Source organism: Paracerasibacillus soli, from assembly GCF_042432965.1.
Classification (GTDB): Bacteria; Bacillota; Bacilli; order Bacillales; family Amphibacillaceae; genus Paracerasibacillus; species Paracerasibacillus soli.
The window spans coordinates 75539-133209 of sequence record NZ_JBHLWL010000022.1 but is presented as its reverse complement, the minus strand read 5'-3'; the positions used below and the strand labels follow the sequence as shown (position 1 = coordinate 133209).

The 57671-nt window shown below is 35.9% G+C and carries 54 protein-coding genes, 1 other RNA gene, 1 pseudogene and 1 riboswitch (1 of these 57 cut by a window edge); of the genes and pseudogenes, 17 read left to right on the top strand and 39 right to left on the bottom strand.

The features are described 5' to 3' along the window. Positions 1-231 carry the 5' portion of a cytochrome c oxidase assembly protein gene (locus tag ACFFIS_RS07320; protein ID WP_390186801.1) on the bottom strand. The gene continues 651 nt to the left of window position 1, outside the view, so 231 of the gene's 882 nt are visible here — the first part of the coding sequence; its start codon is at positions 229-231; its stop codon lies off the left edge, out of view. A gap of 178 nt (positions 232-409) precedes the next feature. Between ACFFIS_RS07320 and ACFFIS_RS07315 the strand changes: the two genes are divergently transcribed. Further along, positions 410-1510 (top strand): SDR family oxidoreductase, encoded by a 1101-nt coding sequence (locus ACFFIS_RS07315; RefSeq protein WP_320378543.1) that lies wholly within the window; start codon positions 410-412, stop codon positions 1508-1510. 513 nt (positions 1511-2023) lie between these two features. Here the strand turns inward: ACFFIS_RS07315 and ACFFIS_RS07310 are convergent. The 5 genes from ACFFIS_RS07310 to ACFFIS_RS07290 form a co-directional block, all read right to left on the bottom strand. Further along, the gene (locus ACFFIS_RS07310; protein ID WP_320378542.1) at positions 2024-2533 is read right to left on the bottom strand and encodes a DNA-deoxyinosine glycosylase; all 510 of its coding nucleotides are present in this window, start codon (positions 2531-2533) and stop codon (positions 2024-2026) included. Beyond that, the gene (locus ACFFIS_RS07305) at positions 2518-3054 is read right to left on the bottom strand and encodes a DinB family protein (RefSeq protein ID WP_320378541.1); all 537 of its coding nucleotides are present in this window, start codon (positions 3052-3054) and stop codon (positions 2518-2520) included. The genes ACFFIS_RS07310 and ACFFIS_RS07305 overlap by 16 nt, the downstream gene beginning before the upstream one ends. An 85-nt stretch (positions 3055-3139) precedes the next feature. Continuing rightward, entirely contained in the window at positions 3140-3709 is a 570-nt protein-coding gene (locus ACFFIS_RS07300; RefSeq protein ID WP_390186798.1) for a DJ-1/PfpI family protein, read from the bottom strand. A 280-nt stretch (positions 3710-3989) separates the two neighbouring features. Further along, positions 3990-4592: a lysophospholipid acyltransferase family protein gene (locus ACFFIS_RS07295; RefSeq protein WP_390186797.1), complete on the bottom strand. Its 603-nt coding sequence runs from the start codon at positions 4590-4592 to the stop codon at positions 3990-3992. A gap of 192 nt (positions 4593-4784) precedes the next feature. Further along, complete coding sequence (locus ACFFIS_RS07290; protein ID WP_390186796.1) at positions 4785-5735, bottom strand: ketopantoate reductase family protein; 951 nt, start codon at positions 5733-5735, stop codon at positions 4785-4787. 191 nt (positions 5736-5926) lie between these two features. Between ACFFIS_RS07290 and ACFFIS_RS07285 the strand changes: the two genes are divergently transcribed. From ACFFIS_RS07285 to ACFFIS_RS07275, 3 genes are read left to right on the top strand one after another with little or no spacing between them, the layout of a single operon-like run. Continuing rightward, complete coding sequence (locus ACFFIS_RS07285; RefSeq protein WP_320378537.1) at positions 5927-6211, top strand: CC/Se motif containing family; 285 nt, start codon at positions 5927-5929, stop codon at positions 6209-6211. 60 nt (positions 6212-6271) lie between these two features. After that, positions 6272-6811 (top strand): DUF8052 family protein, encoded by a 540-nt coding sequence (locus tag ACFFIS_RS07280; RefSeq protein WP_320378536.1) that lies wholly within the window; start codon positions 6272-6274, stop codon positions 6809-6811. Continuing rightward, positions 6808-8436: a carbon starvation CstA family protein gene (locus ACFFIS_RS07275; RefSeq protein ID WP_390186795.1), complete on the top strand. Its 1629-nt coding sequence runs from the start codon at positions 6808-6810 to the stop codon at positions 8434-8436. Before ACFFIS_RS07280 ends, ACFFIS_RS07275 begins: the two co-directional genes overlap by 4 nt. A gap of 65 nt (positions 8437-8501) precedes the next feature. Here ACFFIS_RS07275 and ACFFIS_RS07270 read toward each other — a convergent pair whose 3' ends face one another. From ACFFIS_RS07270 to ACFFIS_RS07255, 4 genes and pseudogenes are all read right to left on the bottom strand, one after another. After that, on the bottom strand, positions 8502-9053 hold the full coding sequence (locus tag ACFFIS_RS07270) for an HD domain-containing protein (protein ID WP_320378535.1): 552 nt from the start codon (positions 9051-9053) through the stop codon (positions 8502-8504). Positions 9054-9267: 214 nt separating this feature from the next. Beyond that, positions 9268-9450 (bottom strand): hypothetical protein, encoded by a 183-nt coding sequence (locus ACFFIS_RS07265; RefSeq protein WP_390186793.1) that lies wholly within the window; start codon positions 9448-9450, stop codon positions 9268-9270. Between the two features lie 47 nt (positions 9451-9497). Further along, positions 9498-9740, bottom strand: coding sequence for a hypothetical protein (locus ACFFIS_RS07260; protein WP_320378533.1), 243 nt, complete (start codon positions 9738-9740; stop codon positions 9498-9500). Positions 9741-9776: 36 nt separating this feature from the next. After that, positions 9777-10631, bottom strand: a pseudogene (locus ACFFIS_RS07255) (protein rep). 410 nt (positions 10632-11041) lie between these two features. Here ACFFIS_RS07255 and ACFFIS_RS07250 point away from each other — a divergent pair. Continuing rightward, entirely contained in the window at positions 11042-11800 is a 759-nt protein-coding gene (locus tag ACFFIS_RS07250; RefSeq protein WP_390186791.1) for an SDR family oxidoreductase, read from the top strand. Positions 11801-11968: 168 nt separating this feature from the next. Here the strand turns inward: ACFFIS_RS07250 and ACFFIS_RS07245 are convergent, their stop codons facing one another. After that, positions 11969-12193, bottom strand: a complete 225-nt coding sequence (locus ACFFIS_RS07245; protein ID WP_390186790.1) for a sulfurtransferase TusA family protein — start codon at positions 12191-12193, stop codon at positions 11969-11971. 14 nt (positions 12194-12207) lie between these two features. After that, the gene (locus ACFFIS_RS07240; RefSeq protein WP_320379754.1) at positions 12208-13266 is read right to left on the bottom strand and encodes a YeeE/YedE thiosulfate transporter family protein; all 1059 of its coding nucleotides are present in this window, start codon (positions 13264-13266) and stop codon (positions 12208-12210) included. Positions 13267-13498: 232 nt separating this feature from the next. Beyond that, a riboswitch (PreQ1 riboswitch) is annotated at positions 13499-13543 on the top strand. A gap of 8 nt (positions 13544-13551) precedes the next feature. Here ACFFIS_RS07240 and ACFFIS_RS07235 point away from each other — a divergent pair. Further along, the gene (locus ACFFIS_RS07235) at positions 13552-14037 is read left to right on the top strand and encodes a QueT transporter family protein (protein WP_320378531.1); all 486 of its coding nucleotides are present in this window, start codon (positions 13552-13554) and stop codon (positions 14035-14037) included. A gap of 141 nt (positions 14038-14178) precedes the next feature. Here ACFFIS_RS07235 and ACFFIS_RS07230 read toward each other — a convergent pair whose 3' ends face one another. Next, entirely contained in the window at positions 14179-15600 is a 1422-nt protein-coding gene (locus ACFFIS_RS07230) for an MDR family MFS transporter (RefSeq protein WP_390186788.1), read from the bottom strand. Between the two features lie 266 nt (positions 15601-15866). On the opposite strand from ACFFIS_RS07230, the gene ACFFIS_RS07225 reads away from it, so the two are divergent. Next, complete coding sequence (locus tag ACFFIS_RS07225) at positions 15867-16172, top strand: hypothetical protein (protein WP_320378530.1); 306 nt, start codon at positions 15867-15869, stop codon at positions 16170-16172. Between the two features lie 83 nt (positions 16173-16255). On the opposite strand, the gene ssrS is transcribed toward ACFFIS_RS07225, so the two are convergent. The 3 genes from ssrS to sspL form a co-directional block, all read right to left on the bottom strand. Beyond that, positions 16256-16441, bottom strand: a non-coding RNA gene (gene ssrS, locus ACFFIS_RS07220) — 6S RNA. A gap of 218 nt (positions 16442-16659) precedes the next feature. Further along, on the bottom strand, positions 16660-16896 hold the full coding sequence (locus ACFFIS_RS07215) for a sporulation protein (RefSeq protein WP_320378529.1): 237 nt from the start codon (positions 16894-16896) through the stop codon (positions 16660-16662). Between the two features lie 32 nt (positions 16897-16928). Beyond that, positions 16929-17069 carry a small, acid-soluble spore protein L gene (gene sspL / locus ACFFIS_RS07210; protein ID WP_320378528.1) on the bottom strand — a complete coding sequence of 47 codons (141 nt, stop codon included), beginning with the start codon at positions 17067-17069 and terminating at the stop codon, positions 16929-16931. Between the two features lie 137 nt (positions 17070-17206). Here sspL and ACFFIS_RS07205 point away from each other — a divergent pair, with 137 nt between their 5' ends. Together ACFFIS_RS07205 and ACFFIS_RS07200 are read left to right on the top strand one after the other, a co-directional pair. Continuing rightward, positions 17207-18448, top strand: a complete 1242-nt coding sequence (locus ACFFIS_RS07205; protein ID WP_390186787.1) for a TraB/GumN family protein — start codon at positions 17207-17209, stop codon at positions 18446-18448. Positions 18449-18511: 63 nt separating this feature from the next. Next, positions 18512-19183, top strand: a complete 672-nt coding sequence (locus ACFFIS_RS07200; protein WP_320378526.1) for a Type 1 glutamine amidotransferase-like domain-containing protein — start codon at positions 18512-18514, stop codon at positions 19181-19183. 116 nt (positions 19184-19299) lie between these two features. Here the strand turns inward: ACFFIS_RS07200 and ACFFIS_RS07195 are convergent, their stop codons facing one another. Next, positions 19300-20889 carry a fatty acyl-CoA synthetase gene (locus ACFFIS_RS07195; protein ID WP_390186785.1) on the bottom strand — a complete coding sequence of 530 codons (1590 nt, stop codon included), beginning with the start codon at positions 20887-20889 and terminating at the stop codon, positions 19300-19302. 181 nt (positions 20890-21070) lie between these two features. On the opposite strand from ACFFIS_RS07195, the gene ACFFIS_RS07190 reads away from it, so the two are divergent. Both ACFFIS_RS07190 and ACFFIS_RS07185 read left to right on the top strand, forming a co-directional pair. Further along, the gene (locus ACFFIS_RS07190; RefSeq protein WP_390186783.1) at positions 21071-21892 is read left to right on the top strand and encodes an aldo/keto reductase; all 822 of its coding nucleotides are present in this window, start codon (positions 21071-21073) and stop codon (positions 21890-21892) included. A gap of 121 nt (positions 21893-22013) precedes the next feature. Continuing rightward, a complete protein-coding gene (locus ACFFIS_RS07185) occupies positions 22014-22571 on the top strand; it encodes a spore coat protein (RefSeq protein WP_320378525.1) in 558 nt (185 codons plus the stop codon). A 119-nt stretch (positions 22572-22690) separates the two neighbouring features. Here the strand turns inward: ACFFIS_RS07185 and ACFFIS_RS07180 are convergent, their stop codons facing one another. From ACFFIS_RS07180 to ACFFIS_RS07165, 4 genes are all read right to left on the bottom strand, one after another. Then, the gene (locus ACFFIS_RS07180; RefSeq protein WP_390186781.1) at positions 22691-23227 is read right to left on the bottom strand and encodes an RDD family protein; all 537 of its coding nucleotides are present in this window, start codon (positions 23225-23227) and stop codon (positions 22691-22693) included. A 12-nt stretch (positions 23228-23239) separates the two neighbouring features. Further along, entirely contained in the window at positions 23240-24241 is a 1002-nt protein-coding gene (gene sppA / locus ACFFIS_RS07175; protein ID WP_390186780.1) for a signal peptide peptidase SppA, read from the bottom strand. 634 nt (positions 24242-24875) lie between these two features. Next, the gene (locus ACFFIS_RS07170; protein WP_320378521.1) at positions 24876-26321 is read right to left on the bottom strand and encodes a sodium/proline symporter; all 1446 of its coding nucleotides are present in this window, start codon (positions 26319-26321) and stop codon (positions 24876-24878) included. A 215-nt stretch (positions 26322-26536) separates the two neighbouring features. Continuing rightward, a complete protein-coding gene (locus tag ACFFIS_RS07165; protein WP_390186779.1) occupies positions 26537-27481 on the bottom strand; it encodes a nucleoside hydrolase in 945 nt (314 codons plus the stop codon). 198 nt (positions 27482-27679) lie between these two features. On the opposite strand from ACFFIS_RS07165, the gene ACFFIS_RS07160 reads away from it, so the two are divergent. Beyond that, on the top strand, positions 27680-28843 hold the full coding sequence (locus ACFFIS_RS07160; RefSeq protein ID WP_390186777.1) for a pyridoxal-phosphate-dependent aminotransferase family protein: 1164 nt from the start codon (positions 27680-27682) through the stop codon (positions 28841-28843). A gap of 24 nt (positions 28844-28867) precedes the next feature. Continuing rightward, positions 28868-30457 carry a phosphoglycerate dehydrogenase gene (gene serA / locus ACFFIS_RS07155; protein ID WP_320378517.1) on the top strand — a complete coding sequence of 530 codons (1590 nt, stop codon included), beginning with the start codon at positions 28868-28870 and terminating at the stop codon, positions 30455-30457. A gap of 72 nt (positions 30458-30529) precedes the next feature. Here serA and ACFFIS_RS07150 read toward each other — a convergent pair whose 3' ends face one another. The 6 genes from ACFFIS_RS07150 to ACFFIS_RS07125 all read right to left on the bottom strand — a co-directional run bounded on the left by ACFFIS_RS07150 (position 30530) and on the right by ACFFIS_RS07125 (position 40147). Then, entirely contained in the window at positions 30530-31957 is a 1428-nt protein-coding gene (locus ACFFIS_RS07150; protein WP_390186776.1) for a DHA2 family efflux MFS transporter permease subunit, read from the bottom strand. Between the two features lie 253 nt (positions 31958-32210). Beyond that, positions 32211-33011, bottom strand: coding sequence for an HAD family hydrolase (locus ACFFIS_RS07145; protein ID WP_320378516.1), 801 nt, complete (start codon positions 33009-33011; stop codon positions 32211-32213). A 247-nt stretch (positions 33012-33258) separates the two neighbouring features. After that, the gene (locus ACFFIS_RS07140) at positions 33259-33972 is read right to left on the bottom strand and encodes a CBS domain-containing protein (protein WP_390186774.1); all 714 of its coding nucleotides are present in this window, start codon (positions 33970-33972) and stop codon (positions 33259-33261) included. Between the two features lie 207 nt (positions 33973-34179). Then, the gene (locus ACFFIS_RS07135) at positions 34180-35376 is read right to left on the bottom strand and encodes an RtcB family protein (RefSeq protein ID WP_320378514.1); all 1197 of its coding nucleotides are present in this window, start codon (positions 35374-35376) and stop codon (positions 34180-34182) included. Between the two features lie 340 nt (positions 35377-35716). After that, on the bottom strand, positions 35717-38809 hold the full coding sequence (locus ACFFIS_RS07130; RefSeq protein ID WP_390186772.1) for an AAA family ATPase: 3093 nt from the start codon (positions 38807-38809) through the stop codon (positions 35717-35719). A gap of 144 nt (positions 38810-38953) precedes the next feature. Next, positions 38954-40147 (bottom strand): exonuclease SbcCD subunit D, encoded by a 1194-nt coding sequence (locus ACFFIS_RS07125; RefSeq protein WP_390186771.1) that lies wholly within the window; start codon positions 40145-40147, stop codon positions 38954-38956. A 397-nt stretch (positions 40148-40544) separates the two neighbouring features. Between ACFFIS_RS07125 and ACFFIS_RS07120 the strand changes: the two genes are divergently transcribed. Both ACFFIS_RS07120 and ACFFIS_RS07115 read left to right on the top strand, forming a co-directional pair. Beyond that, positions 40545-40805, top strand: coding sequence for a hypothetical protein (locus tag ACFFIS_RS07120; RefSeq protein ID WP_390186770.1), 261 nt, complete (start codon positions 40545-40547; stop codon positions 40803-40805). 112 nt (positions 40806-40917) lie between these two features. Further along, a complete protein-coding gene (locus tag ACFFIS_RS07115; RefSeq protein ID WP_390186769.1) occupies positions 40918-41700 on the top strand; it encodes an ABC transporter substrate-binding protein in 783 nt (260 codons plus the stop codon). A gap of 77 nt (positions 41701-41777) precedes the next feature. Here ACFFIS_RS07115 and sspO read toward each other — a convergent pair whose 3' ends face one another. The 4 genes from sspO to ACFFIS_RS07095 all read right to left on the bottom strand — a co-directional run bounded on the left by sspO (position 41778) and on the right by ACFFIS_RS07095 (position 46006). Further along, complete coding sequence (sspO, locus tag ACFFIS_RS07110) at positions 41778-41933, bottom strand: small acid-soluble spore protein SspO (RefSeq protein WP_320378508.1); 156 nt, start codon at positions 41931-41933, stop codon at positions 41778-41780. An 81-nt stretch (positions 41934-42014) separates the two neighbouring features. Then, the gene (locus ACFFIS_RS07105; protein ID WP_390186767.1) at positions 42015-42860 is read right to left on the bottom strand and encodes a VOC family protein; all 846 of its coding nucleotides are present in this window, start codon (positions 42858-42860) and stop codon (positions 42015-42017) included. A gap of 449 nt (positions 42861-43309) precedes the next feature. After that, the gene (locus ACFFIS_RS07100) at positions 43310-44281 is read right to left on the bottom strand and encodes an NAD-dependent epimerase/dehydratase family protein (protein WP_320378505.1); all 972 of its coding nucleotides are present in this window, start codon (positions 44279-44281) and stop codon (positions 43310-43312) included. A 261-nt stretch (positions 44282-44542) separates the two neighbouring features. Further along, positions 44543-46006, bottom strand: a complete 1464-nt coding sequence (locus ACFFIS_RS07095) for a nicotinate phosphoribosyltransferase (RefSeq protein WP_390186765.1) — start codon at positions 46004-46006, stop codon at positions 44543-44545. Positions 46007-46302: 296 nt separating this feature from the next. Between ACFFIS_RS07095 and ACFFIS_RS07090 the strand changes: the two genes are divergently transcribed. After that, the gene (locus tag ACFFIS_RS07090) at positions 46303-46668 is read left to right on the top strand and encodes a hypothetical protein (RefSeq protein WP_320378504.1); all 366 of its coding nucleotides are present in this window, start codon (positions 46303-46305) and stop codon (positions 46666-46668) included. Between the two features lie 72 nt (positions 46669-46740). Here the strand turns inward: ACFFIS_RS07090 and ACFFIS_RS07085 are convergent, their stop codons facing one another. The 7 genes from ACFFIS_RS07085 to ACFFIS_RS07055 all read right to left on the bottom strand — a co-directional run bounded on the left by ACFFIS_RS07085 (position 46741) and on the right by ACFFIS_RS07055 (position 54733). Then, on the bottom strand, positions 46741-47361 hold the full coding sequence (locus ACFFIS_RS07085; protein ID WP_320378503.1) for an NTP transferase domain-containing protein: 621 nt from the start codon (positions 47359-47361) through the stop codon (positions 46741-46743). Beyond that, complete coding sequence (locus ACFFIS_RS07080; protein ID WP_390186763.1) at positions 47318-48373, bottom strand: XdhC family protein; 1056 nt, start codon at positions 48371-48373, stop codon at positions 47318-47320. The genes ACFFIS_RS07085 and ACFFIS_RS07080 overlap by 44 nt, the downstream gene beginning before the upstream one ends. Beyond that, a complete protein-coding gene (locus ACFFIS_RS07075) occupies positions 48370-48846 on the bottom strand; it encodes a (2Fe-2S)-binding protein (protein WP_320378500.1) in 477 nt (158 codons plus the stop codon). The genes ACFFIS_RS07080 and ACFFIS_RS07075 overlap by 4 nt, the downstream gene beginning before the upstream one ends. Beyond that, on the bottom strand, positions 48846-49688 hold the full coding sequence (locus tag ACFFIS_RS07070) for an FAD binding domain-containing protein (protein WP_320378499.1): 843 nt from the start codon (positions 49686-49688) through the stop codon (positions 48846-48848). The genes ACFFIS_RS07075 and ACFFIS_RS07070 overlap by 1 nt, the downstream gene beginning before the upstream one ends. Continuing rightward, positions 49685-52030: a xanthine dehydrogenase family protein molybdopterin-binding subunit gene (locus ACFFIS_RS07065; protein ID WP_390186762.1), complete on the bottom strand. Its 2346-nt coding sequence runs from the start codon at positions 52028-52030 to the stop codon at positions 49685-49687. The genes ACFFIS_RS07070 and ACFFIS_RS07065 overlap by 4 nt, the downstream gene beginning before the upstream one ends. Before the next feature lie 185 nt (positions 52031-52215). Continuing rightward, a complete protein-coding gene (locus ACFFIS_RS07060; RefSeq protein ID WP_320378498.1) occupies positions 52216-52914 on the bottom strand; it encodes an OmpA family protein in 699 nt (232 codons plus the stop codon). Then, positions 52904-54733, bottom strand: a complete 1830-nt coding sequence (locus ACFFIS_RS07055) for a MotA/TolQ/ExbB proton channel family protein (protein WP_390186761.1) — start codon at positions 54731-54733, stop codon at positions 52904-52906. Before ACFFIS_RS07055 ends, ACFFIS_RS07060 begins: the two co-directional genes overlap by 11 nt. A gap of 425 nt (positions 54734-55158) precedes the next feature. On the opposite strand from ACFFIS_RS07055, the gene ACFFIS_RS07050 reads away from it, so the two are divergent. Then, positions 55159-56982 carry a S9 family peptidase gene (locus ACFFIS_RS07050; protein WP_320378495.1) on the top strand — a complete coding sequence of 608 codons (1824 nt, stop codon included), beginning with the start codon at positions 55159-55161 and terminating at the stop codon, positions 56980-56982. Positions 56983-57117: 135 nt separating this feature from the next. Here the strand turns inward: ACFFIS_RS07050 and ACFFIS_RS07045 are convergent. Further along, on the bottom strand, positions 57118-57671 hold a 554-nt coding region (locus tag ACFFIS_RS07045), incomplete at its 5' end, for a transposase (protein WP_390186760.1).

Sequence of the window (57671 nt, the reverse complement as noted above, 5' to 3'; positions counted from 1 at the left end):
GAAAGTAATAGCTAGCCCTACTAGAAACACAATTGACTTCCATATCGTATGGTTTTTTCCGTTTGGTAACATAAACAGATAAATAATTGCCCCAAATAATGTAAACAGGAAAATGCCACCATTCCATATTGACGAAAAATGTAGTTCACTTAAAATAATATCAATCATCTCATCACACCTTTTTTCAACTTCTTCTTTTATTGTAATGGATGATTCACTATCTTGAAGCATTAGTTTATCACAAAACAATGAAATATTTATCTGTATGACAATTTGTTTCTTTTCAAAATCAGTAAGGGAAGTACCAAAAACAACTAGTTGAAGTATCTCCCTTTATTTTCAGAATATTAGTACTCACGTGTTCAGAAACAAGGTATACTTAACATAAAACGATAGGGAGCGTTGAAAAATGAAGCACGTCTGTTTTTTTACTGGCTTTCCAGGTTTTCTTGCCAATGAATTACTAAAACAATTAATTATCGATCATCGAGACACTATTAATTGCATGTACTTACTTGTCCTACCACCTTTACAAAATACAGCAATACAACAAACGAAACAATTAGCGAATCAACTAAACGTTGAAGAAGAGTTTTTTCAAATCATTTCAGGAGATATTACAGAAAATAACTTACAATTATCCCCTGAAGTAGAGAAACAACTTCGTAAGGAAGTTACCCATGTTTTTCATTTAGCTGCCATATATGATTTAGCTGTAACACAAAAATTGGCTTATAACGTAAATGTAAAAGGAACAGAACATGTCAATAATTGGGTTAAAACTCTTTCCAATTTGGAGCGATATATTTACTACAGTACTGCATACGTTTCTGGTACACGCGAAGGAAAAATCTATGAATATGAACTAGATGAAGGGCAACATTTTCGAAATCATTATGAAGAAACAAAGTTTTTAGCCGAAATGGCCGTTCATCGTATAAAGGAAGCCGTACCAACTACAATCGTTCGTCCAGCAGTAGTTAAAGGACACTCTAAAACAGGGTATACAATTAAATTTGATGGGCTTTATTTCATGTTAAACTTTTTGGATAAAATAAAACATTTACCACAGATACCATATTTGGGTGAAGGAAAACCGGAGGGTAACTTTATCCCGTCAGATTATCTCATTGAAGCAACAAGTTATTTAGCAATAAATCCTATCGGAGCTGGAAAAACGTATCATTTAACAGATCCGAAACCATATAAAATGTGGGAATTACAGAAATTACTTTGTGAATATTATGTTGGAAAAACCCCAAAAGGGAAAATTCCAATACAAGCTGCAAAATTACCGATGACATTCGCACCAATCCGAAAAAGGCTACAAGCTGAACCAGAGGCAATGGATTATTTCTTGATTCATTCCTCTTATGATTGTACAGAAATAACGAGGGATTTAGAGGATTCAGGTATAACATGCCCAGATTTAGTTGACACATTAGAACCAATGATTACTTTTTATCAAAAATATAAGGATGATTATGCAAAACATCCTGCATTTTTTTGACACCAAAAAACACAAAAAAACGCATATAAGTCTTTGTACCTACATAACTTTCCTATGTGAATTTCGTACCAATTATTTACAATGTAGCCATTAATTTAGAAATTCGTAATATATATAAGTAATAAGACAGGTAATGTAGGATAAGTACGACATTTTAGGAGGTAAGTTGGCGGCTTTAAATCCCTTAAAGAAAGGGGCTGAAGCATATGATACCGATTGAAAAGACAATCGAATTGATGATCGCCTTCTCAACGCTCGTGTTGTTAATCGTAAATAGCCGTGAAAAGAAGTAGTACCCTCGTATTGGTGGACTAGGGTTATATCTTTTTCACACCTCATAGAGTCGCCATATCCTACACATCTGTCCGAGTCGTAAGTTGCCGCTTACGACTCTTTTTTTGTATCTTTTTCTTAAGCTATTCACTGCTTTAGAAAAAGTTACTCACAATGTTCATTATACAAAAGCATTTCCTAAAATATTAATCCAAATCATGAATTTTTTAGGCATATTGCTTATGCATCATTTTCTATATAATCTAAAATAACTTTCCAGTCCGCTACTTTCCCTTCAAAAGATTTTGTATATCTTCCTGGAATTGGACTTGTAGAAGGTAGCTTTTTTATATCAATATCAATATCAACTGAAAAATACTTCATAAATGTTTGATATGATTTTGTTCCATTACAAGCAATAAGTGAAATGGAAGGATACATTTTGAGCAAGGCTGGTATATCGTTTGGCGTTTCATCTTCAATATTTGCATCTAAACTACCTTCACGATAGCAAGACCCAATCGAATCCCATAATGCTAAATGTCTTTTTCGCACAAACTGTATTTTTTCATCGTATGACTCAATTGGTGCAATTTGAAATAATGTATATAAGATATTCCAAAAATGATTTCTCGTATTCGCGTAATATTGTTGTTTTTCTAAAGAAATCCTACTCGGCATAGAACCTAATATGAGTACTTTTGGATGAGCGGATAAAACAGGTGCTAATGAAATTATTCTTTTATCCATGCTAACTCTTTTCTATCATGATGCAATGTTAAATGACTATGGAAGAATTGTTCGATTTGTGCTCGATGATGGTTGTCATGCCACACGAAAACACGGATGTAATGAAACATCGTATGTGGATAACCAGAGTATTGATCCATTGCTTCTCCATTTAGTTTAAATTCAGCGAAAAATACTTCGTCTGACTTTTCTTTTAATACTTGAATTAAATTATTTCTTGATTCAATTTGTTCATGAATTAATTGCATTTTTGTAACACCAGATAGTGCATATTTTGCAGCTGGTATATTAATTTCATCAAATGCAACACTTGTTACATTGGCACCTTGTTTCATCTTGGGAAGTAAATCGTCTAATATGTATCGATTCCAATACGTGATATGACTAATAATTTCTGCAGGTGACCATTTCCCTTTCTTAATCGATTTAAAAAAATAGTCATCTTCTGTTTTCTCCAACGATTGTACAAAACGATTAAACTGTTCAAATTCCTGAATTAAATGAGCGATTTCTGCTTTCATCATAAAACCCCATTTGCTATATATCCTAATCTTCCACAGTCTGGCAATCCATATATTGAATTATTATTCTCATCAACCCATACACCTAAGCTTCACCCTTACAAAAGGCGCGTATATGTTCCCGCTGATTGTCATTTTGTAAGAGTTTCAGATTTTCCAATACCGCAATTGTAAATAAAGCAAACGCAGTCCCTTTTGCAGTAATAATTCCCGATGTGCTCGTTTCTATACTTTTTCCAGTATAGTTACCTTGTATGAAAATATCCTGAAACTGATTAAAAGTTAATTCATTACACGTAAAAGCTTTTTGATTTAATAATTCCGCTTCCGCTAAACAGATGACTGAACCGCACATAGCTGCAATCAGTATATTTTTTTCATATGCTTCTAGAAGCTTATCATGCAATATCTTTTGCTTAAGTAATGAATGAACACCATCACCACCTGGGATTAAAAATAAATCATATTCGTCCATTTTTGCTTCTTGTAACCGATTTGCTGCACAAACTTTCAACCCACCTAGGCTCACCACTTCCTTTCCATGCAATGAGGCAACATCAACCTTCATTTTCCCTAGCTTTTTTAAGAAAAACAGGAGATGACCAATTTGGAAATCGGCATATTCATCGTATACAAAAAATAATACCTTTTTCATCCGAGCAATTCCCCTTCCGATTGCTGTATGAAAAATAAAAAACAATTCTCAGCATTTGCAAGTCTTTTATAACGAACTTATATTCTCAATATACAATTAGAATAACTTGATACTTTCAATCCACAAAAAAAACATCCGATAACATATATATTCGTGATTAATAAAAAATTACCTGTTAAATTAAAAAACTTTTTTAAAATAGGTTTAAAACGATTGTATAACGGGAATTACAAAAGTTATATTTTTTTAAAAAGTATTTCATATTCTTTTTTCAATTGCTCTATTCTCTCCTGATTTCTATCAACCTTGTGTGTAAGTTTTTCATTTCCTTTTCAAGTTCCTGCATCATCCACTCTACTTGCATATTTTTAGGTTGATCTTTGGGAACTTCTATCGGTTTACCAAAAATAATTGCTGGCTTCTTGCGCTTCAAAAGATCCGAAAAATTATTTGGGCCAATATATGCAGCTGGCACTAAGGGAGCTTTCGCCACACTTGCAATTGTAACTGCCCCTCTTTTCAAAGGAACTTCATCACTCGTTCGAGTTCCGCTTGGAAAAATACCTACTACCTTTCCCTCTTTGATTAACTTGCGTGGTATTTTAATCGCACTTGGCCCTGGATTTTCTCGATTAACTGGAAAAGCATTTAGCTTTTTCATAAGCCAACGTAGAAAACTATTTTGAAACAATTCCTTTTTGGCCATAAAATGAAGCTCAGTTGGTAGAACCGAAATACCTAACCATAAAATATCGATCCAACCTGTGTGCGTACATGCGATAACATACCCGCCAGATTTAGGTACATTCTCTTTATCATAAACTTTTATTCTTCTACTCATACTTAACAAACCTTTTAAAACATTGGCTGCAAATTTATACATGCCGTTTCCCCTCTTTCCATGTCATTACCTTAACTTAAACTTATTTTACCATAAGGTACTATTGTCTGGTACTAATATTTTACTTAAACCAATTTAAAATGGGGAAAAAGTATTTTCGACGTGCACATGACATTATAAATTGTATTGCACATTGTCATCATATTTCAAATGATGAACACATAGAAAAAGCCTTCACAAGGGAAGACCTTTCTCATACGGTTTCGTTAATCTTACAACTAATGAAATTGTAGGTAATGTAATATTAGCCTTTTCTGCTAAACGCAATGCTGCACCTTGTAAATGATCCAACTCTAATGGTAATCCTTTACGTTTATCTTGGTGCATCGAGGATGTGCCTTCATCAGGTAACTCATCAATTAAAGCAATTGCCTTTTCAACATGTGTCTCATCTAACGGCACATTATATTTATTTCCGAGTTGTCGCATTTCTTGTAAAACATCTATTCCAACCTGCTTTGTTTCAGCATACCTCCGAATCATACCAATTGGTAGATTTGCCGCTGTCGTAACACTGGAAAAGGCAGTAATAAACATGTACTTTTCCCACAAAGCAAGTAAAACATCCTCACTATTTTCACTTTCAATATTGACCTTAGTAAGTAGTGTTTGCAATTTATTACAAAATTCCTGTTGCGAATGATGGAAGGCACCATAAACAAGTTTGTGCTGCTTACTTGTATGATGAACATAGCCTTTCTCATCTAATGTAGCAATAATAAACGACAAACCACCTAATACTGGATGCTCTTTCGTCACTCCTTGTTCAATGAAAGGTCGTAAAGCTTTTTCAATGACTGAAAAATGCTCTACACCATTTAATACTGGCAAAATATATGCTCCTTTTTTTGCCAATTCTATTAATGTTGGAATTGCCCCCTGCAAATGATAGCCTTTAACAGAAAAAAATACCAGGTCCACTCTATCTATCTCACTCACGTCAACCACAACTTTTGGTTGCGCCACGACATAGTTTCCCCTTGTACTGTGAATCTCTAAACCATTGTTATGTATGCGTTCCGCTCGATTTCTCCGGACTAAAAATGTCACATCATGACCCGCTTCAATCAATCTACCCCCAAAATAAACCCCTAGCGCGCCTGCGCCTAACACGACAACCTTCAATACTATCTCCCCTTTCTCCTCGATTAAATTTGAATAAATGATGTTCTTGTACCTTGCATATCATCATATCATAAAATATCTGAGTTTAACTATTCAATATATTCACTTTTATTTAGAAGTATTGTATTATTATACTAATAGTTTTTATAAAATGAATAATTAGATAATATATTATTGTGAGGGAGATTAAGATGGTTATTCAAGTTTCAATGGATAAAAACGTAAAAGATCGGATTACAGCAAAGGGAAATGTACTTACCATTTCACGTTTAGTATTAAATGGTTGTTGTGTTCCAACAGATGAAGTGCGTACAACATGGTCTGTACCAAGTAATAAGGATGATTACCATTTGATAAAATATCATGATATTGCCATTTATATTGAGAAAAGCTTGGATTTCAAAAATGATCATATTCTCTTGCGAATCACACGATTTTTCAAAACGTTGCAGGTACTTGGATTAAAACGATTTTAATGCCTTTTTAGCTAATTCGAAACGAAATATATAAGAGGTTGTCGATGGAGGAGATATGATATGAAAGACAAAGAGATAGAGATTAAAAATTTTGTTCATGCCCTTGCCAATATATATACTTTACAGTTTGACGTTTTCCGTGATGTGAAATTAGATGGTATGCCACTTGCCTTTCTCGCACATTACCATCGCAGAGATGAGCGATATATGATTACTAAAAAAATAAAAGTATATGGTGTAGAAAACCGACAAGTTATTTTCGCTACTACTACAAAAGATAAAATTACTGAAGCTTATATTCAAAACTTTCGTGAAAAGATAGAAAAACATATGCACCACTACACTATCGAACATCAAGAACATATGTCTACCATTGTCATCGGTATGATTATTACAAATGCTGAGATTGACCCTAAAGTTGTCAAGGAGGTGAACCGTTTTCGAAAGATAAAGTTTTTAAAGTTTGGATTACATGGTTGGGCAGAATTTTATTTAGCTATCATTCAACCTCATGATAAAAACATCATTGTGCATTCCAAAGGTAGACCCTTTGTTTCAAGTATTGAAAAATTCTTTTTGGAGAGGAATGTTTTACAATGACTTTAGTAACATTATTACTTGTAGTTGGTGTCGTCTTTATCATTGCTTATTTTACGTATGGTAAATTTTTGGAGAAAAAGTTAGATGTAGACCCAAATCGCAAAACACCCGCTATTGAAATGGCTGATGGTGTCGACTATGTGGCCGCTAGGAAACCAGTTTTGCTCGGGCATCATTTTGCAACCATTGCTGGTGGAGGACCAATTGTTGGCCCTGTATCTGCTGCCGTATTTGGGTGGATTCCAGCTGTCATCTGGATTGTGCTTGGTAGTATTTTTGTTGGTGGTGTTCATGACTACACTTCTTTACAAGCATCAATTCGGCATAAGGCACAATCTATTGGAACAATTATTAAAGAGTATATTGGGAATCGCGGGCAAACATTATTTTTATCCTTTTCGATTGCCACGCTTATACTGATTGTTGGTGTTTTTGTTATTTTAGTTCGTGATACATTTGTTAGCGTACCAGAGGCCGCCACCTCCTCGATGTTATTTATTGGATTAGCCATTTTATTCGGTATACTCGTCAACCAAGTTAGGATGAATTTTGTCGTTGCTAGTATTTTTGGTGTTATTGCGATGTTTGCTTGTGTGTGGGTTGGAAATCTATTCCCGCTTGAATTAAGTGGAACAACATGGGTTGTCATTTTATTAGGATATTCGTATGTCGCATCCGTTTTGCCTGTTTGGATTTTATTACAACCACGCGACTATCTAAACTCATTCTTACTTTATGGAATGATGATTGGGGCAACAATTGGTATTCTCTTCGCAAACCCGGTTATTAAAATGGCTGGATATACTGGATTTCATAACAATACATTAGGTTATCTATTCCCAATCTTATTCATCACAATTGCTTGTGGAGCAGTTTCCGGCTTCCATTCACTTGTTTCATCTGGTACAACTGCAAAGCAATTGGATAATGAAAAAAACGGAAAATTTATTACGTACGGTGGGATGCTCATTGAAGGATTTCTAGCCGTTATCGCTATTGGCTCTGTTGCTTATTTGTCACAAGCAGATTTTGCTGCTCGACTAGCTGAACTAGGCGGACCTATTCCAACATTTTCGGCGGGTATCGGTTTCTTAATGAGTTCATTTGGAATTCCTGAAGCAGTTGGTACAACATTCGTTGCGCTCGTAGCTTCAGCCTTTTTAATGACAACACTAGATTCTGCAACCCGGCTAGGGAAGTATGGCGTCCAAGAATTTGCAGAAGGAAGATCAAAGTTTTTCTCTAACCAACATATTTCTACCATCGTCATTGTAATTGGTGCTGGTGCACTTGCTGTTTCTGGAACATGGAATAAAGTGTGGCCACTATTTGGATCAGCAAACCAAATGCTAGGTGCACTCGCTCTATTAGCCGTTAGTATTTGGCTAGTGAGAAAAGGTGTGAAAGCATGGTTTACCATTATACCGATGATCTTTATGTTCATTATTACACTAGCAGCATTAGGTGTATTAATATATGAAAATATCTTTACAGGAGAACAACCGAATTACTTCCTTGCAGGTTCATCCTTTGTCTTGCTCGTCCTATGTGTATTTTTAATTATTGAAGCGTGGAATTCTTTTACAAATACAAAAGATAAGGACACAACGGTAAAAGCTTCTTAAAGTTAAATGGAAATTTGAATCAAGACGGCTTTATCCCATATCGCAAGGTCGGATAAAGCCTTATTCTACTGATTTTCTTTTCTAAAAACCCGTAAAACCGTCTGTTCAAAAGTTGTAAAAAATGATGGAATATCATCTCTATTTAATCCAACAGACATGTTTTTAATCATTGATTCATTATACCATTTTTGATCTTCGTAACCTGCGTTAAAATACCCCCACACTTTTGGACCCAATTCATGCAAATCTTTTTCAAACTCCATGATATTATCAAGACGATCTGCAACAATTAAATATTTCACTTCTTTATCTGCATCTCGCAATATATTAATTGTATGCTGTTTACGTTCTTTCCATGTTTTCGACTTATCTTCCGTATGTGATGCAACAAACTCTGCTATTTTCGTACCAAATAGTTCTTCAATATTTTCTATCTCATACTGTGTATCCTCTACCACGTCATGTAAATATCCAGCACTAATTAACTCATCCGAACAACCGGCCTCCTCTAAAATTTCTCCGACTCGAATTGGATGCGTGATGTATGGTGTTTTCGTTATCTTTCTATACTGACCTTGATGAGCCTTTTCTGCAAATGCCTTTGCCTTTTCTTTCATCTTTTCACCTCTTTCATCAAATGATGGTAACCTATACTACATTTTGGGCACTAAATGGGAGACTCAGCAAAAGGGGATTTGCGCTCGTGGCTCGTTTAAAAAAGACACGAGAATGATCTCGTATCTTTTGCACTCTTATTCAACAATCGCGCCCTATTCTTGAACAACCTAATTTAAGTTTATTTGTGCTTTATTATCCCATTAATACTAATTATTAATGTCCAAGGTTACCATCATCTTCGTTAAGTGGTTCTACTATTTCTCCATTTTTATCCGTTACAATGCTTTCGGTTTTGTCGGTTTCTTTATTAGCCTCAGTAGGAGACGAATAATATGTAAAAACACCAAAAGTAATGATTGCTACTGTTATTAGCATGATTGTACCTCTTTTTTTCATACAGTAGTCACCTCCCTAAATATAAATTTATCACTATCCAATCAAACTCATTTACGTAATATTGCACCTATCCCAAACAAAACTAACACCTTGAAACCAGAAGTAGTTACCTCTCTCAAAAAACTATCCCAATTCCATTTAAACATTTGATTCATGTTTATATCAGAGTTTTCACTCAGAAGAGCAATATACCTATATGCAATATCACCAATCGCATATATTAAATATATAAAAGCAAAAATTGTAAAGATGTTCGCTATATTTATTAATCTCTTATTTTTATTTTCCATTATCTATCCCCCCCTTTATCTGGCCCGTTTGCTGAACTACTCTTTAATAAAATAATTTTTCCGTTCCCAATTCCACATTGCAATAATTGAAAATCCATCTTCATCTGCTTTTTCTTCATCATCTGTATGAATCAAATCGCCATCTTCGGAATCATCAAGATTTAATTTCTTATGTATTTCTTTCAACAACCCACCATAAGATATTAATCGTTTTCGATGTAAACCTTCTTCTAAATCAGATAATCGTTTCAAATTCTATTCTTCATCATTTGTTGTGAAATCAATATCCTTCACGGGATATTTTGCTGTTTCATCAATTGCCGATTGTATATCTGATTTTCGTTTGTTTTTCGGTCGAATCATTTGAACTTTTACATTTGGATCATAGTTTAACTTCATAGCTCTTTTCCAAAATTGAATCCATTGCTTTTGATTAACGTAGTTTTCAGCATTATAAAAATATGTACTTTCAACACAGACTAGGACATGCATATGCTGATTATATGAATTATCAATATCATTAACCGTAACTTCCGTTGCACGCATGAAACCAACTAGGTTTTTATTGATTTTTTTATACTGCATCATTCGGCGAAAACCTTGAGCCATATCTGATAAACTCTTATTAAATTCTTCACCATCATAAACGTTTTTAACTGTTAGTGTAAGAAACAACCAACGAACTGTTGGCTTTTGTCTAATGACTTCAGCAACAACCTTTTGTGACTGAATACCATGCTTCATTGCTCTCCTCAAGTTGCACATTGGGCAAAGCCTAGATTTACAAAACCACACTTTATATAGTTTTCTTTCGCCTGTTTCACGATTTTGTTTATACTCCAATACTTCAGCACAATCTTTTACTCGTTCAGCTTTTTTAAATTCAAGAATATGTAAGAGTTCAAAATAATCGACATTAGCGATTTTCTATTCTCTCCAAGGTCTTACTTTTCCACTTTTTGTTTTGTCTATGAGTACACTTGATTTTTCATCTGAATAAATGCTATTATTATGGCACATGATATATAAAAAGCTCCCGTCTATTTTTGAGTTTTGGTGTGGTAACTATTACTCTATCAGACGGTTTTTTTATATGCAAGGATTTTTGTAGATTGATAGACTCCTGAAAACCTTATATATCAATGCTTAGACAGACATTCAAAACACCAAAATACAGCTGGCTGACGTGGGATAAATCATTTCTCATTCTAAACTATTTGTGAAATGTTTCACATTTACCTTGTGTTTTATTATTTGTAGTATATCATAATAAGTGAATACACTAAATGGAGGGATGTCTCATGAAATTAGCTGGAAAAGTTGCCGTTGTTACTGGTGCTGGATCGGGAATGGGTGAAGCAATCGCAATCTTGTATGCTAAGGAAGGTGCAAAAGTAATCGTTGCGGACACAAATGAACAAACTGCACAACAAGTGACCGATAAAATTAAACAAGCTGGTGGTGAAGCCACCGCGGTCGTTGCAAATGTCATGCAAGAAGAAGATGTACAAAACATGATAAATGCCGCTGTAGAGAAGTATGGTACATTAGATATTTTAGTGAATAATGCAGGTATTATGGATAATTTTGTTCCAGCTGGTGATGTAACAGACGAACTATGGGAACGTGTAATTGGTGTCAATACAACTAGTGTTATGCGTGCAACGAGAAAAGCCCTTGCAATCTTTTTAGAAAAAAATAGTGGGGTCATTATTAATAATGCATCAGTTGGTGGCTTGTATGGATCAAGAGCTGGCGCTGCTTACACAGCATCCAAACATGCAGTTATCGGATTTACTAAAAACGTTGGTTTCCAATATGCTAATGAAGGCATTCGCTGCAATGCAATTGCTCCTGGTGGTGTAGAAACAAATATCGGTACAACAATGAATGAACCTAATAAATTTGGCATGGAAAAGGCTATGTCAGGTGCGGCGTTTAATCCGCGAAATGGCAAGCCAGAGGAAATTGCAACAATTGCTTTATTTTTAGCAAGTGATGACGCTAGTTTTGTAAATGGCCAAGTAATTGCCGCTGATAGTGGTTGGACAGCATATTAAACAAGATAAATGAGTAAAAAAAATGCAATAGTTACCCCACCCATGAGAGAATACAACATAAAAAAGCACGTGAAGGAAAGTTGATTACTTTCAATCTTCACATTGAAAGTAAAACCAAACAACCCTCACGTGCTTCATGATTTTATTTTGCGTTTACACATAAATAAGCTATCCTTTTTTTATTGTAATGCTCCAAGCAGCTAAATCCATTTGTTCGAAATTCGTTACCTCATGCCCCTCTTCCGCTGCCCAACGCGGTATACTTTCCGTCGCTTGTGTACAATCAAAGTGAATCGTCAGTAATTCTCCACTCTGCATATTAGCAATGGTTTCCTTTGCCTTTACTAATGGAAATGGACAAATTTGTCCCATGACTTGTAATGTTTGACTCATTTCTTTTCCTCCCCCTATACGATTACTGTTGTATCATCAGGAACAGCTTGCGTATTTCCTTTCGGTCGCATAAAAACAAAATATGACGCAGTCCACGTACCTAAAATAATAAATAATAAGGCTATCCATCCTTGCCATGTCATCATCGCAGTTGCCACTAGTCCATTACCAATGGAACAACCTCCAGCTAAACTTGCTCCAAATCCCATTATATTTCCACCGACAAAACTTGTAATACCAGTTTTGGCATCGGGCATTCTGAATCGAAACTCATGACTCGCTTTGGCGGCGAGAAACGATCCAAGTAAAATACCTAAGACGAGAAACACACCCCAATTTAAATAAGACAAATCATTGATAACCAAAAATTGTAAAATATTTGCCGAAGGTGTCGTGATTCCTAAACCTGCCATTCTTCCTGTTGCAACACTTAATGGCCAAGCTATAATAGCAATGATGCCAACTAATATCGCCGTAAAGAAAGGATGCCAACGCTTTTCAAATAAAACGTATCCAATGCCAGTTCGCTTACGTTTTAATGTAGGAATGAAGAGTTTCGGCTTTCTTAACTCCTTTTGAACAAAAAACAACACGATTACTACAAGAAGACTGATCCATACCCAAACAGAAATCCCTGTAGAATCCGCAATTGAATTTGTTGTAGTCGTCACACCTTTTAATGAATCATTCATTGGTGCTAAAATCCCTGTCCGCATTACGGCACTCATAAACATATAGCCAATTAACGCGATCCAACTACCTAATAAACCTTCTCCAGCCCGATACCAAGTCCCTGTGGCACATCCACCAGCAAAAACAATACCTATTCCAAACAAAAATGAACCAATCATCGTCGCTAACCATGGAAAACTTCCAGTAGCATATGTGATCACATCAAAATGAATCAGAAGATAAACCCCTACACTTTGTACCGCAATGGCAATTAATAACGCGTAAAACATCCGATTATCTTTTGCGATATACATGTCTCGAAAACCACCGGTTAAACAGAAACGTCCTCTCTGCATTACAAAGCCTAATAGTGCACCACATAAAAGGCCGGTTAACATCATTTGCACCAATTTATATCCCCCTTTAAATAACATACTAAACTGATATGTTTTATATATATTAATGAAGGATATATAATGTTCATAAAATATGAATCTAAAAGAACTTGCTGAAGCTTAATGTTACCTATACAGGTAATACATAACAAATTTCATACAAGATACTAACTTTCTTCTAATTTCTATCGGGAAATCTGCTATAATTAAAACTTGAACTCAAAAAAGAATGGAGTTCTATATCGTGGTTCGCAACCATCCCACGTAAAAAAACTAAGGAGTGAATAAATAGTGAAAGTAAAAACACTAGTAACAAATGGATTGATTGCCGCATTATACATTGCCCTTTCATTATCCATACAGCCAATTGCATTTTCTAGCATTCAATTTCGGCTCCCTGAGGTTTTTAATCACCTCGTAGTATTTAATAAAAAGTATTTTTTCGGTATTGTGTTAGGTGTATTCATTACAAATTTATTTTCCCCATTAGGTTTATACGATCTTTTCTTTGGGGTAGCACATTCAGCACTATCACTTGGAATCATCATTTTTCTTGCACGATATATTAAAAACACATGGTTGTTACTAATCGTAAACACGCTTGTCTTTACATTTAACATGTACATTGTTGCCTTTGAATTGAAGCTTGCATTGCAATTACCTTTTCTTTTAAGCTGGTTTACAACAGCAATTGGAGAAATTGCTGTTATGGGTATCGGAATCCCAATCATGTATGCATTAAATAAGAAGTTAAACTTTCACCATTTGATTAGGTAGAACGTGGTGGAAGGTTAATCAAATAATATAAAGATTCAATCAGTAGTTGTTTTCATATTCTTAAAAAGAGATAAAGGCATAGAAACCTCAAAAAAACCGTGCATCTACCTACTGAGGGGTAGGGAGCATGGTTTTTCTTGATTATTCTCCAATCTTAACACGTTCTTTATCACTTCGTTTAATATAAAATGACAAAACAAGTGCAACAATTGTAATTGCCGTCGCAAAATAAAATGCCATGTTCACACCATGTATCATATCCTCATTGGTTGCATGCGTTCCGGCTTTTGTCGCAGTACTTGTCATTACCGTAATTAACATCGCAGTCCCTATAGAGGCAGCAACTTGACGCATGGTGTTCCCCATAGCTGTCCCATGCGGAATTAACCGATTAGGTAGTTCATTTAATCCCGCTGTCGTTGCTGGCATGTTTATCATCGAAATACCTAACATTCGCACCGCAAATACAATTGTAATAAAGGCAAAAGATGTAGTTGCCGACAAATTCGTATATAGCAAGGATGTTACAGTTAACATGATAAGCCCAATAATTACGAGCCAACGGGCACCTACTTTATCAAAAATCCTTCCCGTTATCGGTGACATCAATCCCATTAAAAGTGCTCCGGGAAGTAATGCTAACCCGGAATCTAACGCACCATACCCGGCCATATTTTGCATATAAATTGGTAAAATTGTTTCAGATGCAATGAGACCGATAAATGTGATCATACTGATAATCGTCGTAATCGTAAAAATGCGATTTTTAAATACACGAAACTCCAAAATGGGCTGTTTTAATTTAAACTGTCGTAAAATAAAAGTGGTAAGTGCAATCGTCCCTATGCATATCGATAGTAGTACATATACATTTGTCCATCCACTGTTTCCCGCACTACTGAATCCATATAATATTCCCCCAAAGCCTATTGTGGATAAAATGATAGATAAAATATCCACCTTAGGAAAAGTCCGCTTTGTCACATTTTTCATCACAAAGTATGCGATGATGATATCGATAATTGCCAAAGGAAGAACTACCCAGAATAATGTGCGCCACGGATAATGCTCCACAATCCAGCCTGCCAACGTCGGGCCAATTGCAGGTGCAAAACCAATTACTAATCCTACAGTCCCCATCGCTGCACCACGTTTTTCTATTGGAAAAATGAGCAGAAAGACTGTCATCATGAGTGGCATCATAATTCCTGCTCCAGCAGCTTGTACGACTCTACCAAACATCAACATGGGAAAATCCAATGAAAGGGCACAAATGAGCGTTCCAACAGCAAATAATGTCATCGCAGATAAAAATAACCTTCTCGTTGTAAACGTTTCAATTAAAAATGCGGTAATCGGAATCATAATGCCATTTACAAGCATAAAAATTGTCATAACCCACTGTGCTGTATTTTCTGTAAGTTGTAATTCTTGCATAATATGCGGTATAGCCGTAATAAGTAATGTCTGATTTAAAATTGCCAAAAATGCGCCAGGCAGTAAAACAGCAACGATTGGAAATCGCTTTAATTTGCTGTAATCAATATTTGCATCTTGTTTCATTTATCCACATCCTAATCCTATCAATTGCTGTTTCATTCATTAAAAAAATTATAGGAGAAGGAAGATTCATAGTCAATGATTACCTTTTCCTTCTAGGAAATATGAAACATGGCTTACTTATTTTCTTCATACCCGTACAATTATTTTTCGTTGTTTTGTTATCATCAAATATCATTTTTAATTAAAAATGTGTATGCATATTGTTCTAATTATGATACTGTTGATGGAAATCACCCATCTGTTATACTGCTATTAGGGGGTAGAGCATGCGAAAAGGAATGATAAGTTTAGCTATATTTGCAATTGTTATCTTTTCAACAATTGGCTACTATTCTCTTCAAGCCTATCAAGAGAAGAATAACTTATTGACGGATACATTAGAATACCTAGAAGAGAATGGTTATGACCGTACAACAGATGTTGAGGAAATTACGATTGTACAAAGTAATGAGGCAATGGGGGAACATGCGGCGATGGTTCGATTGAAAGAAGAACCACATACAAAGTATTTTTATGCTTATAAAAAAGATTCAAAAGAAATTTATCAAGTAAATAAAATTACTGACGACTAATATGTATTTTCCAAGAAAAAATAGACTTTAGAAACAAGAAATGACCAGCAATCATAAAGATGCTGGTCGTTTAATTTTAAATAGGAATAGCCACAACTGCCGTATTTGATAGAAATAGTTTTAAACCACCACTTTCACCAAGTGGGTGTCCGCAGAAGTTTTCTTGCTTTCCGCTACACTGACGGCTTAGCAATACAACTTCAATGTAAAACTCCCTATTCTATATATAGAGGTTAAAACATATTTAAATACGTACAACGTAGCTTATGACTATATGTTACTACGCACCCATTCATAAATCAATGTAAAATGTACCCATTTTTTAAAATGATTCATTTCTCCTATGATGAAAGTACGTATTTTGCAACTGCAAAGCTTGTTCTGGCAGGTTTCTACATATTTTGACATATCATGTTGGACTGACCACATATCCTTTTTCGTCCATTCTTACATTTTCTTACCTTTATCTAATCTTTGGAATCATTGCTTAAAGCAGGATCTCATAAATACCGTTCAACTGGACAAGCCTTGTCGCATCATTTGCTTGCGTTGCATAGTCCATTTCATGTTCTAATAATTGGTTTAGATACGTTAATTCTGGATCGGTTAAATTTTCACAAAATGCTAATTCATCTGTGTAACGGTTACTTTTTAATTTTTGATATAACTGCATTGCTATTTGATCGTCCGTATGGTTCCCCAATGATTCTCTTAAATACAGCAATGTCTTTTCGATGATGTTTCACTCATTTCCTATTAAATTTTCGTATTCTTCTTTTTTGCACGTTGTTCTAATTGAGATTTTGGTTCATGCATGGCATCATCTTCTGATTTACCTTGAGGATTAACACTTGACTTTGGGCGTGTTTGACTCCAATTATTACGCTTTTCACTCATGAAAAACACCTCCAGTATTCAGTATTTGAAAGTTCAAAGAGAATATACAAAGATTATCTTTAATAATATTCTGATATACAGGTATTTCATTTGTGCTATAGTTATGATAATTACCACTTTTTTGGGGGAGCGATAAAATGAAACGGATTATATTACTTTATGGCATCATTATTCTTTTTGGACTTATGTTAATATCCTGTCAGGCAGAATCGGACACTAATGATATCACCTTCACTGATGAGCATTTAGAAAAAGCAGTTCGTAAAGCTATTGACCAACATGATGGTGTAATAAAACAAAGCGATATTGAGAAGATCACAGAACTAGATGCTGAAAATCTTAGCATCCAATCTTTGGACGGAATTGAAACTTTACAATCTCTAAAAACTTTAAATATTAAAGGCAATAAAATAACAGACTTTAGTCTTTTAAAAGAACTTAAAAACATAAAGACAATTAATGTAATTGGAAATCCGTTGGACGATACGAAACAACTTGCTACATTAAGTAAACTTTCTAATCAGGGCATCCGCGTAATAAGAATGGAAGAAGCGGAAGGTCCCGGAGGCTTTTTATGGAAAGTAACCAATGGTAAAACGACTGTCTATTTGCAAGGAACGATGCATGCAGGTGTTCAAGATATGTACCCGTTGCATGAGAAAATTGAAGAAGCCTATGCAGAAGCTGATGTTGTTGTTCCAGAAGTAGATATTACAAATTTAGATTTTAATGAAATGCAGGAGCTTATGTTTTTGTTAGGTACATATGAAGATGGAACGACGATAAAAGATCACCTACCTAAAGATGTATATGACCAACTGCTTACCGTTTTAGAAGAACTTGAACTAACTCCTGATTTGATAGCACAATATAAACCATGGTTTATTGCGTCCACTATTGAATCTATGCTTGTTCAGAAGTATCGTTTTGAACATGGTGTTGACGAATACTTTTTAAATCGAGCAGCGGAAGATGGTAAAAAGATTGTTGCACTTGAAACAGCAGAACAACAATTTCGGATATTTGCAGATCGCTCAGATGCATTTCAAATCGACTACTTAACTTCCTCGCTAGAAAGTATAAACGGTTATGAAGATAGTATGCGTGAACTGATGTCTCTATATATGAATGGAGATGTCAATCATTTACTCCAGCATTTAACAGAAGACTTAAATCCAAAGTCTGAAGAAGAGAAAATATTTATGGAAGAAATAAACAATAAACGTAATTTTGGCATGGCCGATAAAGTGATGGAGTTTTTAGAGAAGGGTGATCATAAAACCTATTTTGTCATCGTTGGAACGTTGCACTTAATTGAAAAACCTCACATCATTTCAATTTTGCAAGAAAAAGGTTATAACGTAACACATGTACACTAATGATTAAAGAATGAAAAATAGCGGTACAGAAGCTCTTTTTTGCTTTAAAAGGAGATGAATTTAATGAATCGACATATATTTTTATTTGGCGGCGGACCACCGTTCACCCCAAAGATGGCAAGACTGTTTAAAAATTTTACAAATAATGGGCCTATCGCGATACTCTATGTGGATAGAGTAGGAGTGGAACAATATATTCCGATTTATCAACAAGGTTTAGCATACGATGATGGTGTTACACCATTTTCTTTACTTCCCTTGCCTAACACTCCGCTTGAGAAAATAGCGGAGTGTCTAAATCAAAGTGGTGGAATCATCATTGGTGGTGGTGATACTAGCGAATATGCTGCATACATTGTAGACACTCCAATAGCAGATTTAATTAAAGCCCGTTATAAACAGGGCGTTCCAATCGCTGGATTTTCAGCCGGTGCGCTTATTTCTTTATCACATTGCATCATGTCACCAAATGACAATCCAAACCAAACATTTCAAGTGAGAAATGGATTAGGATTACTTTCAGACATATTAATTGCTGTCCATTTCTCACAATGGCAAGAGGAGGATCATTTAAAAAATATCGCACAAGCCTTTCCAAACTACCATCATTATGGTATGGATGAGGCTACTTGTATCTATTTCAAAAACGAACAATTAACCCAGTTGGAAGGCCAAGGTATTTACCAATTAACGAAAGGAAAGCTACAAAGACTTCGTTCTACTATAAATGATTAAAAAAATCAATTTGAATTCATTACTGGGTTGGGAGTACAAAAGGCTGACACTTTCGTTTCTCCTCAGCCCTTTCCTCATTTTGTATTCTGAGTAAAATGAATATCATTTTCTATTTATTAGTTTTCTTGCATCGCTCCAAATTGTTTACGTAAAGACCGTTTCAATACTTTTCCACTTGGATTTTTTGGCAATGTGTCGATAAAGTATACATATTTTGGAACTTTGAATGCAGAAAGCCGCTCCTTACAAAAGGCTAAGACTTCCTCCTTTGTAATGACTGCAGCTTCTTTACATACAATTACAGCTGTAACCGCCTCAATCCAATATGCATCTGCAATACCAATTACTGCAACCTCAGATACACCGTTGATTTGATATATCACTTCTTCCACTTCACGACTTGAAACATTCACCCCACCTGTATTGATCATATCTTTTTTACGATCGATTACCTTAATATATCCTTCCTCATCCATCATACCTAAATCTCCACTATGAAACCAGCCATGTTGAAAGGCTTCTGCTGTTTTATCAGGATCATGCAAATATCCGACCATCACATGAGGTGTTCGGTGTACGATTTCTCCAATCTCCCCACGGGGTACTTCTTGTCCATTCTCATCTACAATTTTAGTTTGTACATTTAATGTTGGTTTGCCTGCTGAACCTAATTTGCGTAATTGATCTTCAGGTTGCAAAGCTGTTGCAAGTGGCGCGACTTCTGTTTGCCCATAAAAATTCCAAAACCGTGCATGAGGCAATTTTCTGGACAACTCTTTTAAAATCTCAATTGGCATGATTGCTGCCCCATAATAACATTTTTCAAGTGTCGATAGATCGCGTTTGTCGAAATCAGCGTGACGCAATAAAGCAATCCACACTGTTGGAGGACAAAATAGTTGATTCGCTTGATTCTTTTCAATAGCTTCCAATATTATCTCGGGGCTTGCCCCCTCCAAAATAATCCCACTAGCACCAACATATACACTCGGTCCAAGGAAAACATGCAACTGTGCACTATGATAAAAAGGCAGTGCATGAACGAGCACATCATTTTTATCCATTTTTCCATCGACAATACAACTGACGTATTCACTTATAATACTTTTATGGGTTAGCATCACACCTTTTGGTCGTGACTCTGTTCCACTCGTATATAACACTTGGGCTAAATCCTCGTCATCAATAGAAGCCTCCACAAAATTTACAGACTGATTTTGACGTACTTTGGCTAAAGGTAACCAGCGTTTGGCACAATTTTCATCTGACGCCACATCCATTACATAACGAAAAGATATGAAATCGCTATGAATCTTATCTAATACCGTGATAAATTCCTTTGAGGCAATAAGCCCCTTCACTTCCGCATGTTCCAGTATGTACTGGATATCTTCAGTTGTTAACATATAATTAATTGGTATCATAACTGCCCCAATTCTTGCTAATGCGAATGTTACTACTACAAAATCCAAGCTGTTTTTTGACATAACGGTAATCATATCACCTTTTTTTATACCGTCTTGTAAGAATGCACGGGCTGTTTGATTTACACGTTCATCTAACTCTGAAAAAGTCACTTGCTCTTCTTTATACGAAAATGCCAACTTCTTCGGTACCCTTTCCCTTGTTCGTAACAAGATGTCTCCCAACGTATTTCTTCTAGATCGAACTAGTTGCCTTTCAAACATTTCCTCCATTTTTTTCATACACGTTTACACTCCTGCCCAATTTAATTGGTGTATGACACGACTGCGTATTCTACTTTATTTATATTCAGGTAGAGTAAAAATACAACTATATTTATAAGTTTAATAGCAGGCAAAAGCAAATATTCGTGATAGATGTTAAACTGAAATGACGAAGAAGAAAATAGAAAGGTGTGTTCTTATGCAGTATGTTACATTACATAACGGAATAAAAATGCCACAGCTTGGACTAGGTGTCTATAAAATCCCTAATGAAGAAGTAGTAAAAACCGTTCACCATGCTTTGAATGTCGGATACCGCTCTATTGATACCGCACAGTATTATGAAAATGAACAAGGGATCGGTAAAGCTATTAAAGATGAAAACATCCCACGGGAAGAATTATTTATTACCACAAAGGTGTGGAATAGTCATCATGGTTATGCAAAAACAACTCAAGCCTTTGAAGAAAGTATTGAAAAACTCGGACTCGAATATATCGATTTATACCTTGTTCATTGGCCTACACCAATGTATGACCGCTATATAGAAACATATCGGGCATTGGAAAAGTTATATCAAGATGGTCGGGTAAAAGCGATTGGTGTAAGTAATTTCCATATAGAACACTTAGAAAGAATTCTTCACGAATGTGAAATCACACCTGTAGTCAATCAAGTAGAATGTCATCCTTATTTACAACAAAAGAAACTAAAAGATTTTTGTGAAAAACATCAAATATATGTGGAGTCTTGGAGTCCATTAGCCCGAGGAAGAATTTTAGTAGACCCGATTATTCAAAGCATCGCAAAAGCGCATGGAAAAACGCCTGCACAAATTATTCTTCGCTGGCATATCCAAGAAAACGCCATTGCCATACCTAAATCTATCACACCGAGACGAATGGAAGAAAACATTCAAGTATTTGATTTTGAGCTAAGCAGCGAAGATATGCAGCGAATCGCAAAACTTGATCGAAATGAACGCACTGGTCGCGATCCAAACGAGATGAATAGTTTATAATGCTTTGCAAAAATGTCTCTGATCCATGTCAGTGACATTTTTTGCGAAGAAAAACAATAGTACCAAAAACTTCATAAAGGCATATAGTGTAAATGACTATTGCTTAGGGGGAATACAGTAAATGGAATCAACAGAAAGACAACGACCAAATCATTTAGCTTGGCATGAGACATTAGAACTACATGAAATCGTAGCGATGCAATCAACAGCACTTATGAAAATGAAGCTTTTTATGGGCGAGATAAAAGACCGAGCAGTTCGAAATCTTTATCGTGAAGGAATAAATAACACAGAAAAAGAATTACGTGAACTTTTAAAGTTTTATTCTCTCGCACCTAGAGAAGAAGAATTGCTCGATGAAGACTTTCAAGAAGATGATTTTCGTCAAATAGATGCGGGCTTTTATGCTGCAGTTCTTTTATCCCATTCGAAAACAGCTGTTAAAACTTATGCAGCAGCTATTACAGAAACTGCTACACCACGCCTTAGGAAAACCTTTACAACACAATTGCAACGCTGTATTCAGTTTCATGAAAAAGTCTTCAACTACATGTTTGAGCAGGGGCTATATCCTGCATATGATCTAAAGCGCTTACTTGAAGGGGATGTTCAAAGGGCAAATAAAGCATTAAACATGCGCGTGAAGGAACAACGTGATACAACAGATCAAACGGATTAAAACAAACTTTGTGTTGCAAGTATAAGTTGCATGATGAAGACATAAACTTTCTCTTCCACATCAAAAACGAGCGATTCCTTCGTATTATATCCGAAATTTCGCTCGTTTTTGATTACCTATTATTTTTCATGAATGACGATTGTATCTCCAATCATATCATGTATTCCACGTTTACGTTGATCAAATGCAACTACAAGATACAAAATACCTGTCCAAGCTAACACACGATAGAAAAATCTACCAACAACTTCTCTAAATATTAAGTCACTCCATTGCAATGGTTCGAAATCTTTTCGTATCACTTTAAGGCCTAGAATCATTTTTCCAATTGTTTGCCCAAAATATTTTGTCATCACAACAAAATAACCATATAAGATAATGACTCCGAGTATACCGGCAAGTGTCCATGCGCCAAGATTCATTTCCGTACCATTAGTAACAACTTTTAATGGACTTAATAAAATGCCATTTATACTAAAGACGACAATTAAATCAATCGTATATGCCCAAAATCTCATCCAAAACCCCGCATAGCTTTTTGAGTCAATGTGGTCATTGCTACCAATTTCATGCGCCGGTTGATGCTCATGTACAATATGATCGTGTGAGTCTATCTTACTATTTCGTCTTTCCTGACTATCATTATCAACACCCATATTGGCACCTCCTTATCTTGAATATAAATACATTGCCCGAGGTGCATTCGATTCCCTAATCGCATCACGTATTCCAAAAATGTCCCGTTCTGCACCAAATAAATTTTGTGTAGTGATACCAAACAAGCTTCCTAATCCTAAACCAATTCCTTCTTCATACGCTACAACTGTAGCAGTATCTAACTTATAGTCTTCCTTCATCCATTCTATTGTATCGTCAAGTGAACCTAATTCATCTACAAGTTCAACTTCTTTAGCCTGTGAACCTGTATAAACACGCCCATCTCCAATTTCTCTCACTTTACTTTCTGAAATTCCACGTCCATCCGCAATCACTTTTACAAAATCACCATACATCTCATCAATCATCGTTTGCAATATATTCCGTTCTTCAGGAGTCATTTCACGTGAGCTAGACATAATATCTTTGTAAGCACCACTTTTTATCGTATTAAAATCAAAGCCATGCTTTTCAGCAAACTCTGCAAAGTTGATACCTTCCATAATAACACCTATCGAACCCGTCAATGTTGCTGGGTGCGCGATAATCTTTTTTGCTGGTGCCGAAATGTAATAACCACCAGATGCCGCTGTGTTCCCCATTGAAATATATACTGGCTTTTCCTCTTGTATTTCTATCACTTTATCATGTATTTCCGCACTTTCTACCACGCCACCACCTGGCGTATTAACACGGATTATAACACCTTTTACAAACGGATCATCTTTTGCTTCATCTAACATTTTGAGAAACCGATCATGGTTATAACCACTAGCAGTTAAAACACTTGCAGAACCATCATCTTGAATAATGCCATCTAAATGAATTACTGCAATCTTTTTATCAAAATCTCCATCTTCAATTACTTCTTCTACAAAATCAGTATCAAATGCACTCATAAAATTATCAATATTCGCCGTCTTCACTGTCGCAGTTAACTGTGAAATGATTGAAACAATAAATAAGCCTACTGCAATCCCTAACGCTACCCATCTTTTTTTATCCAATTTCATTCTCCTAACTTCTAAAACTAATACTTTCTTCCACCATTCCATTTATGTAAAAATCAACATATTCCCTCAAGATTTTTCTTGTTATAAACGCTTGCTCACATAACATATCGTATTACCTCTATTTTCTTGATTTATCCGATTGATTTCAAATCGACAACTGAATTAATTTATCTTGCAAAACCGTTTGTTAAAACATTTATCGTGCAGAAATCTCCCATCCATTAGCCTTGCCATAAATGAACAGGCTTATATCTATTACGCCATTTCATACCCTCCCGTATTTTTTATTTTATGAACCATTTTCTAACGCAACTGTTTATGATACGTTTTCAGAAAAAGTAGATACCTATATTACGATTAACCTATCAAATAGTTTCATTTTATGAAAGCAAAATGATGATAGAAATAAAAAAGACGCGTACAGACGTCAAAAAGCACAACCACCAATTTTGAGGTCTATGCCATGGAAGCACATTACCTTGAATTGCCTTTGAAAAGAGTGTTTGTGATTTTAGGGTTCCTAACCTATTCATACCTCTCCCAGTAAAAATAGCAGATACAAACTTTCCACAGTTTGTTCTGCTATTTTTAACCGTTATATTTAGTAATACGTTGCATTTTCGTGTTTATCCCTCTACACTTCACTATCTTCCTTACTACGGTCAGGATATAAGTAACTGAAAAGAATCCCAAAAAATGCAGCGATAAAAAACGTTGTAAATCGTGATGTCATGATTTCATCTAGTGGACTACTAATCCATATTACAGTAAAAACAAATCCAGAGATAATAGTCGCGATTAAACCGGCACTAGAGTATCGGCGCCAAAAAAATGTCATTAAAATCGCTGGAGATAAAGTTCCTCCAACGCCTGCCCACGCCCATCCAACAACTAAATATAATAATGAATCTGACGTCAGTGCAATAATCATCCCTGTTAAACCAGCAATTAAAACTGTTAAACGAGAAATGCGTACGAGCTGACGATCTGTTAATTTTAAACCTAACGTTTTATGAATAATATCCTCACTTACCGAACTCGTCACAACCATCAGTTGCGAGTTAGCTGTTGTAATGATAGCTGCCATAATACCAGCTAATAAAACTCCTGCAATCCATGGTGGCATCAAATCAAGAATCATATGTGGTAAGACGGTTTCTACATCTGCGAATGAGCCTTGGCTATAAATGGCAATTGCCGTTATACCGATTAAAAATGCACCTGTGTAAGCTAAAATAGTCCAAACTATACCTACGATAATACCTTGTTTTGTATCCTTATCATTTTTCATAGCCATAAATCGGGCACTTAATTGTGGTTGACCACCTAAATACCCAAAGAACCAAGAGAAGTTATTAAAAAATAATACTCCAATCGCGAATCCAGTTGTTCCACCTAACCAAGAATCAAAGGTTGGTCCCGCTTCTATCAACGATTGACTAATCGATAAGTCATTCGTATAAATATAAACGAGTGCAACTATCGGCAACACACATAATGTAACTAACATCATCACACTTTGAATCATATCCGTCCATACAACAGATAAAAAACCTCCAAAATAGGCAGTTGCTAAAATAACAACAGTAGCAATTATAATTCCAACTACTTCATTCATACCAAATGTCGTTACAAATAGCTTTCCAGCACCTGCAAGCTGCGCTCCTACGTAAAAGACAAAGAAACTTGCAATTAAAACAGTTGCTAACCAACGAATGATATTGGCCTTTTCACCGAACCGGACAGCTAAATAATCTGGCAATGTTAGCACTTCATGCTTATCAGCTTCCGCCCGAAACTTTTTTGCTAAAAATAGCCATGCAAAAATAATACCAGATGCGATTCCTACCGCAACCCAAATCCCTGAGAGTCCTGAAGCAAATACGAAACCTGTAAAACCTAATAAAAGCCAAGCCGACTCTCCCGTTGCCCGTTCTGAAAATGCAAGCGTCCATCCAGGTATCTTTTTACCACCAAGAATAAATACGGAATGGCTCATTTTTGTCCGACTCATCATATAACCAACACTTATAATCACAATAAAATATAAGAAAAACTCCACTAAAATAATTGTTTTCAACTAGCTCACCCCCCATTTGGAAAACGCTTTCAAAATATGCCTTGATAATATTTCGCCATCTCCCACTCTTTTTAATAAATATATGCATTATTCCGATAATTTAGTACGCATTTTTAACTAGAATCAATCATTTGTTATTATCATGTATGGACATTACACTAGACAACATGAAAAATAAAGATGCTCCCACATTTGGCATATTGGGAGCATCCTTTTTATACGGAGGCTTTTCTCTTTTTTAACGTGTCAATAAACAACTGTTCAAATCTTGTTGCATCAACATCCACACATATTTCTACATTTGGTTCCTTATTCCATAATCCCCTGAAATCACAAATAGTTTGACCATAAGTTAGTTCACTTTTTGTTTCAACGTCTACAAAGTATTTTTCCGTTTTCACTAATGATGGATCTAGAACAACACCGACTGTTAACGGATCATGCAGTGCGCAACCATCTTGTCCTAAATTTACTCGGGAGTATTGACGATAAACTTCAGTACTATTTAAAATAAAGTCATAGTACCTTGATCCCTTTAAATCTTCAATTCGTTTCCTATCTAAAAATGTTTTCATTGTCACATCTAAGCTTACAAGTTTAATTGGCAAACCGGAATGAAAGACAATTTTAGCAGCTTCTGCATCTGCAAAAATATTAAATTCAGATGTTGGTAACTTGTTCCCTTTTCCTGCTTCTGAAACTAGTCCACCCATGATGACAACCTGTTTTACCAACGGAATAAATTCTGGATCACGTTTTATCGCCAGCGCTAAATTAGTTAGTGGACCTACCATAATTAAAGTTATCTCATTTGGATGTTTTTTTACTTGCTCAACAATAAATTCTGGTGCAAACGTACTAGGTTCATCCTGACTTACTTCGACATGATTTAATGCATCGCCTATTCCATCTTTTCCATGAACGGAATATTCATGATGGGACTCTCTTAATAATGGCTCACTTGCACCACGATAAACTTGAATGTCTTCATTTCCAATTAACTTTAAAATTTTCTTTGTATTTTTCATGACAAAGTTTACCGGAACATTACCATTCACCGCTGTAATACCAAGCACATCCATTCGACCGCTCTCCACAGCTAAAAGGATCGACATCGCGTCATCAATACCAGTATCAACATCTAATATTACTTTTTTCATTTTACATCCTACTTTCTATTTACTAAAATGCGAATGCAGTAAAATCTTATGTACATATTGTACAATGTTACAAAAATAAATACATCTTATGTCATGACCTACTATACTTTTCGATTCACAATCCGTATAATATTGTTAATCTGAAAATTAACGCTATTATTTACTAATTATAGATTACGCATAGAAAGGAACATGCGCATGTTAACGGAACAACAGATTTTAAGAATTCCTGGTCCTACTCCCATTCATCCAAGCATACAACGAGCGATGAATCAGTCGATGATTGGTCATAGAGATCAAGCGACCAGCAAGCTTTTGGAAAAAATAAGCCCAAGATTAAAACCTGTTTTTGGTACGAAACAAGATGTACTTTTAATTGCCGGTAGTGGAACGGCGGGGCTAGAAGCTGCTGTTACCAATTGTGTACAACCTGGAGATGAAGTACTTGTTGCTGTATCAGGAGCATTTGGTGAACGATTTGCGGAAATTTGCGAAGCTTATCGAATCACAACACATCGTATTAAAACGATATGGGGTAAGTCCGTAGACCCTGATGAAATAAAAGATTTCTTACAAAGAAACAATCAGATTAAGGCAGTATTTTTTACACATTGTGAGACTTCAACAGGGGTATTAAATCCAATTCAAGCACTTTCACAAATCGTACGTAGTTATTCTGATGCGCTAATTATAGTAGACGGTGTCTCGTCTATTGGAGCAACAGAAATGAATATGGATGATTGGGGAATAGATTTACTCGTAACAGGGTCACAAAAAGCGTTCATGCTACCACCTGGTTTAACTATGGTTGCTGCAAGTGAACGGGCATGGGAGATCATTCAAAACAATACAAGTCCAAAATTTTACTTTGATTTTCGCATGTATCACAAACAACTAGCAAACAACACGACACCTTTTACACCTGTTATTTCATTAATATTTGGGCTGGAGCAAGTATTAACTCTTCTTGAAAAAGAAGGCCTACAGCAAGTATATCATCGCCATCAACTCATGAAGACGATGACACGAGCAGCTTTCCAAGCTTTAGATATTCCATTACTAACAGATGATGTACATGCATCCCCTACTGTTACGGCCGTTAGACCTACAGATTTTTCTGCGAATACTTTAAGACAAGTAGTGAAAAAAGAATTTGGTCTTATTTTGGCCGGTGGTCAGCAACAATTAAAAGATAAAATCTTTAGAATCGGACATATGGGATATTGTTATCCTGCAGATGTTTTACAATATGTAGCTATAATTGAACTCGGTATGAAAAGAATTGGAAAATCAATTCCATACGGTCAAGGTGTACGTGCCGCCCAAGAAGTATATGTTACACAAACAAAATTAGCACAATAAGTGATGCTATATGGAGGTATTCATATGATTTATACCGTACTAATTACAGACCCCATAAGTGAAGACGGCATTCAACCACTACAACTTCATCCGAATATCGATGTTGTTATTCGTAACGACTTAACAGAAGAAGAGTTATTTACTATCATCCCAAACATTCATGCATTACTCGTTCGTAGTCAGACAAATATAACACGTCAGCTTATTGAAAAAGCGAACAACTTAAAAATAATTGCTAGAGCGGGTGTAGGCGTTGATAATATTGATCTAACAGCTGCAACGGCACATGGAATTTTAGTCGTGAATGCGCCTCATGCCAATACAAATTCAGCAGCTGAACATACAATTGCGATGTTATTTTCACTAGCAAGGAAAATCCCACAAGCTTCCATTTCTCTTAAGCAACGGGAATGGAATCGAAAAGCATTTATCGGCGTGGAATTAAAAGGAAAAACTCTTGGCATCATTGGTTTAGGCAGAATCGGTGCTGAAGTTGCCTTTCGTGCAATTGGTCAGAGAATGCGTGTGATGGCATATGATCCATTTTTAACGGAGGAAAAAGGGGAAGAACTCGGCATTTTACCAGCTAGTTTAGATGAGGTAATCGAGCAATCTGACTTTATTACAATTCATACGCCACTACTTGAAAATACAAAACATCTACTGGATGCCCGAGCGTTTCAAAAAATGAAGACTGGTGTTCACATCATCAATTGTGCCCGTGGAGGAATTATTGATGAACATGCATTATATCATGCAATTCAAACGAATAAAGTTGCCGGCGCTGCACTCGATGTATTCCAAGTAGAACCACCATTTCATAGTAATTTACTTGATTTACCTGAAGTTATTGCAACCCCACATTTAGGTGCAAGTACAGTCGAAGCACAAGAAAATGTTGCAGTTGAAGTTAGTCATGATATCATTCGGTTTTTCACTGGAAAAGTTGTTCAAAATCCAGTTAATGTTTCTTCTGTTCCAAAAGAGGCCATGAATCAAGTGGCGCCTTATTTTACTTTAAGTGAAAGACTTGGGCAATTTCTCATTCATCTGGCCGACGACGTAGTTGAAGAAATAAACCTATTTTATTCTGGTCCATTTACTAATTTTGAGGTTGGTCCGCTTACACGTAATACGATAAAAGGAATTTTACAACGGCATCTTGGTGAACAAGTTAATCATGTTAATGCACTCTATCTCGCAGATCAACGCGGAATTAAAATAAACGAAAACAAAACTTCTAGCTTAAAAGGATTTACAAATCTCATTACAATTGAAATGATTACAAAACAAGAAAGTTTCCGGATTTCAGGAACATTACTAGATGGTTTAGGTCCGCGAATTGTTGAACTAAATGATTATCAAGTCGATATTTTCCCAAAAGGAAATATTGTTCTTATTTACCATCATGATTTACCTGGTGTCATTGGAAAGGTTGGGAATTTACTCGGTAATTATCAAATAAATATCGCAACCATGCAAGTAGATCGTTCTAATCTAGGCGGAGAAGCAATGATGCTTTTAACGGTGGACAAACCATTGAACGTGGAATGTCTACATACTTTAAAAAGTTTAACGGAAATTTATAACGTAAAAACTATCCAACTCATTTAAAAAAGCAGGTAGCATGTATAATATGTTCTTGATAAAAGGAACATCATGTTATACGTCTCTACCTGCTTTTTATTATTTATCTACAGCTGCTTTCTTTTGTAAATGTGCATGGTTTTCTTTAATAAAGAACGACAAGCCTAAAGCAACTACTGCGAGTATAGCTGCTACTAGGAAGGCAAAGTTAACACCTTGAATCGCTCCATTTGCTCCTTGATTAGGAACAGCATGATTTGTCATTAATGTAACTAGAAGTGCTGTACCAACTGCTCCAGCAACTTGTCGCATCGTATTGTTCATAGCTGTACCATGTGGAATAAGCTTATTTGATAATTGATTCAAACCAGCTGTCGTAACAGGCATCATAACCATTGCAATTCCTAACATACGAACTGCGTTAACTATAGCCAAATACGTAAATGTCGTTTGGTCATTTAAAATTGAAAATAAAAATGTTGTAATGACGACAATTGTTAAACCTGGTATCGCTAAACGTCTTGCACCAAATTTATCAAATAAACGCCCAGTTATTGGGTTCATCAATCCCATCAAAACTGCCCCAGGCAATAAAGCAAGACCAGATCGTAAAGCTGAGAAGCCTAACATTTCCTGCATTAAAATTGGTAGTATCACAGCAGCACCAATCATTGCCATAAATGCAATCATACCTAAGATAGTCGTTAATGTGAATATTTTATTCTTAAATACCCGAAACTCCAAAATCGGCTGTTCCAAATGAAGTTGGCGATAAATAAACCAAGATAACGCGATAATTCCAATAGGTAATGAAATCAACACATGGGCTGTTAACCAACCATGACTTCCAGCTGTACTGAAGCCGTATAATATTCCCCCAAATCCTAATGTGGACAAGACGATTGATAACATATCCACCTTTGGAAAAGAACGTTCTGTTACATTTTTCAAAAGGAAATAAGCTAATATCATATCAATTACAACGATTGGAATAACAACATAAAACAAACTACGCCATGGATAGTTTTCGATAAGCCATCCTGATAAAGTAGGGCCAATTGCAGGCGCAAATGCAATGACTAAACCAAACATGCCCATTGCTGAACCACGTTTTTCTTTTGGAAAAATTAAAAACATGATTGTTTGCATAAGTGGCATGATAATTCCAGCACCTGATGCTTGTAGTACTCTCCCTACTAGTAAAAATGTAAAAGATGGAGAAATAGCACAAATTACGGTCCCTAATCCGAACAAGCCCATTGCTGAAAGGAATAGCCCTCTCGTTGTAAACCGTTCAATTAAAAATGCTGTAATAGGGATCATAATTCCATTAACAAGCATGAATATCGATTGTAACCACTGAACCGTATTGGCGTCAATATGTAAATCGCGCATAATATGTGGCAGTGCTGTAGCAAGTAGTGTCTGATTTAAAATGGCCACAAATGCCCCAGCTAATAAAACAGATGTTAATGGAATAACACTTATTTTCTGTTGGGATTGTACACCCTCTTGATTTGCAACCATACTATTCCTTCTTTCCGTTACCGTCATCATACATATGACGGTAAAATTTTAATAACAATATATAAATATAGCATAATTTCTTCGTTTCACGAAGTAATTTGCTCAATCTTATGCAATATAATGTGCAACCATATTGTGAGCAATAATTGCATACTTATACTTAAAAAACCACAACACTAACTCGGCAGTTTATTTTCTATCCCCAATGTTTCATATATCCACTAAAAAAATACCGCAGCAAAAAAGCGGTATTTTACAATTTAGTTTGTATGAACTTATTTTCATTTATCTTTTCAATGACTTGTAACAAATCACGTAAACGATTTATTTCATACGTTGGTTCAATGTTATGTTGTAATTGATCATGGTGGTTTATCCATACAGATGGTATCTTTACTCTACTTGCCCCTAAAATATCTGTATGTAAATTATCTCCAATCATCATGGCGTCATCTGCCCGAACTGATAATAAATCTAGGACATATTCAAAGATAGCTGGGTTTGGCTTTCCAGTACCAAAATCCCCTGAAATAACGATATGGTCAAAATATGATGATAAACGCGGTGTTAACTTTAATTTTTCCCGTTGCAAATTTGCTGATCCATTCGTCAGTAAAGCAAGTGCATACTTATTTTGTAGCTGTTCTAACACTTCAAAAGTCTCTTCATAGACGAATGGATGATGTTTTCGTTCTACTGGGAAAACTTCGGCTAGCATTGCCCCTAATTTAGCGTCTTTTATGCCAACTTCTTCTAATCCACGTGTCCATGCTTCCTTTCGAAACTCTGGTACAATTTCATGCAAGGTTTCATATTCAGCGAATTCTCCCCAAAATGCTTCAAACGTACCAATCCCGATATCTTTCACAAACGGATATACTTCATAAGTTTTGTATAAATCCTGTGCGTGTTTTCGTACATGTTTTTCTAATCGCTTTGGATCAAGTGACCTGTAATATCCTCCGGCAATTTCACAAGTCCTTTTAAAAGCTACTGCTACACTCTTTTTATCCCAAAGAAGTGTGTCATCTAAATCAAAAATAATAGCCTTCATGTAGACATGATATCCTTTCTAGATAAAAATCATTTTATTGTCATGAACAGTCCATAGAATCATGGTTTACTTTTAATAAATTGGACCCACTTCCTGCATATATAGTAAAAGTTTATTAGGGAATATTTTACAATACCCGTCATGAATATACTTATTTATATCGTGCTTATATCATTTTTGCAGATTTAATTAGTAAGTTATCTTTTCATAATATGATAGTTTATCCTTTTTTGTATGTGCGGTTTTATTATTTCCATAATAATGGAATATCGATAATATCACGTGGGGTAATCATACCAAGTAATTTTTCAGTTGAATCTCCACTATCCGTGATGAGTAAAGCATCTAGTCGATACCCCTGCCCTATTTGGTCTTTAAAAATTTCCTGAGCATCATATATCGAAGTGCTCCGTTGAATAAACGCATAATTATGATTCCCTTGACACGCCAATACATTTCCTAACGATGCATCGCGAATGGAGGCTATTGAATTGTTCATATTTTTTGCCATCCAATGAGCAATTCCCTTTTCCGATAAAATACCGATAAAACGTATACCATGGTAAATCGGGAACGTAGAAATACCGTTTCCTTTAATTTGCTCCAATGCAATAGCAAGCGAATCATTCTGTTGAAATTGAACAACCTTTTTTGCGAAAAAAGGAATGACTTGCTTTGGTTTCGTTAATGCTCTTTCAATCCTTTCGATTTGCTCCACTATTGACAAATGAGGCTCCGCTATTACATATGTTGTATCTACTCGATTATGAACAATCGCATTTCTCAACTGGGCAAACTCAAGCAAATCATCTTGATACTGTTTTAAGACCGCATTTGACTTACTTAACATACGTACCATTCGACTAAAGCCCAATTCTCGTTTATCATGAACTTGCACTTTCAAATATTTCTCAATCCGATTGTATGCGGTTAAAAATCGTTCTGCGTGATTCGCAACCATCTTCTATCCCCCATTAGTTCCTCTTAAATTATCATCTTAACAGATTATCAGTTAGTATAATAGTAGTGTTGTATAATAAATGTATTAACTTAATTATTATATCATTTGATGAAAAAAAGATTATTTGTTGTGGGGTATATACAATCCGTTTAAGTGAATTTTATTTCACGACATCAGAACTTTAAAATATGCTTCCGTAGTAAGTCTTTAATCCATTACAACCCCGATTGGCTTTAACACATGTAATACTTCCACAGTCCCGTTGTGAGCAGCCAATACTTCTTGTAATTTTCGATAAACAAAAGGACTTTCATCTGTACCTCCACCACGTAGTTCTACACCATATTTTTTCACAGCACGATACATTTCCTTTTCGGTAATCACACCACCTGTACGCTTTCGTGTGCGCCAATTGAATTTCCCAGCAGCTTTTGTACGACTCATAATTCGTCCGGATCCGTGAACCGTACTATAAAAAGCTTGGCGACTTTTTTCTGATTCAACTCCTTTTAAAATAACAGATATATCGCCCATACTTCCCCCAACAAATCCTAGTTGACCAGGTGCAGCTGGAGTCGCTCCCTTACGAACAACAACATACTCTTTACCAAAGTGTTCTTCTTTCCATGCATAGTTATGATGATTATGTACTTCTTGTAAAATATCCGCACCTAATATATCGACTACTTTATCCATCACAATATCCCGTCCAGCATATGCATACTTTCCAGCTAACTGCATAGCTCGAAAATATAACTCACCTAGCTCCGTATCCAAATCTAGTAAAGTCGGCGGTTGTTCCATTGATTCACGGGGTGCTGAATCTGAAAAACGAAATCCCTTTGCTAGATTTAAAAATCCAGTTGCAGTTCGATGCCCCAATCCTCTACTTCCAAAATGATTACCAATCCATATTTCTTCCGTTTTCTCATCTATTAATATATCGACATAATGATTGCCAGAACCTGTAGTCCCAAGTTGCTCGCGTGCTAACGCCTTTAGTTGATCATGTTCATGTTTGCCAATTTCTTTATACACGTTCCAATCTGCATCATCAAATACACCATGATCGATTCGCTGCTTATTCTTTGTACCTACACCAAATGGTATGACATCTTCAATTTCATCCATGATGACACTGATTTTGCCTTTGACATCCTCATACTTCAGATTAGTTTTCACTGCCTTATTCCCACATGCTATATCATACCCGACACCTGAAGGAGCAATCTGACCTTCATAAACAACTACTCCGCCAACCGGCTGACTGTATCCATAATGCCCATCTGCACATAAGACACCTCCAACAACATTCCCGACTTTTAGGCATTGATCAAGTTGTCGCAATGTGTTCACATCATGTTCACCAAAAATAAGCTTTTTCAATCTTAGACCCTCCCACATCGTTTCATATTTTTAAAGACACTTTATAAAACGTATCTTCTGTTTACAGTCAATCTCATCATTGAACCCTATGATACCAAGTATCACTATTAAAAGCGAACGCTCCTTATATTAGCACTATTCGACATATTAAAGAAACTATCTCGTATGTTGCAGTGATGTCGAGACCGTTAAAGTACACTGAAAAGATGGAGGTACTGTTAGCTAAAACTTTGTGTCGGCATCTTTTCACGTCTTGACAATTCGCGTCAAGAATTTTACCAAGCTACATCTTAGAAACAACAAATTCCCTTTGACACATTTGCATCAAAGGGAATTTCAATTACTTTCTATTTACGTCCTATTTCACTAAAAACTTCGTTTGGCTATATCCTTCTCTTGTCTTCTCCACTTCTAAGACTGCTGGTAGGATTGTTTTTAATTCCTGCACATGTGAAATAACACCAATCATACGGCCAGATTGTTGTAAATCTATCAATGTATCAATCGCTTTATGAAGTGATTCTTCATCTAACGTTCCAAATCCTTCATCAATAAACATCGTTTCAATAGAAATATTTCCTTGGAAACTTTGGATAACGTCAGACATTCCGAGTGCCAAGCATAGTGAAGCATTAAACTTTTCACCACCGGACAGCGTCTTGACATCGCGCGTTGCCCCTGTTGATTGATCATATACATCTAATGCTAATCCACTCTGTTTCCCATGTGTTTCCTGTCGGTCACTACGCATCAAATAAAATTGTCCATTTGATAATTTCCGTAATCTTTCATTCGCTGCATCAATGATTTGTTCTAAATACTCAATTTGCAAAAACCTTTCGAAAGATATCTTTTTATTATTTTGGCCACGCAGTAAATCGTATAAATCAGTTATTGTTGCAAACTTTGTTTCTAAATCTGCTAAAGTTTCATTCGCAGCAATAATATTTTCCTTTAATGTCGCCGCTTCACCAAAATACTGTTTTGATTTGTGCAAATTGTCATTGGCTTTCTCATATGACATTTTTAATTGTTCTAATTCCTGCTTCAATGCAACTAAATCAACACGGGTTTTATCTGCTAATAATACTCGTAACTCCTTGATTCTTGTCTTTACTGTTGTAACCGCCTGTTTATACTGATCAATATCGCTTATAAGTTTTTCTCTACTTGCCTTATCCCGTTTTGCTTGTTCATACGCTGCAATTGTTGGGAATTTTGCCTCCGCTAATGCTTCTTGAAATGCTTTTTGCGCTTGTTTGCGTCTTGTCACCGTTTCCGCATACTGTTTATCTGCATTTTCTAATGCCATTTCAGTTTTCGTGCATTGATCTTTTGCTTCTTGTAAAGTCTTTTTTGCTTCTTCCCATGCTTTTTCAAGGATTGATTTCTCTTGGGTTGTTTCTTTAATTTTTTTCTCTAACACATCCAATTTGCGTACATCATCTGGAATCGGTTCAATCCGTTCTTTATACCGCGCCTCCGCTTTATTGTATGCAGTTAGCTGTTCATAATATATTTTTTCAAGTTGTTCTTTATTATTTTCTATTTCTTTCAATTGAGCTTTTTCTTGTTCATGCACTTCTTTATATTGTTTGAGATTTTGTTCCGATTTTTCTAAACTATTAACATCACTTTTTAGTTTTTTTCCTTGCACAGTTAATTGTTTATACGTCTCGTCCGCTTTTTCAGCGCGGATTGAAATATTTTCAATTTCTTTTTTTGCATCTTCAAACTGCGCTTTTGTAGCTTTATAGTTTGCAACTGCTTCATTATATGTCTTTGTTATCTCATCAAATATTCTTTTCGCGTCATTTAATTCATCACGTGTGACTACTTTTTCATCTTGAACTGCTTTATGCGGATGGTGCTGACTCCCACATACAGGACACGCTTCTCCATCATGTAAATGACTTGCTAGAATGCGAGCTTGACTATTTATCCATCCTTGCTCTATTTGTTCATAGTTTTGTTTTTCCTGCTTATATATCGTTTGTTGTTTTTTTGCAATTTCATGGAGTTTGCCGCATGCTTCATTTACCTTTAAATAATTCATCACGATTCGCGTTTGTTCACGCATCTTATCTAATTGCTTTCTCTGTTTGGGAAGACTACTCAATTTCTTTTCCAACTGCCGAATCGCTTCATATTGTTTGTCAATACGCGCCTTTTTCTCTTCCATTAACGCTTGCGCCTTCGCCCTATCTATCTCACTCTTTTTAAATGTGTTGTGAAGAAGCGTGAGACTTTTCTTTTCTTCATCAATTGCTTGCACAGTAGGTAGGTAACCAGTAAGTCGGTCTAATGTTTTTGTTATTTGTTCCCGTACTTCATGTTTTCCCTCCTGTTCTTTATGAAAGGCATCCGCTTTTTCATAAACTTTTTCAGCCGCTATTTTAGCCTTTTCCTTTTGTTCTACATCTATTTTTTTCTTTTCCTCATCTTCTTCCCATTGTTTAACTTGGGTTTCAAATGGCATCATTTCGCTTGCGCGTTCTGCATTTTTCAATTGCTTTTCTTTTTCAGCAAAAACTCCAGCTTGTTCCCTTAATCGCTTGTCTTCGTCTTCCTTGCGTGCTAATTCCATAAATTGATTATTTATTTGCTCTGCTTGAAAATAAGCACTTTGTTTTTTACTATGCATCGTATAGGCTGATTCATAAGACTTTTCATCTACCACTATCTGTTCACGGTAAAATACAAGTTCATCATCAAGACCTGCCAATATTTGATTAACATTGACATGCTCTTCCGTTGAAATTTGAAATAAAGACACATTTTCCCGTTCAGGTAGGACTGCAGAAATATTTCGAATCCACTGGATAAGTCTTCCTTTTGCATCACGATAATCTTGTTCTAATATACTCCGCCGATTACGTAACCTTTCATTCAAATGACGATAGTTTTCTGTTTTAAAAAGCTTCCGTAAAATTGCTTCTTTGTTTTCGGTATCAGAAGTTAATAGTTTACGAAATTCACCTTGTGGCAACATGACAATTTGTTTAAACTGCTCTTGCGTTAACCCTATTAATTTTTCTACCTTTTCATTCATTTCCGAGACAATTTGACGATCAATACAAGATACTTCTTTTCCATCTATTTGTTCATAAAACTCAAACCGTTCTCCTGTCTTCGTTTTATTACCTTTTTTCACATGCCCAAGTTGGCGTAGTATTCGATAAATACGCCCGTGTAAGGAGAATATTAATTCAACCGCAGTATGTGTTTGATCGTCTGCAAAATCACTTCGAAGCATCGTCTGATTTTCACGATCTGTCCCACTAGCACTACCATATAAAGCAAAACTTATACCATCGAAAATCGTCGTTTTACCGGCGCCGGTTTTTCCAGAAATTACAAATAAGTGGTTATCTTGTAAAGCGGTAAAATCAATTGTCTCCGTATATTTATAAGGCCCAAAAGCCGTCATCGTTAATTTCAAAGGTTTCATGCAAACTATCTCCTTTCTATTTCTAAATTAAGCACGATACTTCCGCTACTTAATGTGAGTGGAATGAATTCAAAATCCCCTATATTCTTGAATTGAGAGTCTTACAGTGAGTGAAACTGCGAAAGTTTTTTTCTTCCCAACTATTTAGTTCTTTGCAATTGGCTCTTTCCTGTCTTTTGGCAATTGTTCATGCTCATCCCGGATAAGCTCGTCCAAGACTTCTCTAAATAATGCTTCCTTTTCTTCCGTTACTTCTGTACCCTTTACTTCTTTATAAAAAGCTCGAAATAACTCTAATTCACTCATTGAACTTCTATTTACCTTCCTGCCTTCATCATCAAACACGGGGGTAATGGTATAATTTTTTCTTTCTACATGCATCGCATGAGGATAAACTGTACGAATCCTCTCCATTGGCGAAAGAACAGGGACCTCATCTAACAAACGAACAAACACGTAATCTTCATTGATTGGTTGTTTCAATAAATCATCAAGCAATACCTCAACAGTACGAATGTCACGTCGTGGTAGCAGCAACCGTTTTTCAACAGATACTTGTCCACTTGCATCCATTTCCACAACATAAAATCCTTTCTGATGATTTTCTTCAGAAATAGAATATTTTAATGGAGATCCAGCATAGCGAATATTTTCCTGTAGGACAGAGTGCGCCCGATGTAGATGTCCCAATGCAGTATAATGAAAGTCTGCAAAATGATGCGCATCCACATACTCTGCCCCGCCGATAGATAACGGTCGCTCAGATTCACTTGTGTTCTCTTCTTCTTCCCCAAAAGGGGTTACAAAAGCATGCCCTACGTAAACGTGGCGAGCATGGTGATCCATTTTTTCTGCAATATGTTCTACGATTTGTTTCGTAGCGTCGTTATGACTCCGTATTTCCTCGTTATCAAACAAATTACGCACGATACTTGGATCACAATAAGGTACTAGATGAAAATGTACTTCCCCATGTTCATCATGCAAAACAACTGGTTCCATATTTTCTTGTAATTGACCAACAATATGTAACCCTTTTTCTCTCATAATTTTCGTACCAAAATCGAGTCTGCCTGGACTATCATGATTACCTGCAATGGCAATCACTGGCGTTTTTAATTTTAAAACAATCTTCTCCAACGTACTATTTAATAGATCTACGGCTTCTGTCGGTGGAACTGCACGATCATATAAATCACCCGCAATCACGACAGCATCAGGTTTTTCTTTCTCCACTTCCTGAATAAATTGCTGCAAAACATATTCCTGATCCTCCGTCATATAGACCCCTTGGACAAGTTTCCCCAAATGCCAATCCGCTGTATGGAAAAATTTCATGTTCATGCTCCTCTCTAGGAATTTTATTATTTGATAGACTTATCATGTGAAGTTGAAGTATTATTTGTGGAAATACACTTAGAAGATTATAAACAATCATATTATGAAACATTACTTTTGCTTACTATACTAATGGCAACATGCATATAGGAGTTATCGCCTATCTATTCATTCCTTCGCCCCTTTCCTTCTATTTTACTAGACCGTGATGTTGAAAGATATATATTTTTGATGTTCTTGGTCTTCCACTATCTTTTTACATTATAACACAACAAGGACACCTGTTCTGTTTCGCATTTTTTTATGATGACATAGAAACAGTATAGGACGTTTTAGCTATTTAGATTTAGCTGCCATTACGATAAAACTAAACATAGAAAATAATACGAAGGAAATAGTGCAAAATGAAAACCCAAATTTAACATTACATATTAATGGAGAAGAGAAACGAATGGGTTCAAATTCTATGGTCGAAAATATAAAACCTTCATTAATTGAACCAGGTCGATCAGGTGAGCGTTATGCTGTATTTATTTTCCCCGAAAAATATTTAGCTGTTTACGAAACATTTGAATTAGAGGTAGGACCCTTTAAAAATGAAGACTTAAAAATGTTATTTAAAGAAAAGACATTGCGATTTGATATTCCACAAAAATAATAGAAAAAGCTTTCCATGCTACACATCTTGGAAGGCTTTTTCGCTTTCTTAAAGGGTGAAACTACGATACGCTTAAGATAAAATATTTTTTTCATTCAAGGAGGTTGAGTAAGTGCGCACGATTACTGATCATCTTGGGCGGGAGATTACCTTTCCGTACCCACCCAAACGAATCGTATCACTCGTTCCTGCTATAACTGAAACGATGTATCATTTGCAACTTGCAAAAGAAATAGTTGGACGGACCCGTTTTTGTATATTTCCAAAGGACAAGATAGCAAACGCAGTTAATATCGGTGGCACAAAAGAAATAAAATTACATCGCATTCAATCCCTACAACCAGATTTAATCATAGCCGAAAAAGAAGAAAATACACAGGAAATCGTGGAAACACTTGAGCAATATTTCCCTGTCTATGTTTTTGAAATCCAAACAATAGACGATGTATTACGGATGATTACGGATTTAGGTGATGTGACAAATCGACAAAATCAAGCTAGCAAATTGTCTGTAAACATACAAACTGCTTTTTCATATGTGCCTAATTTGCAAGCAAAAAGAGTAGCTTATGTTATATGGCGAAACCCATATATGGTTGTAGGAAAAGATACATATATTCAATCAGTTTTAGAAAAACTAGGTTTTATCAATCCATTTACGTCCTTGGAAGGTAGATATCCAATTGTGACGATAGAGGACTTTGAACGAGCAAATCTCGATTATATTTTTCTAGCAACAGAACCTTTTCCTTTTCAAGAAAAGCATTTTGCCGAATTTCGTGTAATGGATTCTAAAGCTAATCTAAAAATTATCGATGGAGAAATGTTCTGGTATGGGGCAAAAATGATAGAAGCCGCTGCTTATTTCAGAAAAGAATTTGCTAATGGGGTCTGACCCCATTTTTAGAAGTACATCACGTGTTACAGTAATTCTCTGTGACACGTGATGTTTGTATACATTAAGTAATAGTTCTACTGGCGCTTCTTTGTCTTTTTATTATTCAATCTTTCATTGGCGGTCAAAGGTTCATTGGCAAACTCATGGTCAAATTCTGTAGACAATTCTTTCTGTACCGCTTGTTTATCACTTACGCCACCAGAAATTTTATTTTTCTTCTTTTTGCTCATGTCAATTACACCTCCAACTCTTATGTTTCCACAATCATGATTATTTATGTAGGGGGTGTCCCGTTTTTAGTCATTTAGTGATCAGATAACGAGGTGAATTTCGTTTCCAGACGGGTCATACGTCTTATAAACATCACGAGTATCTTTCGTAACTTTGGCACCAATTTGACGCAATTGCTGTATAACCTGTTCTTTTTTACGCTCATTTTCTAATACGATAGTAAACCAATTCAAACCAACACTATTTTCCTTTGGCACTGGTGCGCCTGTCCCGTTCCATATATTTAATCCTAGGTGATGATGGTACTTAGCTGTAGAGATAAATAGGGCACCTGGATAGGTAGTCACAACCTCAAAGCCGAGACCCTTTACATAAAACTCCTTTGTCTTTTGTAAATCGGCGACATGTAAATGGATATGTCCCATCATGGTGTCAGTCGGTAATCCATTCCAGTCTAACTCTTTTTCTGCTAAGAGACCATCTCCATCTAATGGATCCGTCACCATTTTTACTTCTTGATTTGACCATTCCCATTCTGATGCAGGACGATCACGATAAATTTCAATTCCATTTCCGTCTGGATCATCGATATAAATCGCTTCACTAACGCCATGATCTGAAGCACCCAAACGATACCCTTTTTGAAGAATATGATATAAAAAATTTGCTAAATCCGCTCGAGTTGGCAGTAACAAGGCAAAATGGTATAGGCCAGTTGTTCTCGCTTCTTTTGGGATCACATCCGCTGGTTGCTCTAGTATAAGTAATGGAGTGATGCCATCCGCAGTTAAAATGGCTTGTTGCTTTGTTTGTTTTAATACTTGAAATCCAACAATTTCTTGATAAAAAGTAACAGATTGATGTAAATTCATCACATTTATACTGAGTTCTCTTACAAACGTTGCAGGTTTTCGATGGAAATTCACGTTATATCTTTCCCTTCATTTCAATTTCATGCTTTAACAATACCATATAAGCTACACCATATAATAAATAGCAGCTCATTACATTTATTTTCTCGTACTCCTCGTATATGATGTTTGGGCATTATTTTTCCGCCATTGTTTCCTAATTGATTTGTAAATTATTAAGCTTATTATACCCATTACTTTGCACTACTGGCGGACGCTTTCCGCGGGCACGGCCTTGCCCCAACACTGGGGTATGCCGACGTTGGCCGCAAAGGCCGTATTTAGTCGGCCCCCCTTAAATTGTTTCCTGTGGGGTTTCCGACGCACAGGACGTGCTAGCGCAGGCGTTACCACAGGACGTGGTGAACTTAACCCTGCGTTCACCTGTTGCTGTTCCCGCAGGTCTTTTCCGAAGTGAATGAAAAAGAGACCCATTTCTAGGTCTCCTCAGCTAATATATTTTATTATTTCAAGCATTCCTTTATTGTCTCTACAATAGATGCTCTAACATCTGCTTTCTTGTATTTTAATATTGGCATGGTATCTTCTGGATCAATATAGGCATCTCGATTTTGAACTTCAGCAATGACCGCATTATGCATACCTTGCTCTCTTCCTTCTTCAGCTAGTTGTTCATCTATTTTTATATATGCTGGCTTCATTTGTTCTAAAGGAACTACTTGAATAATCGTTTCTTTTTGTCCAAGAACATCCGCAATAATTTGAAAAAATTCCTGTAGTTTCATATTTGTATCTGAAATGGCGTACTTTCCACCATGTTGTCCATATTCCAAAGCTCCAATTGTTGCTTCAGCTACTTGTTGAACAGTTACCATCGCAGTTCCACCACTTAAAACAGGAACGAACTCTTTTCCTTGAACTTGTGGTAAGAACATTTCCCATAGTGGCTTTCGTCCCGGCATCGTACCGAATATATATGGGAGTCGCAATGACATTACATCCATTTTACCTTCCCCTTCTAAGATCGCCACTTCCTCTTGCAATAAGCGCGTACGTGGATAGGCCTGTCCTTTTTCCATATTTAACTCGGGCCACTTTTCGGCAAAATGAGCAAAATATGATCCGTAAACAAGGAACTTTTTCACTCCTGCTTCTCTTGCAAGTCGTGCTAGACGTTGAGTTGGTAAAACATTTTGTTCATAGTAGAATCGAACCGCTGGTGCAACTGGAACAACCCTTTCATCTGCTCCTGCTGCATAAACAAACATATCTATTCCATTTAATAAATGCAATACTTCTTCATCTGTCATTTCATTAATATTGCCAAGATGACATGCTACCTCTTTCGGTAAAAGATCTTCAGTTGGCATTGGTGGAAGAGAAACAGTTGAAACTTTATAATCACGTTTCAACATTTCCTTCACCGTATGATAGCCTAATAATCCAGTTCCACCTAAAATAAATACGTTTTTCATAGCAATTTCCTCCTCATCCTCTGAATACCTCATACAAGAATGTGAAATGTTGAGCATTCTATATTTTTATTATACAGGAAATCACAATAAAATATCATCTTCTTTTCGTCAAATTTATGTCTACAACATTGTTACAAAAAATACATTAATTCGACTAAAATAACGGGACAAGTGAACGAAAATAACGATTGGAATTTTAAGTATACAATAAAATGAAGACATGCACACTTGATTTCTTATAAAAAATAGGGGAGAAGTTTTTTATTCCATCTCTCCCATTTTCTTCACATTCTCTCTTACTTCGTGTATATTGTCCATCTTGTTATCCCAAGCTTTTTGACTTAAATCAACTGCATATTCTTCGGGATTAACTGTACGTTTAAATTCCTCCCAAAATAAATTTAATTGCTCTTTGGAATAGGCTTGCATTTCCTTCAAAGTTGGATTTTCATATACTTGTTTTCCTTCCACAAAAATATCATGATGCAAATTTTTTGCATGAAAATCCGTAACAAACTTACTTTTATACGTATGAACAGGGTGGAACATTTTCAATCGTTCTTCTTTACTTGGTTCTTCGTCTTCCAGCGTGATATAATCACCTTCAGCCATCTTATTTACTGTATTAATAATGCGATACAATTTCTTTTTCCCAGGAGTAGAAACCTTTTCTGGATTTTGCGAAATCTTTATCGTATCTTCCATCTGACCTTCGTCATCTTCTATTGCGACAAGCTTATAAACAGCACCTAATGCCGGCTGATCATATGCAGTAATAAGCTTTGTACCAACACCCCAGACGTCAATTTTTGCTCCTTGTAACATTAAACTTGTTATCGTTGATTCATCTAAATTATTTGATGCATATATTTTAGCATTTGTAAAACCTGCTTCATCCAGCATTTTTCGTGTCTTCTTAGATAAAAATGCCATATCCCCACTATCTAAACGGACACCTAAGAAATTAATTTTGTCGCCAAGTTCTTTGGCTACTTTAATTGCGTTCGGCACACCTGATTTTAACGTGTCATACGTATCGACTAAAAACACACAATTTTTATGTCTATCCGCATATTTTTTAAACGCGATATATTCATCTTTATATGCTTGAATCATCGAGTGTGCATGTGTTCCAACAACTGGAATACCAAATAATTTCCCTGCTCTAACATTACTTGTCGCATCAAAACCCCCGATAAAAGCTGCACGCGTTCCCCAAATCGCAGCATCCATCTCTTGTGCTCTTCTCGTTCCAAATTCCATTAACGTTTGATCTTCCACAATATGTTTAATTCTTGCTGCTTTTGTAGCAATCAATGTTTGGTAATTCACAATATTAAGCAAAGCTGTTTCCAATAACTGCGCTTCCGCTAATGACGCTTCAACACGTATTAACGGTTCATTACAGAAAATAACTTCCCCTTCACATACTGACTTCATCGAGCCATTAAAACGAATGGACTTCAAATATGCTAGAAAATCATCTTGATATCCCATTTCTTTTAAAAATGTTAAATCTGATTCTGAAAAGCGGAAGTTTTGCACATAGTCCATCAACCGTTCTAATCCCGCAAACACTGCAAATCCATTACCAAATGGCATTTTTCGAAAAAACAAATCAAATACAGCTCGACGGTCATGTACACCATCAGCCCAATATGTTTCTGCCATATTTATTTGGTATAAATCTGTATGTAACGCTAAACTGTCGTCCTTGTATAACATAGATGTTACCTCCTTTACTTGGACACTTCTTCTCTATATAGATTCCTACCCCTTCAAATAAATCAAATAACATCCTTTCGTGCACTATTTTATTATATTTCCATTTAGACCATATTTTATGTAGTATCAGACAGTTTTTTGATTTATTTACCCATTACTATATCATATATTTATATGTATGATATGGTGACAACGGATTATCGTCAGCTGCTTTTTGGCCTCTTTAACGTTAATTATTGTATAAATCTAAGCTAAGAATGGAAAATAAGTTTATTACATCAATGGAGTTGAACATAATGAATAAGAAAACGGTACAAGAAATCTTTTACGAACAAAATAGCCTGTCACATCAGATTAATTCCGAAATCCAACAACCTTTTCAAACGGAACAACATTTAGCACAAATTAATGCAATAATCCAACAGGCTCAACAGTCTGTTAGACAAGCGCAGGTAGGACAAGGCAATCATTTGATCATTGCGGATCAACGTTTACAGCAAGCTCTACAATTGACAAATCAGTTAGCATCTTTACAAATTCAATCACAGCTTCATATAACCGAGAGTGGCCTTCAGCAATTGAAGCAACTGAATGCTGAATTAACCCAAGCAACAAGTACTTTACATGCAATACAACAATCACAAACATCACAGACGACTTGATTACCCTATTCGTGTTAGCTAAGAATTATGTTTTCACTGCTATATAGAAGCAATTGTATGTTTTAAATTACATTATTCAATTAAACAAATACACTCGAAGTCTTCTTTTGTGTCAATATCAATAAAGGGAACAGGATTTGTGTAATGAATAAATTTCCCATCATGAAGATGCTTTTTAATAAAATAATGCGCCCCCCTATCTCCTGATAATTCCGCTAATAACAATGGAAATATCTTTTTATGAAATAAGATAGGTGGATGAAAAATCCCCTTTATACTTGAAGCGATAAAAGGGATCTCTACAGCTTGTACAAATTGTTTTATTAAACCATCAATCATTGTGCTTGCAATAAACGGTTGGTCAGCTAATAACACAACTATTGCTTGAGCACCAAGTTGTTCAGATTTTTTCAATCCACACATAAGTGAATAAGCTTGGCCATCCTGTGCTCGTTTACATGATGTAATGATTAACTTATTTTTATAAAGGCTTTGAAACTGTTGTGTTATCCAATCTAGCTTGTCTTTTGGTTTTGTTACAACGATAATTTGGTCAAGTTTTGATTGTAAAGCAGTTTTTAGTGCAATACTTCCCAATGCCTGCCCGTGCAATATTTGTTCCAATTTATTAGAGCCAAATCGACTACTATTACCCGCTGCGAGATATATTCCGACTATTTTTCCCGGCTTCAAGGGAGGACACTCCTTTATCTAATGCTTGTCTGTTTTGTTGAATGACTTCCGCAAGAATACTTATCGCAATTTCCTCAGGCCCTTCGGCACCAATAGCAATACCTACTGGTGAATGAATAGATTTCGGGATTGAGGTGGTATTTAATAATCGCTTAGTCCGCTTTTTTGGGCCAAGTACACCTAAATAATGGATGTTGTCATTCATACGTAAAGTCTGTAAAATTTCTTTATCTATCATGAAGTTATGTGTCATAATGACTACAGAATCACGGGAATGAAAAGCTATTTTCTTTAAAAAAGACGTAATAGACATTTCACCATATAATGTGGCGTTAGGAAATAGTGCTTGTTTTAAATAGGATTGACGCCAATCCCAAATAATCACTTCTAATCCAACTTGATGCGCCATCAATGCTAGTGGCGGAACATCCGGTTCGGCCCCAAAAATTACGAGGCGTTCTTTTGGTTGCACATATTGAACGAAAACCTCTTTTGGTAAGGATTTATGAGCATATAAAGCGGATTTTCTTTTTGGCTTCATATTCATTGTAAATTGATCAAATGTAGTCTGATCATCAAACTTAGAAACAATAGAATCTGTTACTTGTCTATCTTCATTTAAAATTTTAACGAGATTAACTTCTCTCCGCTCAGCAACATACGTCAGAGCAGTGACTAAGTTTGTTCTTAATAATCCATTCACATGCTCTAATAAAATATGAATCTTACCATTACATCCAGCACCGCTCCCCCAACCCAAATCATCTTCTGCACTCATATCATAGACAAGCGTTTGCGAGTGTATTTCTTCTTCTAACATTTCATCGGCCTGGATTGCTAAATCACTCTCCAAACATCCCGCACTAATCGTTCCCATTTGTCTGTCTTTACCAAATAGCATCATTGCTCCTTCTTTACGATAAGCTGAGCCTTCTACTTTGATAACAGTAGCTAAAATAGCATGAGGACTCCATTTTATAGCATGTTCATACAATTCAGTCATTTGATTCATGATGATACCCCACTTTGCAAAACGCTTTTTACAGCAGCTTTTATCTCTTGATATCCCGTGCAACGACAAATATTGGAATCCAACCATTCATCTATTTCTTTATCTGTCGCATTGGGCTTTGATTTAACGAGTGCATATGTATTTAATATAAATCCTGGTGTGCAATACCCACATTGTAGCGCCCAATGTTTAATAAATGCCTCTTGCACCGTTATGTCTTTGAGCCCTTCTATCGTTGTTATATTTTTGCCAATTACTTCCGCTGTTAGCAGATGACAAGCATTGAATGGTATTTCATCAATAAGTATCGTACATGCACCACAATCACCATTATGACAACTAGGCTTTGCCCCCATTAACCCTAACTGTTCCCGTAGTGTAAATAGCAATGTATCTGCAAAGCGTATTGACACTTCTTTTGTTTGTCCATTAATTTTTAACTTTACTAAACCACCTGTTTTCGATACATCCATTAAGATGACATCCTTTCTAACTTTTGAAACATGTCAATCATTGAACGCTCCAATAAAAACTTTCTATATTCTAACGATGCATACATGTCATCTATGATTGATGTAGGGAGTTTTTTCATTACTCTCTCTATATTTCCATCAAACTTTTTCGATGCTGCTGCCATTAATTTTTCTAGTTTCAGCAACCGTGTAGGATATGGATATGCTCCACTTAATGCAACCCGTATTTTTTCATCAACTCTCAAAGCAGCAAGGGTAACAATTGGATAATTTAATTTAGACTGTTTTGTTTTCTTACTATGAAAATGGGGCATATTTAAAAACTTTTCATCCGTCATGATTTGAACAATAAATTCCCCTTCTGACAAGTGTAGATCTTGTTTAAAAATGTCATGAATGGAAACTTGACGTACATTACCATCCATTGTTGCAATCTCAAGCGTACTGTCCGCTAGCAGAAACGGCAAAGCAGCTTCACGGTATGCTAAATGACTCATCAAATTGCCACCGATTGTTATTTTATTTCGTGCTGTACGATGGGCAATATGTTGGATTACGTCTGATAAAAGCGGATAAAAGTTTCCTTCTTCCACATCGGTTAATGTTCGCGTGGCTCCCACAACTAATTGGTTATTCGCAAATCCAATTTGCTGGCATTCTTTCACTTGTTTAAGGTCTATTATTGCATCTGCTTTTATCTCCCCCGCCCGTGCTCGGCTAATAAATTCAGTTCCACCAGCATAATATATCGCTTTTTTATTTTCACGTTTGAATTGCTGAAAAGTTTCTGAAGCTTCTTTAATAGATTGTGGACTTGCATATTCAAAATCAAATGAAATCATCGTGATTTTGCTCCCTTCACCTGTTTCCAAATTTGTTCTGGGATAAGTGGTAGTTGATTCATGTCAGTTTTACTTGCAAGCGAAATGCTATTTGCAAGAGCCCCCGCCATCCCAATCACTCCATACTCTCCAATGCCACGTGCACCATATGGCCCATCTATGAGGGGTGATTGTACAAAGTCCACGATATACTCCGGAGCCTCACTAGCCCTGATAACATCATATCCACGAAAATTTGGATTTAACACTTTTCCCTTTTTATCAAATGTAAAGGATTCCCTACTCGCCCAACTAAGCCCTAAATACATACCACCCCGCATCTGTCCTATCGCCAACTGCGGATTAATAATTTTCCCACCATCAAGAACTGTAATTGCCTTTAACACACGATAAGTGAGGTTTACTGGACAATATTCAATTTCTACAACTTGTACACCTAATCCCCATTGTGGTCCAGGTTTTCCAAAACCTGTTCTCGGGTCTAGCGGGGTTAAATGTCTTACTATATGTGAGCCTTTCCCAATTATTAAACCTCCAACAGAATTACCATTCGGATACTTATAACCTGTAGCTAAATCTTTTATTTTTACACCATATTCCGGGCTATCTTTTAAATAAACTCGTCCATCGGCAACTTTTAAATCGTCTGGAGAGCACCGCATTACTTGACTCCCAATCTGTTTTAACTGCCGAATGACATCCTCTGCTGCAGCAATGACTGCTCTCCCCGCAATGTACGTTGTACTACTAGCAACTGTTTTCCACTGATGTGGGTCATATTGCGTATTCACTTCTAACGTAACATGAATTTGATTCATATCCATTTTCAATCGTTCTGCTAAAATTTGTGCTAACACTGTCTTTGTGCCTTGTCCAAGTTCAACCGCAGCACAATTTAAATTCACACTTCCATCTGTTTCAAATGTTAGCACAACACCAGCTGTTGCATTTGGAGGTGTACTTGACGTTTTCCAAAAAGCTGCAATACCTTTCGTTCGAATTTTTCCATCTGCTGTTTCTACATCATGACCTTCATTCCATTTGGCAAGCTCTTTTGCTTTTTCCAAACAAGTTGTTAAATCCCCGACATTACTTGCATTTAATTTTACTTGCGTTGGTGTTGTATGACCTGGTTTTATCGCATTTCGCAACCTAATTTCAAACGGATCAAGGTTTAATTTATTTGCCAATTGATCCATTGCTCTTTCCATGACAAACGATAACTCTGGATGACCAAATCCCCGGAAGGATGTTGCATATGGATGATTCGTATACATACAGTAGGAATCACATTTCACATTTTCAATATGGTATGGACCAGTGCAATCTGCTGCAGCCGCTTTACTTATGCCTGCCCCCATATCCGAATAAGCACCGCCATCAAATAAAAATTCATATTCAGCAACCTGTAATTGACCATCCTTCGTTGCACCTAATTTTACCTTTGCATCCAAACCAATATGAGTTGGTGATGTCACCATATCTTCTTCTCTACTGTTTACGAGTTTCACCATCTGTCCACCAACCGCTCTTGAAGCAAGGTAAACTAAAAATTCTAGTTGGACAGTACCTTTTCCACCAAAGGCTCCTCCAACAAATGGCGTATGAACAGAAATTTTTCCAACATCAATATTTAAAAATTGATTCAGTAATTTCTTTACATAAAACGGACCTTGCGTTGCGGAATATATCATAACACGCTCATCAGGTAGGATTTCTGCTCTAGCTACACGTGTTTCGAGCGCTGCGTGATCAGATGGAGAAAAGGAAAATTCCGCTTCTATTTTAACTTCACTTGAGTCCCAGCCAGTTTTTACATCTCCCTTTCGGATCTTCGTGAGGTTTGCTATATTCGATTGGGGAATGGCGTGTACACCTTTTACTTGAACTTTGTATTCTCCTAGTTTCTCATGAATAAGTGGTGCGTCTTTTTTAGTAGCCTCTTTTGGAGAGTTAACAACGGGGAGTTCCTCGTATTCTACTTTAATTAAACTTGCTGCATATTTTGCCTGTCTAGGATGATCAGCAACAACAATAGCGATCGGTTCTCCGTAATACCTCACTTTATTTATCGCTAGCGGTGGTCTATCCGCCAACATAGGTCCAACGGGAAAAGGGAATGCCTCTCCTGTAATAACCGCACGAACTCCCGGAGCTTCCCAAGCTTTTGAAGTATCTATTTTATTAATCCTTGCATGTGCGTAATTACTAGTATGTAGTGCTGCGTGCAAAATGCCAGGTAATGATACATCATCCGTATATTTCACCCGTCCATATGCCTTATCTGCAATATCAACCCGTTTTACACTCTTTCCAACCATTGAAAAGTTTTGCTTATCCATATAGAGACACCTCAATTGCTTTAGTTATTCTCAGTATGAGTTGAACAAGGTATTTTTATTCTATTTACATGTTTTTCTTTATTTTATAACCTACATTTGATAAGCAAAATATGAAAAGGCAATAAACATAAACAAGACCCCAGCTTCATCACTGGGGTCTCGCTTAATAAATTACTCCATAAACTTTACTCATTTCCTCCTAAGATTTCACGGGTTTTATTTAAAATTTCCTCATCTTTTAAACGAAACTTGAATTCTACTCTACGTGAAGAATCTGCACTATATGCGCCATCTTCTCCTGTTCGAAAGTCGGTATACGATTTACTATTTACAGTTAACTTTTCTTCTAAATGTTGTTGTATATTTTTATACGGAAAATCATCACTTAATACGTAAGAAGCTACACTATATGCTCTTTCTTGTGCCAACTCCAAATTATATAAATACGTACCATCGCGGTCCGTATGCCCTTCAATAATAATTTCTGCAATATAATCTTCATAACCACTCGCAAATAAAATATCTAAATACTTCGGGACAAATTCATCTAGGAATTGAAAGGAATCAGGTTTTAATTCTGCTTTATCATAAGCAAATAAAATCTCCGTATCAAAGATAATTGCACCTGTCTTATCATCAACCTCAATACCATATGCGGATTCTGTAAACTCCTCCTTCAATTCACTCACCAATTTAGAACGTACACCCATAATTTGATCTAATGTCTCTTTCATTTCTTCAATTTGTAAAGATTTAATAACCATCATGATAATAAATATGAGCATAAAACATAATAAAATAGTCGTCAACAGATCAGTGAAAGATGGCCAAAATTGGCCGTCTTCTTGTTCTTGTTTAAACAGTCGCTGATATTTAGTATTCATTTTGTCTCAATCCAATACTTTGGTTTGTGCGGACAGCTTGCTGGCTCATGGAACTTAACTGTCGATTCAACATTTGGATTTCACGCCCTAATTCTTGAAGTAATTGTTGAAAAGCACGTGCGTAGTCCTGTTGCATATTTTCATTCACACGACGCATATCGGAAAAATCCCGTTTCATTCCCTCGTTCACCCTTCCAACCGCATCCCCGATATTCCTGGCGACTTGTTCCAATTTGTTTCCTAACGTTCCTTCTAAATTTTGCACATATTGTGATAGCGTATCTTTTAAAATTGTGACACTCGATTCCAACTGATTTTCTCGTTGATTAAATGCTTGATTCATCTGTGAAACCGTATTATTGATATCTCGAATAAGCTGACTATTTTTCATGCCAACTTGTTCAAATGTACTTGTAGCTTCACGCATATGTTTTTCAAATGTCATCGATTCTGTTGCATGGTTTTTTAAGTGTTGATTAAATACTTGATTAAATTCTTTTAATTCACGAAAGCGATCTGACAATAATTGTTTATTTTCTATTTGTGTCTCATTTACAACTTGAAGTGCTTCCGGTAACTGAACAACCGCACTTCCAAGTTTATCGAAGTCCTGTGAAAGCTCATTTAAGTAAGTTGTAATGCCACCTAATTTCGTACTGAGATCATCGCCAAAAATACGCTTGAAGTCTTGCATATGCGCACCCATTATCTCGGTCAACTCTTGACTTTTCTTAGAAACAAGTTGGATTGCATGTTGTATATCTGTTTGTTCCTCTAATAAAGTTGAAGTGAATTGCTTAATGTCTTCAATCCTATCCTCAAACTGTTGTAATGATGCAATTTGGCTTTTGGCAACCTCTTGGACTTTTTCATGCGTATTTTCAAATACTGCAACAATTCGTTCATTTTTTCGATCCGCTTTTTTAAAATAACTAAATAAATTTGTAAAGTTTTTATTCAATGCTGCTGTACCCTCACTAAATCCGTCTGTTACAACTTTCATCTGCTGGAACAACTCTTGAAAGTCTGCTAGATTTTCCGATAGCCCATCATTAAATGCTGCTAAGTCTCTCGCCGACTTCTCTAGACCAGAAGTGTAATCGCGAAAACCTGTAAATGCCTGCACAACTTGTTGTAGCGATTGTTCATTTGTTTCATGCATATGGATAATAGATTGATTAATTGCTTCTGATACATCAATTAACTTACCTAGTCCTTTTTGCTCTTCCCCTTCTAAATTTGATTCCACCCGTAACATAATGTCTGTTAACATATATTCCGTATTAAATACCTTTACTAATACAGTCATAATGAGAGAAAAACTCATTCCAACAATACTTGTATAAAAAGCCACATCAATACCGGATAAAACGCCAGCAACATTTTCTACAAGCTGATCTCCACCAGCATTAATACTACCTAGCGAAAGGGTTAATCCAATAAATGTACCTAAAACACCTAATAAAATAAATACGGAAACTGTCATTTGAACTAATTTAATAAGGCTAATAACGGGTATGTTAAATATCCGCCAACTTGAAAAGCGCTCTTGGACAAATGTCTCTACTGTAATTGATTCAGATTCCTGCCGTTTATCGAATTCACTTTTGAACGATTGAAGTGGCTCAATGTCCATACGTGTTGTGTCTTTTAAATAGTTACGTATTGTACGAAACTTCATATATAACGCCAAATGAATGCATAACGTTACGACAAACGTTATAAATAACGCGAGAAATATAAGTTCAATAATTGGACTAGCTAACATTGCCTCTGCTTTTTCTGCAGTTGTAAACATTTCTAGAATGAGTTGAACCATCATTTTTCCTCCTTATTTTCAACAACATCGCGATATACAATGAAAGGAATACTTCTTATCGTTTTCATTAGAAAAAAGCATCCTGACGCCTCCTCATGAAGCATCTATTCAACATTTTTATTTTTTAAAATAGATATGTCCTCTTTGCTCTTCTATATCTATTCAATGCTTGGACATTTCATGTGTAAAATAATTAAAAACATGCAAGAAACATAGATTATTTAAATCACTGGATAGCATCTGTTTTTACAGTATGGAGAGTAACAGTCTATTTTTTTAAGGACTACACCTTATCCCAATATTTTTAACAATCGAGAACCTCGATATGTTACAATTATTACAATAGTTAGAAGTTTTTTTGATGACACTTAACTTTGGAAATAACCTTTTTACCATAAACAAGGAAAATGAAAGAGGGAATGACAATGAAAAATGTAAACAATATGATATCTAAAAAGCGCTATTCAATTGAACAATTTATTAACACTGAAAGTCTATTACGCGCATCCACTTCTTTTGATAATCAGTATACCTTGTATGCAAGTGATCGATCAGGTGTATATAATGCGTATGTCACATCAATGGATGGAAGTACGGAACCACGACAGTTAACACATTCCACATCAAATGCGATTTTTCCAGTTACTTTTCTTCCTAATAATAAAAGCTTTATATATGAAAGTGATGAAGGTGGCAATGAATTAACCCATCTTTACTTGCAAAATGAACTTGGTGAAATAAAGGATTTAACACCAGGTAATCAGGTAAAAGCTGCATTTTTTGACTGGAATAAAGCATATACACATTTCTTCTATGAATCTAATAAGCGCGACGCACGATATATGGATTTATATGAAATGGACATCGACTCCTATGCATCGAAACTTGTTTATGAAAATAACGCTGGGTATCATATTCATGCAATTTCATCCAACAAAAAATACATAGCATTACAAAAGCCAATTACTGCGAATAACTCAGATATTTATCTCTATTCAGCAGAGGCAGGTCATGAGCATTTGTCACCACACGAAGGTGACGTACAGTATATTCCACTTACATTCGATGAGCAGGCTACATATCTGTACTATTTAACTGATGAGAATAATGAATTTTTGCAATTAAAACGAATGAATTTATCTACAAAAGAAGTAGAAATTGTGATTAACGAGACATGGGATATCGTAATGGCGAAATTCTCACCAAACTATCAATATCTCATGTATGCGCTTAACCAAGACGGAAAAATCGCTTTACATGTATTAGATGCTAAAACTAACGAACAAATTCCATTAAGTAATTTCCCTAACGGTCAATTAAATAGTGTCAGTTTTTCAAAAGACGAAACACAAATGGCTTTGTTATTGAATAGTTCAGATTCACCTACTAATTTGTATGTCTATCATTTTAAAAAACAAGAAATAAAACGGCTAACAGATACCTTAAACCCGGAAATTAATCAAGTGGACTTAGTAAAAGCTAAGGTGATTCGTTATCCGTCATTTGACGGATTATCAATACCAGCTATTTATTACAAACCACATATAGCAGAAGGTGACAAAGTACCGGCATTAGTTTGGGTTCATGGTGGTCCTGGTGGGCAATCAATGGCAAATTATAGTCCTCTGTTTCAGTATCTTGCCAATCATGGTTATGCAATTTTAGCCGTTAACAATCGAGGTAGTTCTGGTTATGGGAAAACATTTTTTAAGGCTGCTGATTTAAAACACGGGGAAGTAGACCTTGCAGATTGTATAGAAGCAAAAAGCTTTTTATCCGAAACAGGTTATATCGATGAAAATCGTATTGGCATAATTGGCGGAAGTTATGGTGGCTATATGGTACTCGCTGCGCTTGCCTTTGAACCTGATTCATTTGAAGTTGGTGTAGATATATTTGGTGTATCCAACTGGGAACGTACATTAAAAGAAATTCCAGCTTGGTGGGAAGCAAATCGGGAGGCATTGTATAAAAAGATTGGAAATCCATATACAGACACTGCATATATTAGAAGTATTTCGCCACTATTTCATGCAGATAATATTAAAAAGCCTCTTATCGTCTTACAAGGGGCAAATGACCCACGTGTGCTGAAAGTAGAATCTGACGAAATTGTAGAAGCTGTTGAAAAAAACAATATTCCGGTTGAATATATTGTCTTTGAAGATGAGGGGCATGGCTTTACAAAGCGAGAAAATCAGATAAAAGGCTATAAAGCAATAAAAGAATTCTTAGATCAACATTTATAAAATAACAAGAAAATCTCACTGGGGAAAAGTTGCGTACGGCTAATACAGTATGTATTTGTGGCTCTACGTCAAATGACGTTGGTATTGAATTTTAGTCGATTTTAAAATTTATTTGGATATCACACTCTAGGAAAGTTATGCTGCCCTTGAGTGTGATTTGTCTTTATCAGATGTATTTGGTGTTTTGACTAATGGTTTCAACTTGAAATGTATTCTAATTCGATTTTTGTAATGATTAAAATTTCGATAGCCATATGCGACTCGATTAAGTACCTTGATCTTATTATTAATACCTTCAATTCGGCCGTTGTTATAGGTGTATTGGAAGCTATTTTTCGTATAGGGTAAGTGCTTTCTTAATGTTTTCATGCTTGTTCTTAAATAAGTGGATGCATCAGTTGGACATTGTTTGCTTAATGCGTTTTCCAATGCATGATAGTCCTTTTCATCAATTGCTTCCAATAAATCCTGATATAAATCATAATTAACTCTAAGTTCCCCACTATAGTCCAATATTTCCTGTACAACTGAACTTTCAAGACGCTGGCCAAATAAGCCGTAATATTTATATTCTGTATAAGATATATTTGTTTGCACAGTGAAACTTGTATCAGAATGCTTACACATAAAACGCTGTTTCTTCAATAATAAATATGTTGGATAAACTCCCATGGTCGGAATTGTAATAA

What these genes read in the sequence shown, in the direction of transcription:
- serA (WP_320378517.1), top strand. Translation starts at nt 28,868, where the DNA reads ATGATTTATACCGTACTAATTACAGACCCCATAAGTGAAGACGGCATT.
- ACFFIS_RS07060 (WP_320378498.1), bottom strand. Translation starts at nt 52,914, where the DNA reads ATGAATACTAAATATCAGCGACTGTTTAAACAAGAACAAGAAGACGGC.
- ACFFIS_RS07190 (WP_390186783.1), top strand. Translation starts at nt 21,071, where the DNA reads ATGCAGTATGTTACATTACATAACGGAATAAAAATGCCACAGCTTGGA.
- ACFFIS_RS07295 (WP_390186797.1), bottom strand. Translation starts at nt 4,592, where the DNA reads ATGTATAAATTTGCAGCCAATGTTTTAAAAGGTTTGTTAAGTATGAGT.
- ACFFIS_RS07260 (WP_320378533.1), bottom strand. Translation starts at nt 9,740, where the DNA reads ATGGAAAATAAAAATAAGAGATTAATAAATATAGCGAACATCTTTACA.
- ACFFIS_RS07070 (WP_320378499.1), bottom strand. Translation starts at nt 49,688, where the DNA reads ATGATTTCATTTGATTTTGAATATGCAAGTCCACAATCTATTAAAGAA.
- ACFFIS_RS07185 (WP_320378525.1), top strand. Translation starts at nt 22,014, where the DNA reads ATGGAATCAACAGAAAGACAACGACCAAATCATTTAGCTTGGCATGAG.
- ACFFIS_RS07230 (WP_390186788.1), bottom strand. Translation starts at nt 15,600, where the DNA reads ATGAAACAAGATGCAAATATTGATTACAGCAAATTAAAGCGATTTCCA.
- ACFFIS_RS07160 (WP_390186777.1), top strand. Translation starts at nt 27,680, where the DNA reads ATGTTAACGGAACAACAGATTTTAAGAATTCCTGGTCCTACTCCCATT.
- sspO (WP_320378508.1), bottom strand. Translation starts at nt 41,933, where the DNA reads ATGAGCAAAAAGAAGAAAAATAAAATTTCTGGTGGCGTAAGTGATAAA.
- ACFFIS_RS07050 (WP_320378495.1), top strand. Translation starts at nt 55,159, where the DNA reads ATGAAAAATGTAAACAATATGATATCTAAAAAGCGCTATTCAATTGAA.
- ACFFIS_RS07315 (WP_320378543.1), top strand. Translation starts at nt 410, where the DNA reads ATGAAGCACGTCTGTTTTTTTACTGGCTTTCCAGGTTTTCTTGCCAAT.
- ACFFIS_RS07240 (WP_320379754.1), bottom strand. Translation starts at nt 13,266, where the DNA reads ATGATGTTAACCGGCCTTTTATGTGGTGCACTATTAGGCTTTGTAATG.
- ACFFIS_RS07280 (WP_320378536.1), top strand. Translation starts at nt 6,272, where the DNA reads ATGAAAGACAAAGAGATAGAGATTAAAAATTTTGTTCATGCCCTTGCC.
- ACFFIS_RS07270 (WP_320378535.1), bottom strand. Translation starts at nt 9,053, where the DNA reads ATGAAAGAAAAGGCAAAGGCATTTGCAGAAAAGGCTCATCAAGGTCAG.
- ACFFIS_RS07075 (WP_320378500.1), bottom strand. Translation starts at nt 48,846, where the DNA reads ATGGATGTATCGAAAACAGGTGGTTTAGTAAAGTTAAAAATTAATGGA.
- ACFFIS_RS07145 (WP_320378516.1), bottom strand. Translation starts at nt 33,011, where the DNA reads ATGAAGGCTATTATTTTTGATTTAGATGACACACTTCTTTGGGATAAA.
- sppA (WP_390186780.1), bottom strand. Translation starts at nt 24,241, where the DNA reads ATGAAATTGGATAAAAAAAGATGGGTAGCGTTAGGGATTGCAGTAGGC.
- sspL (WP_320378528.1), bottom strand. Translation starts at nt 17,069, where the DNA reads ATGAGTGAAAAGCGTAATAATTGGAGTCAAACACGCCCAAAGTCAAGT.
- ACFFIS_RS07200 (WP_320378526.1), top strand. Translation starts at nt 18,512, where the DNA reads ATGAATCGACATATATTTTTATTTGGCGGCGGACCACCGTTCACCCCA.
- ACFFIS_RS07055 (WP_390186761.1), bottom strand. Translation starts at nt 54,733, where the DNA reads ATGGTTCAACTCATTCTAGAAATGTTTACAACTGCAGAAAAAGCAGAG.
- ACFFIS_RS07090 (WP_320378504.1), top strand. Translation starts at nt 46,303, where the DNA reads ATGAATAAGAAAACGGTACAAGAAATCTTTTACGAACAAAATAGCCTG.
- ACFFIS_RS07275 (WP_390186795.1), top strand. Translation starts at nt 6,808, where the DNA reads ATGACTTTAGTAACATTATTACTTGTAGTTGGTGTCGTCTTTATCATT.
- ACFFIS_RS07205 (WP_390186787.1), top strand. Translation starts at nt 17,207, where the DNA reads ATGAAACGGATTATATTACTTTATGGCATCATTATTCTTTTTGGACTT.
- ACFFIS_RS07310 (WP_320378542.1), bottom strand. Translation starts at nt 2,533, where the DNA reads ATGGATAAAAGAATAATTTCATTAGCACCTGTTTTATCCGCTCATCCA.
- ACFFIS_RS07125 (WP_390186771.1), bottom strand. Translation starts at nt 40,147, where the DNA reads ATGAAATTTTTCCATACAGCGGATTGGCATTTGGGGAAACTTGTCCAA.
- ACFFIS_RS07065 (WP_390186762.1), bottom strand. Translation starts at nt 52,030, where the DNA reads ATGGATAAGCAAAACTTTTCAATGGTTGGAAAGAGTGTAAAACGGGTT.
- ACFFIS_RS07095 (WP_390186765.1), bottom strand. Translation starts at nt 46,006, where the DNA reads ATGTTATACAAGGACGACAGTTTAGCGTTACATACAGATTTATACCAA.
- ACFFIS_RS07305 (WP_320378541.1), bottom strand. Translation starts at nt 3,054, where the DNA reads ATGAAAGCAGAAATCGCTCATTTAATTCAGGAATTTGAACAGTTTAAT.
- ACFFIS_RS07130 (WP_390186772.1), bottom strand. Translation starts at nt 38,809, where the DNA reads ATGAAACCTTTGAAATTAACGATGACGGCTTTTGGGCCTTATAAATAT.
- ACFFIS_RS07140 (WP_390186774.1), bottom strand. Translation starts at nt 33,972, where the DNA reads ATGGTTGCGAATCACGCAGAACGATTTTTAACCGCATACAATCGGATT.
- ACFFIS_RS07195 (WP_390186785.1), bottom strand. Translation starts at nt 20,889, where the DNA reads ATGAAAAAAATGGAGGAAATGTTTGAAAGGCAACTAGTTCGATCTAGA.
- ACFFIS_RS07135 (WP_320378514.1), bottom strand. Translation starts at nt 35,376, where the DNA reads ATGTGGGAGGGTCTAAGATTGAAAAAGCTTATTTTTGGTGAACATGAT.
- ACFFIS_RS07225 (WP_320378530.1), top strand. Translation starts at nt 15,867, where the DNA reads ATGCGAAAAGGAATGATAAGTTTAGCTATATTTGCAATTGTTATCTTT.
- ACFFIS_RS07150 (WP_390186776.1), bottom strand. Translation starts at nt 31,957, where the DNA reads ATGGTTGCAAATCAAGAGGGTGTACAATCCCAACAGAAAATAAGTGTT.
- ACFFIS_RS07265 (WP_390186793.1), bottom strand. Translation starts at nt 9,450, where the DNA reads ATGAAAAAAAGAGGTACAATCATGCTAATAACAGTAGCAATCATTACT.
- ACFFIS_RS07165 (WP_390186779.1), bottom strand. Translation starts at nt 27,481, where the DNA reads ATGAAAAAAGTAATATTAGATGTTGATACTGGTATTGATGACGCGATG.
- ACFFIS_RS07250 (WP_390186791.1), top strand. Translation starts at nt 11,042, where the DNA reads ATGAAATTAGCTGGAAAAGTTGCCGTTGTTACTGGTGCTGGATCGGGA.
- ACFFIS_RS07180 (WP_390186781.1), bottom strand. Translation starts at nt 23,227, where the DNA reads ATGGGTGTTGATAATGATAGTCAGGAAAGACGAAATAGTAAGATAGAC.
- ACFFIS_RS07080 (WP_390186763.1), bottom strand. Translation starts at nt 48,373, where the DNA reads ATGAATCAAATGACTGAATTGTATGAACATGCTATAAAATGGAGTCCT.
- ACFFIS_RS07245 (WP_390186790.1), bottom strand. Translation starts at nt 12,193, where the DNA reads ATGAGTCAAACATTACAAGTCATGGGACAAATTTGTCCATTTCCATTA.
- ACFFIS_RS07100 (WP_320378505.1), bottom strand. Translation starts at nt 44,281, where the DNA reads ATGAAAAACGTATTTATTTTAGGTGGAACTGGATTATTAGGCTATCAT.
- ACFFIS_RS07285 (WP_320378537.1), top strand. Translation starts at nt 5,927, where the DNA reads ATGGTTATTCAAGTTTCAATGGATAAAAACGTAAAAGATCGGATTACA.
- ACFFIS_RS07300 (WP_390186798.1), bottom strand. Translation starts at nt 3,709, where the DNA reads ATGAAAAAGGTATTATTTTTTGTATACGATGAATATGCCGATTTCCAA.